This window comes from Providencia sp. 6390, from assembly GCF_058148425.1.
Genome location: NZ_JBYVYL010000008.1, coordinates 1 through 57,671, shown reverse-complemented (window position 1 = coordinate 57,671; position 57,671 = coordinate 1). Strand labels below are relative to the sequence as shown.

Annotated in this window: 49 protein-coding genes (1 of these 49 running past the window's edge); 24 read left to right on the top strand and 25 right to left on the bottom strand. The window is 40.1% G+C overall.

The window, feature by feature from the left end; all coding sequences use genetic code 11:
* Positions 1-83, bottom strand: partial view of a type B 50S ribosomal protein L36 gene (gene ykgO, locus AC3Z9T_RS16250; protein ID WP_490127139.1) — the 5' portion only. Its footprint begins 58 nt before the window's first position; the window shows 83 of its 141 coding nt (coding positions 1-83); it begins with the start codon at positions 81-83; its stop codon lies beyond the left edge, outside the window.
* A gap of 2 nt (positions 84-85) precedes the next feature.
* Entirely contained in the window at positions 86-346 is a 261-nt protein-coding gene (locus AC3Z9T_RS16245; protein WP_490127295.1) for a type B 50S ribosomal protein L31, read from the bottom strand.
* Positions 347-662: 316 nt separating this feature from the next.
* Between AC3Z9T_RS16245 and nagK the strand changes: the two genes are divergently transcribed.
* From nagK to AC3Z9T_RS16220, 5 genes are all read left to right on the top strand, one after another.
* Positions 663-1,574 (top strand): N-acetylglucosamine kinase, encoded by a 912-nt coding sequence (gene nagK / locus AC3Z9T_RS16240; protein WP_490127138.1) that lies wholly within the window; start codon positions 663-665, stop codon positions 1,572-1,574.
* Between the two features lie 450 nt (positions 1,575-2,024).
* Positions 2,025-2,666: a ubiquinone biosynthesis protein UbiH gene (locus AC3Z9T_RS16235; RefSeq protein ID WP_490127137.1), complete on the top strand. Its 642-nt coding sequence runs from the start codon at positions 2,025-2,027 to the stop codon at positions 2,664-2,666.
* Positions 2,667-2,713: 47 nt separating this feature from the next.
* Positions 2,714-4,912, top strand: coding sequence for a flotillin family protein (locus tag AC3Z9T_RS16230; RefSeq protein WP_490127136.1), 2,199 nt, complete (start codon positions 2,714-2,716; stop codon positions 4,910-4,912).
* Between the two features lie 70 nt (positions 4,913-4,982).
* Positions 4,983-9,920, top strand: coding sequence for a DNA repair ATPase (locus tag AC3Z9T_RS16225; protein WP_490127135.1), 4,938 nt, complete (start codon positions 4,983-4,985; stop codon positions 9,918-9,920).
* 2 nt (positions 9,921-9,922) lie between these two features.
* Positions 9,923-10,489, top strand: a complete 567-nt coding sequence (locus AC3Z9T_RS16220) for a rhomboid family intramembrane serine protease (protein WP_490127134.1) — start codon at positions 9,923-9,925, stop codon at positions 10,487-10,489.
* A gap of 2 nt (positions 10,490-10,491) precedes the next feature.
* Here AC3Z9T_RS16220 and AC3Z9T_RS16215 read toward each other — a convergent pair whose 3' ends face one another.
* Positions 10,492-11,154: a helix-turn-helix transcriptional regulator gene (locus tag AC3Z9T_RS16215; RefSeq protein ID WP_490127133.1), complete on the bottom strand. Its 663-nt coding sequence runs from the start codon at positions 11,152-11,154 to the stop codon at positions 10,492-10,494.
* 73 nt (positions 11,155-11,227) lie between these two features.
* On the opposite strand from AC3Z9T_RS16215, the gene AC3Z9T_RS16210 reads away from it, so the two are divergent.
* A complete protein-coding gene (locus AC3Z9T_RS16210; protein WP_490127132.1) occupies positions 11,228-12,637 on the top strand; it encodes an MFS transporter in 1,410 nt (469 codons plus the stop codon).
* A gap of 66 nt (positions 12,638-12,703) precedes the next feature.
* Here AC3Z9T_RS16210 and AC3Z9T_RS16205 read toward each other — a convergent pair whose 3' ends face one another.
* Both AC3Z9T_RS16205 and AC3Z9T_RS16200 read right to left on the bottom strand, forming a co-directional pair.
* On the bottom strand, positions 12,704-14,494 hold the full coding sequence (locus AC3Z9T_RS16205; RefSeq protein WP_490127131.1) for an IucA/IucC family protein: 1,791 nt from the start codon (positions 14,492-14,494) through the stop codon (positions 12,704-12,706).
* A gap of 138 nt (positions 14,495-14,632) precedes the next feature.
* Positions 14,633-16,114, bottom strand: coding sequence for an MFS transporter (locus AC3Z9T_RS16200; RefSeq protein ID WP_490127130.1), 1,482 nt, complete (start codon positions 16,112-16,114; stop codon positions 14,633-14,635).
* Between the two features lie 94 nt (positions 16,115-16,208).
* Between AC3Z9T_RS16200 and AC3Z9T_RS16195 the strand changes: the two genes are divergently transcribed.
* Together AC3Z9T_RS16195 and AC3Z9T_RS16190 are read left to right on the top strand one after the other, a co-directional pair.
* Positions 16,209-16,748 (top strand): TetR/AcrR family transcriptional regulator, encoded by a 540-nt coding sequence (locus AC3Z9T_RS16195; protein WP_490127129.1) that lies wholly within the window; start codon positions 16,209-16,211, stop codon positions 16,746-16,748.
* 73 nt (positions 16,749-16,821) lie between these two features.
* Positions 16,822-17,694, top strand: a complete 873-nt coding sequence (locus AC3Z9T_RS16190; protein WP_490127128.1) for a hypothetical protein — start codon at positions 16,822-16,824, stop codon at positions 17,692-17,694.
* Positions 17,695-17,808: 114 nt separating this feature from the next.
* On the opposite strand, the gene AC3Z9T_RS16185 is transcribed toward AC3Z9T_RS16190, so the two are convergent.
* Positions 17,809-18,651 (bottom strand): HpcH/HpaI aldolase/citrate lyase family protein, encoded by an 843-nt coding sequence (locus AC3Z9T_RS16185; protein WP_490127127.1) that lies wholly within the window; start codon positions 18,649-18,651, stop codon positions 17,809-17,811.
* Between the two features lie 218 nt (positions 18,652-18,869).
* Between AC3Z9T_RS16185 and AC3Z9T_RS16180 the strand changes: the two genes are divergently transcribed.
* The 9 genes from AC3Z9T_RS16180 to AC3Z9T_RS16140 all read left to right on the top strand — a co-directional run bounded on the left by AC3Z9T_RS16180 (position 18,870) and on the right by AC3Z9T_RS16140 (position 30,121).
* Entirely contained in the window at positions 18,870-20,735 is a 1,866-nt protein-coding gene (locus AC3Z9T_RS16180; RefSeq protein ID WP_490127126.1) for an IucA/IucC family protein, read from the top strand.
* Between the two features lie 77 nt (positions 20,736-20,812).
* Positions 20,813-22,984: a TonB-dependent receptor gene (locus AC3Z9T_RS16175; RefSeq protein WP_490127125.1), complete on the top strand. Its 2,172-nt coding sequence runs from the start codon at positions 20,813-20,815 to the stop codon at positions 22,982-22,984.
* A gap of 12 nt (positions 22,985-22,996) precedes the next feature.
* Positions 22,997-24,391 carry a Y4yA family PLP-dependent enzyme gene (locus AC3Z9T_RS16170; RefSeq protein ID WP_490127124.1) on the top strand — a complete coding sequence of 465 codons (1,395 nt, stop codon included), beginning with the start codon at positions 22,997-22,999 and terminating at the stop codon, positions 24,389-24,391.
* An 8-nt stretch (positions 24,392-24,399) separates the two neighbouring features.
* Positions 24,400-25,416, top strand: coding sequence for a PLP-dependent cysteine synthase family protein (locus AC3Z9T_RS16165; protein WP_490127123.1), 1,017 nt, complete (start codon positions 24,400-24,402; stop codon positions 25,414-25,416).
* Between the two features lie 10 nt (positions 25,417-25,426).
* Positions 25,427-26,590: an NAD/NADP octopine/nopaline dehydrogenase family protein gene (locus AC3Z9T_RS16160; protein ID WP_490127122.1), complete on the top strand. Its 1,164-nt coding sequence runs from the start codon at positions 25,427-25,429 to the stop codon at positions 26,588-26,590.
* Between the two features lie 2 nt (positions 26,591-26,592).
* Entirely contained in the window at positions 26,593-27,804 is a 1,212-nt protein-coding gene (locus AC3Z9T_RS16155; RefSeq protein ID WP_490127121.1) for an MFS transporter, read from the top strand.
* Positions 27,788-28,933: an ABC transporter substrate-binding protein gene (locus tag AC3Z9T_RS16150; RefSeq protein WP_490127120.1), complete on the top strand. Its 1,146-nt coding sequence runs from the start codon at positions 27,788-27,790 to the stop codon at positions 28,931-28,933. The genes AC3Z9T_RS16155 and AC3Z9T_RS16150 overlap by 17 nt, the downstream gene beginning before the upstream one ends.
* A gap of 83 nt (positions 28,934-29,016) precedes the next feature.
* On the top strand, positions 29,017-29,421 hold the full coding sequence (locus AC3Z9T_RS16145; RefSeq protein ID WP_490127119.1) for a hypothetical protein: 405 nt from the start codon (positions 29,017-29,019) through the stop codon (positions 29,419-29,421).
* Positions 29,422-29,509: 88 nt separating this feature from the next.
* Positions 29,510-30,121, top strand: coding sequence for a hypothetical protein (locus AC3Z9T_RS16140; RefSeq protein WP_490127118.1), 612 nt, complete (start codon positions 29,510-29,512; stop codon positions 30,119-30,121).
* Between the two features lie 100 nt (positions 30,122-30,221).
* On the opposite strand, the gene glmS is transcribed toward AC3Z9T_RS16140, so the two are convergent.
* The 15 genes from glmS to asnC all read right to left on the bottom strand — a co-directional run bounded on the left by glmS (position 30,222) and on the right by asnC (position 45,129).
* Positions 30,222-32,054, bottom strand: coding sequence for a glutamine--fructose-6-phosphate transaminase (isomerizing) (gene glmS, locus AC3Z9T_RS16135; RefSeq protein ID WP_490127117.1), 1,833 nt, complete (start codon positions 32,052-32,054; stop codon positions 30,222-30,224).
* Positions 32,055-32,213: 159 nt separating this feature from the next.
* Positions 32,214-33,584 carry a bifunctional UDP-N-acetylglucosamine diphosphorylase/glucosamine-1-phosphate N-acetyltransferase GlmU gene (glmU, locus tag AC3Z9T_RS16130; protein WP_490127116.1) on the bottom strand — a complete coding sequence of 457 codons (1,371 nt, stop codon included), beginning with the start codon at positions 33,582-33,584 and terminating at the stop codon, positions 32,214-32,216.
* Positions 33,585-33,710: 126 nt separating this feature from the next.
* Positions 33,711-34,136: a F0F1 ATP synthase subunit epsilon gene (locus AC3Z9T_RS16125; RefSeq protein ID WP_490127115.1), complete on the bottom strand. Its 426-nt coding sequence runs from the start codon at positions 34,134-34,136 to the stop codon at positions 33,711-33,713.
* A gap of 21 nt (positions 34,137-34,157) precedes the next feature.
* The gene (gene atpD / locus AC3Z9T_RS16120) at positions 34,158-35,540 is read right to left on the bottom strand and encodes a F0F1 ATP synthase subunit beta (protein ID WP_490127114.1); all 1,383 of its coding nucleotides are present in this window, start codon (positions 35,538-35,540) and stop codon (positions 34,158-34,160) included.
* A 34-nt stretch (positions 35,541-35,574) separates the two neighbouring features.
* Entirely contained in the window at positions 35,575-36,438 is an 864-nt protein-coding gene (gene atpG, locus AC3Z9T_RS16115) for a F0F1 ATP synthase subunit gamma (protein ID WP_272580853.1), read from the bottom strand.
* A gap of 56 nt (positions 36,439-36,494) precedes the next feature.
* Positions 36,495-38,036 (bottom strand): F0F1 ATP synthase subunit alpha, encoded by a 1,542-nt coding sequence (gene atpA, locus AC3Z9T_RS16110; protein ID WP_070929810.1) that lies wholly within the window; start codon positions 38,034-38,036, stop codon positions 36,495-36,497.
* Positions 38,037-38,050: 14 nt separating this feature from the next.
* Positions 38,051-38,584, bottom strand: a complete 534-nt coding sequence (gene atpH / locus AC3Z9T_RS16105; RefSeq protein WP_490127113.1) for a F0F1 ATP synthase subunit delta — start codon at positions 38,582-38,584, stop codon at positions 38,051-38,053.
* A 12-nt stretch (positions 38,585-38,596) separates the two neighbouring features.
* A complete protein-coding gene (gene atpF, locus AC3Z9T_RS16100) occupies positions 38,597-39,067 on the bottom strand; it encodes a F0F1 ATP synthase subunit B (protein ID WP_070929808.1) in 471 nt (156 codons plus the stop codon).
* Positions 39,068-39,123: 56 nt separating this feature from the next.
* Positions 39,124-39,363 (bottom strand): F0F1 ATP synthase subunit C, encoded by a 240-nt coding sequence (gene atpE / locus AC3Z9T_RS16095; RefSeq protein ID WP_004393045.1) that lies wholly within the window; start codon positions 39,361-39,363, stop codon positions 39,124-39,126.
* Between the two features lie 45 nt (positions 39,364-39,408).
* Complete coding sequence (atpB, locus tag AC3Z9T_RS16090; RefSeq protein ID WP_490127112.1) at positions 39,409-40,227, bottom strand: F0F1 ATP synthase subunit A; 819 nt, start codon at positions 40,225-40,227, stop codon at positions 39,409-39,411.
* A gap of 33 nt (positions 40,228-40,260) precedes the next feature.
* Entirely contained in the window at positions 40,261-40,638 is a 378-nt protein-coding gene (gene atpI / locus AC3Z9T_RS16085; protein ID WP_490127111.1) for a F0F1 ATP synthase subunit I, read from the bottom strand.
* Positions 40,639-41,240: 602 nt separating this feature from the next.
* Complete coding sequence (gene rsmG, locus AC3Z9T_RS16080) at positions 41,241-41,864, bottom strand: 16S rRNA (guanine(527)-N(7))-methyltransferase RsmG (protein WP_490127110.1); 624 nt, start codon at positions 41,862-41,864, stop codon at positions 41,241-41,243.
* A gap of 2 nt (positions 41,865-41,866) precedes the next feature.
* Positions 41,867-43,756 carry a tRNA uridine-5-carboxymethylaminomethyl(34) synthesis enzyme MnmG gene (gene mnmG / locus AC3Z9T_RS16075; RefSeq protein ID WP_490127109.1) on the bottom strand — a complete coding sequence of 630 codons (1,890 nt, stop codon included), beginning with the start codon at positions 43,754-43,756 and terminating at the stop codon, positions 41,867-41,869.
* A 379-nt stretch (positions 43,757-44,135) separates the two neighbouring features.
* The gene (gene mioC, locus AC3Z9T_RS16070; protein ID WP_490127108.1) at positions 44,136-44,576 is read right to left on the bottom strand and encodes an FMN-binding protein MioC; all 441 of its coding nucleotides are present in this window, start codon (positions 44,574-44,576) and stop codon (positions 44,136-44,138) included.
* A 91-nt stretch (positions 44,577-44,667) separates the two neighbouring features.
* Positions 44,668-45,129 (bottom strand): transcriptional regulator AsnC, encoded by a 462-nt coding sequence (gene asnC, locus AC3Z9T_RS16065; protein ID WP_070929802.1) that lies wholly within the window; start codon positions 45,127-45,129, stop codon positions 44,668-44,670.
* A gap of 161 nt (positions 45,130-45,290) precedes the next feature.
* Here asnC and asnA point away from each other — a divergent pair, with 161 nt between their 5' ends.
* Positions 45,291-46,283, top strand: coding sequence for an aspartate--ammonia ligase (gene asnA / locus AC3Z9T_RS16060; RefSeq protein WP_490127107.1), 993 nt, complete (start codon positions 45,291-45,293; stop codon positions 46,281-46,283).
* Positions 46,284-46,288: 5 nt separating this feature from the next.
* On the opposite strand, the gene viaA is transcribed toward asnA, so the two are convergent.
* Positions 46,289-47,746: an ATPase RavA stimulator ViaA gene (viaA, locus tag AC3Z9T_RS16055; RefSeq protein ID WP_490127106.1), complete on the bottom strand. Its 1,458-nt coding sequence runs from the start codon at positions 47,744-47,746 to the stop codon at positions 46,289-46,291.
* Positions 47,739-49,262, bottom strand: a complete 1,524-nt coding sequence (ravA, locus tag AC3Z9T_RS16050; RefSeq protein ID WP_490127105.1) for an ATPase RavA — start codon at positions 49,260-49,262, stop codon at positions 47,739-47,741. Before ravA ends, viaA begins: the two co-directional genes overlap by 8 nt.
* Positions 49,263-49,554: 292 nt before the next feature.
* Between ravA and rbsD the strand changes: the two genes are divergently transcribed.
* The 6 genes from rbsD to rbsR all read left to right on the top strand — a co-directional run bounded on the left by rbsD (position 49,555) and on the right by rbsR (position 55,379).
* Positions 49,555-49,974 (top strand): D-ribose pyranase, encoded by a 420-nt coding sequence (gene rbsD, locus AC3Z9T_RS16045; protein WP_490127104.1) that lies wholly within the window; start codon positions 49,555-49,557, stop codon positions 49,972-49,974.
* 7 nt (positions 49,975-49,981) lie between these two features.
* Positions 49,982-51,496: a ribose ABC transporter ATP-binding protein RbsA gene (gene rbsA / locus AC3Z9T_RS16040; RefSeq protein WP_490127103.1), complete on the top strand. Its 1,515-nt coding sequence runs from the start codon at positions 49,982-49,984 to the stop codon at positions 51,494-51,496.
* Entirely contained in the window at positions 51,493-52,455 is a 963-nt protein-coding gene (gene rbsC, locus AC3Z9T_RS16035; RefSeq protein ID WP_490127102.1) for a ribose ABC transporter permease, read from the top strand. The genes rbsA and rbsC overlap by 4 nt, the downstream gene beginning before the upstream one ends.
* 20 nt (positions 52,456-52,475) lie before the next feature.
* Positions 52,476-53,366 carry a ribose ABC transporter substrate-binding protein RbsB gene (gene rbsB, locus AC3Z9T_RS16030; protein ID WP_490127101.1) on the top strand — a complete coding sequence of 297 codons (891 nt, stop codon included), beginning with the start codon at positions 52,476-52,478 and terminating at the stop codon, positions 53,364-53,366.
* A gap of 78 nt (positions 53,367-53,444) precedes the next feature.
* Complete coding sequence (gene rbsK, locus AC3Z9T_RS16025; protein ID WP_490127100.1) at positions 53,445-54,374, top strand: ribokinase; 930 nt, start codon at positions 53,445-53,447, stop codon at positions 54,372-54,374.
* 3 nt (positions 54,375-54,377) lie between these two features.
* The gene (gene rbsR / locus AC3Z9T_RS16020) at positions 54,378-55,379 is read left to right on the top strand and encodes a ribose operon transcriptional repressor RbsR (RefSeq protein ID WP_490127099.1); all 1,002 of its coding nucleotides are present in this window, start codon (positions 54,378-54,380) and stop codon (positions 55,377-55,379) included.
* On the opposite strand, the gene mdtD is transcribed toward rbsR, so the two are convergent.
* Positions 55,376-56,785: a multidrug transporter subunit MdtD gene (gene mdtD, locus AC3Z9T_RS16015; RefSeq protein WP_490127098.1), complete on the bottom strand. Its 1,410-nt coding sequence runs from the start codon at positions 56,783-56,785 to the stop codon at positions 55,376-55,378. The two genes, rbsR and mdtD, sit on opposite strands and share 4 nt — an antisense overlap.
* Positions 56,786-56,833: 48 nt before the next feature.
* Positions 56,834-57,532 carry a FadR/GntR family transcriptional regulator gene (locus AC3Z9T_RS16010; RefSeq protein WP_490127097.1) on the bottom strand — a complete coding sequence of 233 codons (699 nt, stop codon included), beginning with the start codon at positions 57,530-57,532 and terminating at the stop codon, positions 56,834-56,836.
* Between the last annotated feature and the right edge of the window lie 139 nt (positions 57,533-57,671).

Here is a 57,671-nt window from a genome sequence, read left to right as displayed (position 1 = left end):
ACATAAACACGACCACGCCGACGAACCACTTGGCAATCGGGATGACGCTGTTTAGCCGTTTTTAATGAACTCAATACTTTCACGTTTATTTCTCCTCTTTCGACAAGAAGCGAGCAAAACGTTTTTGGAACTGCGCTGTTTTTCCTTCTTGTGAGATCATTTTTTGTTTACCGGTATAGAACGGATGCGATTGTGAAGAAACATCTAGGGTGACATACGGGAAGTTTTCACCTTCAAATTCAATCGTTTTTTCCGTTTTAATCGTTGAACCAACTTTAAAGTACGCATCGGCACTGGTGTCATGGAACACGACAGTGCGATATTGGGGATGGATTCCGTGTTTCATCATAATGCACCATTTGTTATGTTATAATATAACAATATAGAATTTAAAATAACGATGCAACTGTTTTATGGGAAATACAGTGTGAATATTAATTAACTCTGTATTTTTGCTGAAAAAATAAAATTAGGAATATGACCGTTCTTTAAAGACGTGATCAAAACTCGCCTCTTATTCACACTCCGCAAATAAATCTTAAAACACTCATTCAACCCGCCAAGAACTTTTGTATAATTAAACAATCACATATTTAATATACATTATTTATCAAATAGATATAAAATAATTAACGATAAGTAAACCTTCGAGGGAAACCAAAATGTACTATGGCTTTGATATGGGCGGTACAAAAATTGAACTGGCGGTGTTTGATGAATCACTTAACCCTATTTGGCAAAAGCGAGTTCCCACCCCAAAAGAAGATTATCAAGAACTTCTAAATGTCTTTCAGAGTCTTACAGAAGAAGCTGATGCCAAATTTGATTGCATTGGCAAAATCGGAGTAGGCGTACCAGGTATTGTTAATCACCAAACAGGCACTGTTTTTACCACCAACGTTCCCGCAGCAAAATATAAGCCGCTGATCCCAGATCTCACCAACACACTACAACGCCCCGTAAAAGTAGAAAACGATGCAAACTGCTTTGCACTATCAGAAGCATGGGCAACAGATTTTCAACACTATCCAACCGTGCTTGGGCTAATTTTAGGCACCGGTGTTGGAGGTGGTTTTATCTCTAATGGTAAAGTTCTATCTGGAAAAAATGGTATTGCTGGTGAAATTGGTCACATGAATATCACTTTGCAAGGAGCTCAACATTTAGGTGATCGTGTACCTCAAATAGCCTGTGGTTGCGGAAAAACAGCCTGTTTTGAAACCTACTTAGCAGGCCCTGGCTTCGAACGTATTTATCATGCTTTTAGCGGAGAAAAACGATCCGCAATTGAAATTATTCAGCGCTACCAACAAGGTGATCTGACCGCAAAACAACATGTTGAACGTTACATTGATTTATTAGGCATGTTTTTAGGACAAATCATTACCGTATTAGATCCTGATTTAATTGTTCTTGGTGGTGGATTATCGCAATTTGACGGTATCTACTCATTATTACCAAATGTGATACCTAAATACTTATATGGCACAGCCACTGTTCCTGCTATAGAAAGGGCAAGATATGGAGAATCTGGTGGTGCAAGAGGAGCTGCTTGTTTAAATTTGCGTGATTAATTAAATTAAAATACTCAAAAAAAGCTTATTATTTTAGGTTAATTCAAAATCACACGGAGGTTTATTCCTCTGTGTGCCAATAACAGTAATAAATTGAATTTATTATCAATAAATTATTCACCATCTATTTATTCATTCAAATTAGTAACAACTACAAGCATTTTTCGGAGATTTTTTAATCATATAATTTCAGTAAGTTATAATATTTTATTACATATTAACCCACTGACTGATTATCTTTTTCTATCGATTGATGGCATGATAAAACACTGCTTATTGGATTTTTATCAGTTATTGATAACTCTGAATATCATTGATAAATAACTGATAAAAATCAGCTAGATAATAGAGACTAGTCCGATATTGAAAATCATCAAAATAGTTATGATTGAAATAAAGGTAATAGTAATAATAAAGCTACAACTCTAAATAAATATAGAGAGAAAATTTATGAGTTTGTTTCTACAAAACTGCCTGACCTTCCCTGCCATTATTTTTAGTGGCTTATTTATCATCATGATGTTTTATTGGGTTTGTGCGGCTTTTGGCCTGTTAGACATTGATTTATTTAGTGTCGATACCGCTGTTGATGGTGGAGGTTTTGATGCAACTGGCTTTGCAGGCTGGCTAACCAAGCTAGGGCTTGCTGGCATCCCTGTGACTATCATTTTGACTTTATTCACCTTATTTGGCTGGTTACTCAGCTATTTCAGCGTGCACTGGTTTATCCGTTTTATTGATATCACCCTACTGCGCTACCTCGTTGGTTTCGTTGTCCTGTTAGTGGCTTCATTTATTTCAATTCACCTGACAGCTTGGTGCTTAAAACCGTTACGCGAAAAATTGGCAAAATCTAGCCCGCAAAAAAGTGTCCATCAATTGATGGGTAAGCTAGCGACAGTGCGTTCGGGTGAAGTCACAGAGCAAAAAGGAGAAGCCATTTTAGAAGATGGTGGAGCCGGCCTGATTTTACAAGTTCGCGCAGCTGCAACCGAAAATCTAAAACGAGGTGACCGTGTTGTCATCATTAGCTACGACGCTGCATCACACAGCTACCTTGTTGTGACCGAAGAAGAATTTCGCAGTTTATAAAACTTAAATAATCAACGACGACATACCTAAACCCACGGAGAGAAAATATGGAATTGGCTGACCTAATGCCCTTTTTAACCATTATTGGGGGCATAATTATAGTCATACTGGGCTTCTTTGGGCTATTCAAAGCCTTCTATATCAAAGTCCCGCAAGGAACTGCGCTTATTGTCAACGACATGTCGTCGCAGCCAAAAGTACATTTTACCGGTGCCTTAGTTTACCCCGTCATCTACAAAAAAGAGTTCATGCGTATCTCTCTTTTGACTTTAGAAGTTGACCGCCGTGGTAAAGATGGCCTGATCTGCCAAGACAACCTACGTGCAGACATTACCGTTGCCTTCTACCTTCGCGTTAACGAAACCACTGAAGACGTGTTAAAAGTGGCTAAAGCGATTGGCGTTGAGCGTGCCTCTGACCATCAAGCAGTCAGTTCGCTGTTTAGTGCTAAGTTTTCTGAAGCACTAAAAACCGTCGGTAAGCAATTTGAATTAGCCAAACTGTTTGAAGATAGACAGAATTTCCGTGACCGCATTGTGGATGTTATCGGGAAAGATCTTAACGGCTATGCACTGGAAGACGTGGCAATTGATTATTTAGAACAAACACCTAAAGCGGCTCTTGATCCAAACAATATTTTCGACTCCGAAGGTATTCGTAAAATTACTGAAATTACCGCAATCCATAATATTGAAACCAACCAAAAAGAACGTGATCAAGAGTTAGCTATTCAAAAGAAAAACGTCGAAACACGTGAGGCCAGCTTAGCACTTGAGCGCCAACAAGCAGATGCCGAAGCTCGCCAAAAACGTGAAATCGATAATATCCGTTCTCGCGAACAAGCTGAAACTTTGCGCGTACAGGAAGAAGAGCGTCTCAAATCCGAGCAAGCCCGAATTCAAACTCAGCAAGAAATTGAAATTCGTGAAGAAAACCGCATGCGTGAAGTGGAAGTTGCTCAACAGAACCGTACTCGTGCTGTTGCAATTGAAGAAGAACGCGTCAACCGCGCTCGTGATCTCGAAATCGTTGCTCGTGAACGTGAAGTTGAATTACAACGCATTGAAAAAGAAAAAGCGCTAGAAGAAGAACGTAAAAACATTTCCAATGTGATCCGTGAACGTGTGATCGTTGAGAAAAGCGTCGCCCAAGAAGAAGAGCGCATTAAAGAAGTTCGTGAAATTTCAGAGGCTGACCGTTTACGCCAAGTGACGGTGATCAATGCACAGGCAGAAGCAGAAGAATCTTTAGTTCGCCAAGTGAAAAAAGCCGAAGCCGACGAAGCGAGTGCCAAACACAGAGCTGAAGAAATCAGCACTATGGCGCAAGCAGAGCTAGAAGCTTCCGCAAAACAAGCTGAAGCGAAAAAGCGTTTAGCCGAAGGGGTTGAAGCCGAACATGCGGCATTAGGCCTTGCAGAAGCACGCGTACGCCAAGCAACCGCAGAAGCCGAAGAGAAAGAAGGCTTAGTACAAGCCAATATTACCGCTGAAAAATTACTGGCTGAAGCACGTGGCTTGAAAGAAAAAGGCTTAACTGAAGCACAAGTGATGGAAGCTAAAGCGCTAGCAGAGCAACAACAAGGTCTTGCTGAAGCCAAAATTCTTGAAGAGAAATTGTCAGCCCAAGCGCGTGGTGACGAACAACAAGCCAACGCCAAAGAAAAACTGGGTCTAGCTGATGCAAAAGTCCTTGAAGAAAAATTGGCAGCGCAAGCACGCGGTGAAGGCCAATTGGGTGCAGCACAAGCTGAAGTCATTCGCCAACGCCTGAAAGCAGAAGCTGATGGTTTAACTGACAAATTTAAATCAATGGATCACCTCAGTGATACTGCCCGCGCTCACGAAGAATTCCGTATGCGTCTTGAAAAAGAATTCGAGCAATCTATGGCTTCTATTGATGCCAATAAAGAAATCGCACGTGAGCAAGCTGATGTTCTAGCCGCTGCATTAACCAAAACCAATATCGAAATTGTGGGTGGTGATGGTAGCTTCTTTAACACCTTCTCTAAAGCATTAAGCTTAGGTAAAGCAGTCGATGGTTTTATGGATAAAAGCAGCTTCGCGAAGGAAAGCGTTGAAAAACTGATGAACCGTAAAACTGATCAGAAAATAGATATTGCATCATTGCTGAAAAACCCAGAGGTTCAAGATTTAATTAATGGGTTTATGGCGGCTAAAGGGGCTGGGCAACCAACAAAAGTGGTTGCAGAAAAACCGAAAGCACCAACCGATGATCTATTTTAATTAAAGAGTTTGTTTAAGGTATACCGAGTTTCGGTATACCTTTTGTCATAACCAAGGAAATCAGCGATACATGTCAATTCAGGATACGGATCACGAACAGGAAATACTGGACAGTGCAGTTGCACAAGGTGGCGCTTATGAAATATTACGCAAGCGCCTAACTGAACAAGGGCAACAGCTTCACCAAAAAGCCGCTCAACTCAATGACAGTCGTTTGCAAGAGTTCGGTCAAAGCCAGATGGATATTATTGGCCGTATTCGTATCCGCACAGAAAACAACTGCCAAGCAAGGGATATTGTTCGTGTCGGTGATTGGTTGCTATTTGGCTACAATGTCTTCCTTGGTTTAAAGCGAGAAACACATCTTGAAGATGTGTTTTCTCTGTATCGCCTGATTGATAATCAAGGTGAATTCGATGTCGAAGCCGTGCCTTATGAAGAAACATTCCTCAGTGACACACGTTTCGTTCAAGATTTTACTGAGTTATACACCTATTATAAAAATACTCAATTATTACAACTCGTTGAGCGCGACGGTAAGCTACTTGCCAGCTTCCAAATCGGTGATCGTATTACCGATGTACGCGTGTTTCGTTGGTCCATTTCCAGCGATAAAAGCAAAATAGATTATATTGATAACCGCGGTGAACGTGATATTGCCCTACCACCTGCCTATGATTTTGAGTGGGTTAAAACCACTCGAGAAAACACCGTAAATGGTCGTTTTCCTCACATCAACATCTTAGATACCGTTTTTGTGGAAACTATCGGTGGTGATCTCACCATTAAATGTGAAAACAATACTGAAGATGGGTTAGGGATATACCGCGAAGCGGTACTGGATAAAAACCAATCACTCGATGATGCTCAAATCGAATATGCACAAACAGGTAGTCTGATCCTGCTTAAAATCTTACCTTATCGTGAGGAAAGTTGGCGTTATTTGGTTTACAACACACTCACTCAAGCTGTTCAACGCATTGATGCTATTGGACAAGCTTGCGTACAATTGCCTGAAGATCACGGCATCATTTTCCCTGGTGGTTATTATCTACAAAACGGTGAATATAAAACCTTTGACCAACCAATGGATGGTATGCGCTTCCGCCGTCTACGTCGTTCACCGAATGGTGAAGATGTCCTGTATGTATTCTATTCACCAAACCAAGGTCGTATCGCCCTATTTAACTACAATCTGATTGAGCGGAAACTGGCTATTCCGTTGATCGGCCATGGTTATGCCATGCTCGAAGATGGCAAAATGGTACTGTTTGAAGGTGAAGGCGATGAAGCAACCCGTGTTCACCCAATGCAAGTGTGGCAAACACCATTCTATACTGAAGAATTTGCTGATCAGCAGCCTGCTCGAGGTGGCTTTTTTGGCAAAATCGGCAATGCTGACTTGGTACGCGGTATCTCTGAGATATTATATATCGCCAAAGAGATTGAAGGTAATCAAGTTTCCGTTGCTCGCTATGAACAACTCAGCCAACAACCAAGAAATCTACTCGATATTTATTACTGGCTCAATGATGAACAATGTTTAGGTATTGGTAAATTACTCAAAGAGATCACTCAAACCAGTGAGCTGGTGCTAGACGAATATGAAAAAGTAGAAAGTATTCGCCAACAATCAGCAAAATCAATGAATGAGGCAGTTAGCCGCCAAAAATCATTAATTTCACTGACATTACCCGAAAGTTGGCATGATATTCAGCAATTCGTTGATGGGCTAAATGCTCTTAGCGCACAACGTGGCCACCTGATTTCTTTACGTGAATTCCGCTATATGGATTTGACCAAACTAGGTCAAATGGAAGAGGAAATCACCCAAGCCCAGCAACAAGTTTCCCAAGCAACAGCCGCTTTTCTTGCCAGTGATAAAGCACTACAACCTTTTAAAGCACAGTTAGCCACCTTCGAAGAGCAGATGGAAAGTGCGCAAAACAGCGCCCAGCTCGACATCCCTATGAATGGGATGGAAACCATGTCTAATGATTTAGACATGCTATCGAATTTAATGGCATCGTTAAAATTTGAGGATGTAACACAGCAAACTCATATTATTGATGCGATCTCTCAAATTTATGCACAATTAAATCAGTCACGCGCACGCTTACAACAAAAACGTAAATCACAAAGCAGCGTCGAAACTGTTGCCCAATTTGGTGCTCAATTTCGCTTATTCAGTCAAGGTATTACCAATGCCTTATCGCTCTCGACCGATCCTGAACGTTGTGATGACCAATTATCAAGGCTATTGGTACAGTTAGAAGAGCTCGAAAGTCAATTCAGTAACCATGACCAATTTCTCGATGACATTTTAGCCAAGCGTGAAGAGCTATTAGAGACTTTTGAATCACATAAACAAGCATTATTAGATGACCGTCAGCGCCGTTCTCAAAACTTACAAACTGCGGCGGATCGTTTATTAGAAAGCTTACAGCGCCGTACTCTACGACTACAATCGCAAGATGAATTGAATGCTTTTTTTGCCTCAGATCCATTAGCGGCAAAAACCCGTGAAATCATTGAAAAATTAAGAGAAATCAATGATAACGTTAAAGCGGATGACATCGATGCTAAGCTAAAAGCAGCACGCGACCAAGCAATCCGTACGTTGCGCGATAAGACAGATATTTTTGAAGATGGTGGCAATGTTATTAAATTGGGGCCTCGCCATCGCTTTAGTGTGAATACCCAAGAGCTCGATCTAACCATTCTACCAAAAGAAAACCAGCTATGGTTGTACCTAACAGGTACTGATTTCCAAGAACCTATCGACAACCCACAACTAGCGGATTTACAACCCTATTGGTCAGCCACGTTAGAATCCGAGTCTGATAGCGTTTACCGCGCAGAATATCTTGCATACTCAATCATCTATGCAGCAAGCAAACGTCAAGATGGCCTTGACTACAATATGCTTAAATCTGCGCTATCAGTCCCTGATAAGCTAGATAAAATAGTGCGCGATTTCGCAGCTCCTCGCTATAAAGAAGGCTATGAGAAAGGGATCCATGATCATGATGCCATCGCCATTTTGAAAAAACTCATCCCTATTGGTGAAAGTGCAGATTTACTGCGTTATAACCCAACTTCGCGGGCAATTGCTGCGATTTTCTGGGAACAAGCACAAACGGATGAGTACCCAGCTTTATGGCCTGAGCGTGCTCGGACTGCCATGAATATTCAGCAACTATTCCACAATGATGATGCCTTACTTGATTTACAGGCTGAAATCGAAGCGGATATTAGCCTCTTCTTGCAAGAACACCCGATAACTTGTGAAGGTTATCAACAAACCCAAGCCGCTGAATATCTTAGCTTTGCCTTGGCTCGTACCCCAATCGAACTTGTATACAGCAAATATGCACGTGATCTTGTTTCAGCACTTCAAAGTAGATTAGAAGAAGCACATATGTGGATTGATTTTAATCGTTCACAGCAAAACCTTGCGGGCCGTTATTCACAACGCTGGGCATTGATCCAGAATTGGTTACAGGGGCTGTGCTCTATCACCGAGTTTGCCCATTTGCAGCCGTACATTCCTGGCGCCATCGCAATCATTATTTTAGATAAAGTAGCTTCCGCCCGTTACAGCGAAGCTGACCTTTATTTCAAAGTAAATGGCTTACTTGGTGAACATCCAACAATAGAAAATCAAACGCTCTCACTGAGTTTAGATAACTATTTCAGCCGTATGCGCCGCCAACGCAAAAAATTTATCCCAGCATTCCGCGAATATCAGTCATTGCGTCAGCGCATTGTGATAGAAGAACGACGTCGTTTGAAACTCCATGAATTCAAAGCACGACCACTCAGTTCCTTTGTGCGGAACAAATTGATCAACGATGTTTACTTGCCAATTATCGGCGACAACATGGCAAAACAAATCGGTGCATTAGGTGAAGGTAAACGTACCGATTTGATGGGGCTACTGTTAATGATCTCCCCGCCGGGCTATGGTAAAACAACATTAATGGAGTATGTTGCCGACCGCTTAGGCTTGATCTTTATGAAGGTCAATGGCCCCGCATTAGGTCACGATGTGCTGTCTCTTGATCCAGAACAAGCGCCTAACGCAACCGCAAGGCAAGAACTCGAAAAACTCAACTTAGCTTTAGAGATGGGTAACAATGTCATGTTGTATGTCGATGATATTCAACATACCCATCCTGAATTTTTACAGAAATTTATTTCACTCTGTGATGGAACAAGGCGTATAGAAGGTGTTTGGAAAGGACAAACCAAAACTTACGATATGCGTGGTAAAAAATTCTGCGTGGTCATGGCTGGTAACCCATATACTGAATCAGGCGAAGTATTCCGTATTCCTGATATGTTAGCCAACCGAGCGGATATCTATAATTTAGGGGAAGTATTGGGTGGCATGGATGAAGCCTTTGCATTAAGTTATATCGAAAATAGCCTAACGTCTAACCCGGTACTTGCTCCACTTGCACTTCGCGATCTCAATGACCTTTACCTGCTGGTTGATAAAGCAATGGGTAAATCAGTTTCAACTAATACCTTGAGCTATCCATACTCAGATGCTGAAATCAGTGAAATTGTTGCAGTTATCAGCCATTTGCTCACACTACGTGATGTGGTATTAAAAGTTAACCAACAATATATTGCGAGTGCAGCACAGTCGGATAAATATCGCACCGAGCCTGCATTCCGCCTACAAGGCAGTTATCGTAATATGAATAAATTAAGTGAAAAAGTTTCTTCAGTGATGAATGAGGAAGAATTGGAGCGTTTATTAGACGATCACTATCTTGGGGAAGCACAACTACTCACGACGGGCGCAGAAGAAAACTTACTGAAACTTGCTGAAATTCGCGGAGTGTTAACCGAGCAAGAAGCTGCACGTTGGCAACAAATTAAGCGTGATTTTATGAGAAACAAAGCACTCGGTGGTGACAATGCCGATGTGGGTGACCGTGTTGTTGCTCAATTAGCCGATCTGGTTGAAAGCGTGCAAGCACTTGGCCAGCACTGAATATGAAACCTTGGTTAAGCCAGCGCATCAAATTACTTATTGTTCTATCAGGGCTATTAATATTCATTCAGATTATTAATAGCCTAACAGGTGATGCATTAACGCGTTTTGGGATCATACCCAGAAGTTTAGATGGATTAATGGGGGTTATTTTTGCCCCTTTTATTCATGGCAGTTGGGGGCATTTACTCAGCAACTTACCACCGCTACTGGTTCTCAGTGCATTACTCCTTCACGGTCATATCCGTAACTATATCTACGCCTCTATATTTATTATTATCACTAGTGGTTTAGCCGTTTGGTTAGTCGGCCGCTATGCTGTACATGTCGGTGCCAGTGGTTGGATCTTTGGGCTCTGGGGCCTGCTAATTGCACAAGGTTTTTTTCGCCGCCAACTTTCTGATATCGCCATTGCAATCATTGTACTGTTTTACTTTGGTGCAATGGCATCAGGGTTGTTACCCGTACATCAATATATTTCAACTGAATCGCACATCGCAGGTGCACTATCAGGTTGCTTCTATGCATGGTGGATTAACCACCGTAGAAAAGGCGGCACTGTAGCCTAACCTTATTTTTCCTGCTTTACTCGATAAACACAGCGCCCAGCGCCATCAAGTAAATATTGCACTCTTTCAACTATGGTGTCTTGGCCCATTATTTCTTGAAATAACTCGAGTTCTGAACGACAAAAATTTTGGCAAGCCGTGGCCGCAGCACAAATAGGGCAGTGATTTTCAATGAACAACCAATCATCACCTTCTTGTTCAACCCTCGCCATATAGCCTTCTTCGCTACGAACATCAGCAAGCATTCGCAACTTTTCAGCAAAGGGCAACTTTCCACAACGAGAGAGATATTTCGCTTTCATCTCCCCTTCCCGTTGGCTAATCAATTTTTCAAGCCCTTCATCGCCAAAAATATTTTTTACAGAGTCTATTAATTGCAAAGCCAACTGGGCATGAGTGTCAGGAAAACGTTGATGACCTAACTCAGTTAATATCCAATTTTGCCTTGGCCTGCCAGCACCAGACTGTGAGGTACATTGAACACCTTCGACTAAGCCTAATGAAGATAGTTTTTGAATATGCTGACGAGCCGCTTCGCCAGTCATATCCAGATCTTTTGCGATAACCGCGGTTGATATAGGCCCTTTAGTTTTAATACAAAACAGCACTTTATCTACCGCTTGGCTAAGGTTTAAATTATCAAAGTAATTACTTGCATTAATCATTGCGTCACTCTAATATCCAAGTCAATACTTGGATATTACGTTTTTCTAACCCTCTCGTCTAGCAGGTCTCGCTATGAGCAATGATCCATCAACCACAACACAAGCCAAATGGGCTGATTTACTCAGTGGAACTAACGCACTATTAACTATCGCCCTTACGGGTGGTGTTGCACTCCATGCCATTAATATTTATATCGTGACAACCATTTTACCCAGTGTTGTTAATGATATCGGAGGGCTTGAATATTATGCATGGAATACCACCATATTTGTCGCGACATCAATTGTTGGCTCTGCGTTATCCAGCAAGATACTCAATAATCTAGGACCTAAATTCGCTTATTTGGCAGCACTGTTTTTATTTTCATTAGGCTCTATATGGTGTGCAACATCGCCATCAATGTTATCACTGCTAGCGGGTCGAGCATTCCAAGGACTAGGTGGAGGGATCTTATTTGCGTTAAGTTATGCCCTGATCCGTATTGTTTTTTCTGAAAACCTCTGGTCAAGAGCAATGGGGGTGATTTCAGGAATGTGGGGAATAGTCACTCTCTGTGGCCCTGCTATTGGTGGAATATTTGCTCAAGGCGGCCATTGGCGTTGGGCATTTTGGTCATTGATCCCTGTCGCAATCCTGCTTGCATTGATTGTGATCAGTCAATTACCGAGAAAGAACAATCATTCACAACAAACTAATAAGCTACCATTATTAGCCATAACATTATTAGTTACTTCAGTGTTAGCTATATCAATTGGTAGCCTCTCTAGCGATCTGTTATCAAACACCATTGGCCTAGTGATAGGTATTGGTATCCTAATCACTATTGCACTTATTGATGGGAAGAATGGAAAACGACTACTGCCAACAGGTTCCTATTCACTAAAAAATACACTTGGCGTCATTTATCTCACAATGAGTTTATTAGTTGGAGGGATGACAACTGAGATCTATGTTCCTTATTTTCTACAAACTATTCATCATTTCTCACCGCTATCAGCTGGTTACCTCACAGCAATTATGGCTGCCGGTTGGACAATTGGTGCTTTATTCAGTGCAAACAAAACTGGCCCGATAGTATTAAAAATATTAAGAACAGGTCCGGTCATCATATTTATTTCATTAGTTGTTCTCGCAATATTGACGCCTAACTTACAACTAGTACATTCAATCGTACTTTTCATTATTTACTTGATAGCGATGATGGGTGTTGGATTAGGCATTGGTATTTGTTGGCCGCACCTTGTTTTAAAAGTTTTCAATGCCGCTCCTGAAGGCGAAGAAAATCTTGCATCGTCTTCTGTTATTACCGTTCAACTGTATGCAACTGCATTATCAGCAGCATTGGTTGGTGTGGTTGTTAATAATAGTGGACTGATCAAGCCAGGAGGATTAGAAGGTGCGCAGCAAGCGTCAATTTGGTTATTTGCACTATTCGCTATCTGCCCATTCTTTGGCATGATGCTAATTAGAAAAGTGAAATAGCTTATTACTGACTGGCGTGGTGGCTAAATAATACCTATTTAGCCACCGCTATAACGTCTTAATTCATTAATGTGTTAGCAAAAAAAGAGGATTACGTAACTTTCGCTCAGTCTTCATTTCTTGCCCTCGATTATCATAATCAACAATTTCACTATTATTTTTCAGTTGCATCAAATTTAAATCTGTTAAGGGTATATCAGGCCCAAACAGATCATAGCGCTGATACTTATCAGCAAATTCAGGATACCGTTCTTGGTAATTAACAATCACACTCGCCACTAGCTCCCAAAATTGCTGTTCAGTGAATGAAAATGATTTACTTAACAGAGGTGGTAAAAAGCGGAATATGCCATTAAAAATATCGTTGAAAATATATTCAGGTTTTAGATCATCATCTATTTTTATTGACAGTAAAGATAAATTTTCAGGAATATCTATTTCTGCATTTAGAAATTTTATTTCCTCTCCTATATCCTTCATAAAGATGCTAATAGGTTGGTTATCTTCCAGTACTAAAATAACATTTTCACCATGGGGCATAAAAATCAGATCATAACAGAAGAAAGCATGTAGCAATGGTGAAAAATAGATATCTAAATAGCGACTCATCCATTCCTCTACTGATAGCCCTGAATCTTTGATTAATTCAGCAATGAGCGCATCGTTATTTTTATCAACATGCAGTAATGATGCCATGCTAATTATTTTTTGGTTCTCAGCTATTTTGTCTACAATAGATTCTCGCCATAAGCAAGAAAGCATCCCCTTATAAGGATGGGCGGCATGCCTTTCATCATCGAATACAGATTCAATTCGGCTATCCCGATAACCAATTGTGGCGATTTCTTTAATTACTCTAAAGCCTTTTTCTGAGAAATAGGCGTCTTGGGAAATCAGCGAATCTAACCACTCACAAATTACCGGTGATACTGCCATACAGCTTGGTGATAACGCTCTGATAAAACCCGAATTTATCACTGATAATGCGGTTTTTACATAACATTTTTCTGGGTGACTAACATTATACAGTGTTCGTATAGATTGCTGAGCTAAATAGTTATCTTCTCCTACCCCTAAAAAGATAATTTCTTTGACTGCAATATCAGGTGTAAACCGAGTTGAAATTTTTTCACGCCATTGCCATTGATGTACTGGCATCCAGTAGTAATCATCATTGATCACATCATGCTTATCCATTATTTTTCTAAATTTTTCAATTAATTGAACCGATAATTCAGATGCAATTAATTGTTGATAATCAATTGAAGATATACTGGAGAATTTAGCTTTTCTTTTGTGCACGGCTATCCATAAAACCTGTTGTTGTTCTGCGCACTCAGGAGCATATTTAAAATAATCAGTAGAATCGAAACCATAGCGACCATTATTGGCAAACATTAGAGGAAAACCCTCATTCATCGAAGCTTCGACGGTTTGGTAACTCGCATGCGCTAACTGTTTAGAGCTAAGTTTATTAGCTTGAAACTTATATGCCATGCTATTCAATGTTGCAATGACCTCATCTAAATAGATTGGCAATACTTTTTCATCAATAATAAGCTTATCTTTTAATTCTAAGATAAATGATAAAGCATCTAAATTCACATCTATCCCACTCTTGGTTTTTTCAATTGAGTCAATATCAATATCAAGGTGGTCTATCCAGTAATGGGTTGCCGAAAAAGAATAACACACATCTTTATCATCAATATTTAGAATGTATTTATTTGAGGAATACATTTCAGGATTAATAACTCTCTCATAGAAAAAGCAATTAAGCATTTTTCTAACAAGATAGCGGTTTGCCTGTTCCCAACTACTTTCACTTATATAATCCGTTATATTTAAACAAGACACATAGCATCCTTAAAAAATGGTTTAAACAGGCTATATATTAATGTGATAATCTAATTTAAATAAACCCACTAAATTTATTGTGTCGTAATAAAAAAGAATAACTGTGTGCTAAAAATTAGCACACAGTTTATATTAAATTTAATTTTTTCTGAAAAATAAAGGAAGCAATAATGTGCTGAGTATCAAAATAACCGTCGTTGATACCATTACACCGCCAAATGCTTGATCAAAGGCAACATTTGCTTGTGTGATCAAAATATTAGCGCTATCGCTCGGCAAACTTTCTGCAACGATAAAGGCTTCATCAATACTGTCATAAGCTTTCTCATCAACCAGTATTCCCTCAGGTAATGATAATTTCATGGTATAAATGGCGCTCATTAGCCCTCCCATAAAAGTCACTCCGAGTACACTACCGATTTCATAAGCCACTTCTTCAATAGATGCCGCCATACCGGCTTTACTATCTGGGGCATTTAACATAACCGTGGTTGATGCCGTGGTAAACGCAACCCCTAAACCAAAGCCAATTAAGAACAAGAAAGTTAATAATATTAATCCTGTCGAGCTTTGATAAACATAAGTAAGGCCGATCACCCCAATCAATGTACAAGCAAAACCAAAGATAGTGAGATATCTTTCACCGATTTTATGTAAAAATATACCCGCTAAAGGAGCCGCTAATACCGATGCTAATGGAATTGGGATAACATACATTGCTGCTTGGAGAGGCGTGTAACCCATCACCAACTGCAATCTTTGGCTTAATAACAATTCAATACCAACAATAATTACCATTGATAATATTGCCATAACAACGCCAGCACTAAAGCGTGGGTTAGCAAATAATTTAAAATCAATCATTGGCGACTTAGAGGCGATTTGCCTACGACCGAACATAGTCAAAAATGCACCACCGACTATCGCCGCGATAACAAATTCCCACCAATTTGTATAAGGTTTACCTAATTCTTTTAAGGCATAAATAGCGCCAATCAATCCAATCAGAACCAAACCTGAACCGATATAATCAATTTTCTGTGAGCCTTCACCGCCACATTTAGGAATTAACAAACAAGCAAAAGGTAAAACAAGCAATACGACCGGAACGTTAATTAAAAAAACGGAACCCCACCAAAAATGATTGAGTAAGATCCCGCCAACTAAAGGTCCAATTGCAGCCCCGCCAGAAGCAACTGCTGACCAAATACCAATTGCAAGAGCCCGTTCTTTTGGCTCTAAAAACACATGCCTAACAATTGATAGCGTTGCTGGCATGCTCATCGCCGCCCCAACAGCTAAAAAGCCACGTGATAAAATCAAGCTAGTTGCTGTGGGTGAAAATGCTGCACAAAGTGAAGCAATCGCAAATAGAGGTAATCCCATAAGAAACATGAATTTATGGCCAACACGGTCACTCAGCATACCCGCAGCAGGCAATAACCCAGCCACAATCAGTGGATAAGCATTCATAATCCATAGCTTTTCGGAAGATGTTGCTCCTAAATCATGAGTTAATCGAGGCAAAGCGGTATATAACACAGTGACATCGATAACGATGAGAAAGAGGACACTTGAAACTAAAAGTAAAATAATCCAGCGTTTGTAATCTGCTAGCATAAAATAATCTCTACACGTTAATTTAATCATTATTCATTAATGATCGTGCTATAATATAAATCCATACGTACGTATTGAAAAGAGGTTTTTCTAAATGGGACGTCAACGAACGATTGATCGTGATAAAGTACTTGATGCAGCTGAAGACATTGTCATCAAGCAAGGCGCTGCCGCACTGACTATTGATGCTGTTGCAAAATCAATGGGAATTTCTAAAGGTGGGGTTCAATATTGTTTTGGTAACAAAGAAGCGTTGATTGATGCCATGTTTGACCGTTGGAGCTACTCTTATGATCAAATATTTAATCGCGAATTAGCAAAAGATGATTCTCCAGAAAACCGTATCAACGCCCATCGGCTCGCAACTTATGAACACGACCAAACTGCTATTGCAAAAGGTGCTGCACTAATGGCTTCTCTGCTACAAACACCTGAATACTTAGAGAGTACCCGTGTTTGGTATCGTGAACGATTGCGCAACCTAGACACGTCAACGGATCAAGGGAAGCGTGCTCGTTTAATGTTCCTTGCCACCGAAGGTGCCTTTATATTGCGCTACTTTGGCTTAATGGATATTGATAATGATGAATGGGAATCAATGTTTAATGATATGAGTACGTTATTAAAAAAGTAACCTAACATCACTTTTTTATATAAAAAAGACTCCATTTCGTAAAAAATAAATTTTTTAATGGAGATAATTTCTTATGATAGTATTAGGTAACAAAATTAGTAGTATTGTTAAATTCTTTGAAAACATTGAAAGTAACAAAAATAATAGTTATGACAAATTAATTAGTGTGAAAAATACGAGTAAGCATAACATACATAATACTATCGTTAAAAACACCATAGGAGAAACTACAAAAATAACCTTTAAAAACAATAAGTCAACATCATCAACAAGCCCTGTTAGTAAAGAAATAACCACTAAAAATAACATTGGTGAAATTGATATTCTTTGTAATACACTAGAAAATTTCACTCTAAAAATGAAAAGTGATGATTCAAAAAATAATCCTAGAGAAAAAACATTACTAAGAAACTATAGCGATTATAAAAATCAGAAAATAATAACCATCAAAAAAAGCGATGATTTAGGTCATGGCTCTTACGGTCATGCGTATAGAATAGATAACTTTGTTATTAAAATTTATCATGATGTAGATTTTGAAAATGAGAATTATGCTGATCCTGAACGGTGCTCAAGAATATTAAATGAAACAAACAAAGATTCTGAGTTCTCACGTTCTATCACACTGAATAATGGGAATAAAATACTCGTAACTAAATTTATTGATGGTACATCTATTGAAGGGAAAGAAGCGCGTGAATTTGTTGAATCTCGAGGTCGTATCATTTTTGACTGTGATTCAAATGGTAATGTAATAAAAGATAAATCAGGAAAACTCTATTTAATCGATGCTGATTTAGTCGCAATGCCTACAGGACGATCCAGAACCCTTTCAATAGGAACCACTGAAATACACCATATGTACAAAGACATATATCATGACCCCAAATCAAAAGAGCGTTATTTTAATTCATTCCATCACAAAGAGATAAAATATTTATTGTAGATAATAATAGTTCCGGTTAACTCATTAAGTATAACCGGAACACTATCAATAATATTGATTTATTCAAATTTATCATAAATAGCGAAAAATGATTATTCCATTGATTTTCTTGATTTATTTACAATAATTCAACCATTTCTTTGCCTGTAAAATTAAAGGCAAATCAACCATTTTCCCGTCCACTTTAAACGCATATTGATCTTGAGCTTTATGTAATACCGCTTTAGACCAAGCAACCTGCTGCTCACTAATATCAAACGATTGTTTAATGATTGAAATTTGAGCTGGGTGGATAGCTAATTTAGCAGCAAAACCCAATGATTTACCATGTAAACATTCCGCTTCAAGTACTGATAACTCATCAATATCAGGTGTCACGCAATCAATAGGAGGCAAAAGCCCAGCAAGGCGTGAAGCAAGTACCACTTGTGATCTCGCAAATAATAAAGATTCTCGTGACATGTCACACTGCATATCCAATGAGAAGTCTAAAGAACCAAATGCCAAACGATAAATCCCTGAGTTCGCGATTTCATGTACGCGATGTAGCCCCCATGCAGTTTCAATAATAGCGATAATAGGCACACAGATATCATCTGGTTGGCCATAAAGCAGATGTTCTCTGACTTTATTAACCATGATAGATGACTCAATTTTAGGTATCACAAGGTGTGATAGATAAGGTAATAAATAATTATTGGTTATCCAATCAATATCTTTTTGATATTCCACACTATCAGGTTGGTTAATTCGAATGGCTATCTTGGGTGTTTGCTTATTCTGTTGATAGTTTGTTAGCCAACCCTGTATTTCTTGCCTAGCGATTGGTTTACGTAAAGGATGAACTGAATCTTCTAGGTCTAGGATCAATACATCTGAATCACTTGCGTAGGCTTTATCAAACAATTGAGGTTGATCACCAGGAACAAATAAATAAACCGTTGCATAATCAGTCATGATTGCACCTTTCTTGTTAATTATTTGAATAACTTATTTATTTCCTTTTGCTCACAACTGAGAATAAAAAAAAGAATAATTATCATTTACTATTTTTTTTTGTAATGCTAACGTTATTAACATCATCTTTCAAGTACTCCTATCTATATTCTCACATTAATGAACATAGATTACGTGTGCCGTTAATTAATTCATTTTCATAGCTTAAGAGGCTGATTATGATAAATAACCCTATAAAGAAAGTTGCTTTTGGCATTAATGAAAAACACTCTCATAATAATAGTCTTAGACGTTTTATTCATTGCTTGTTTTGTGAAAAACTCATTGATAAAAAGCAAGTTTATTGGGATATAGATCATTGTGGATATATTTATAAATTCAAAAAAACACCTTATAAAATCCTTTTTAATAATATGGATATATACCCCGCAGACACTTTTTTCAACTATGGGAAAATTTATTTAATTAATAAAAGCAATCAAAAGGAAATTATTCAAACGACAGATTATCTTCTAGATAGCTTAGAAAATGAATTAGATATATCATTTAGTCATAATAATATAAATAAATTAAAATCAGATATAAAAAATAGTATCCATAATGATATTAACGCACGCAATTACCGTGAAAAGTGGTCACAGCGAATTAACACTCAAATGGTAGAATGCAATACTAACTACCTAACCGATTGGGTTACTGATCAATATAGTATGCGTGATGCAGCTTTATTTCTTGATCAATGGGGGTCACTAGAAGGGCATCCCTATTACCCTACATGGAAAAGTAGGCCAAGCATGAGTTTTGAAGATGTTGCTACCTTTTCCCCTGAGTTTAATGCCACGGTCAATCTAACGATTATGGCATTACGACGAGACATGGCTTATGTTGAGTCACTGCCACATGTATCAAATATCCATGATTGGTTCCTTCAACAATTCCCGATTGTCGGTCAACAATGGGTCAAATGGCTAAACCAGCAAGGAGAAGATCCTCAACAATGGCTACCTCTTCCGGTTCATAATTGGCATTTAAACCATTGGGTAAAATCACAAGCGACATCATTGATTGAAGAAAAAATTTTACTCATTAACGGCCCTCAATTAGAAACAAAACCCACCATGTCATTTAGGACAATGCTACCAACAGATGCAGCCAATACTGCATTTATAAAATTACCTATCGCCGTTTGGATGACCAGTGAAATGCGTAGCTTGCAAGCAAAGTCTATTCATATGGGACCAAGGATCAGCCAATTAATCGATGATATTTTAAAACACGAACACTATTTCAATGGAAAAATGGAGTCTCTACGTGAAGATGTTGGTATCTATTACCGTCATGCTATAGAGCAAGATGATGCAGCAGGCCGCTTTCTTTCTGTGGTGTTCCGTTCTGCCGATGCTTATGAAAAAAATGCGCATTTACTGCCGATAACAGTGGCGACTCTATTTACTGATTTACCCTATCAACAGAAACCAATATTTACTGAACTAATTGAAAAATCGGGTCTAACACCTAGACAGTGGTTTAGTCATTATGCGGCTGTTGTTTTAGAACCTTGTATTTCAATGTTTTTACTTTATGGTGTGGCGCTGGAAGCCCACCAGCAAAATACTCAAGTTCTTTTCACTGCTCAAGGCATCCCTCAAAAATTTTTAATTCGTGATTATGGTGATGGACGGACTTTTTTACCTCTATTAAGCCAGCGAGGCTATCAGCTTCAAGCGTATCGTTGGCCAGGCATCTTACCAACTGTTTTTGAGGAAGATATTGAGCCCGTTCGAACATTTCTGATCGATGCTTGCTTAGTCAGTCACTTACATGAACTTGCCGTCCATCTGACACGCTTTTATCGATTGACCGATCATCAGCTTTGGTTGGAACTAAAAACAATTGTCGATGATGTTTTTAAACAACTCCAACCACGAATTGATGACAATTTATGGCAGCATGAATACCAAATATTTATGAATGCGCCTTGGCAAACTCGTTCGTTACTTAGTATGCATATTCAACAATATACTAATTATCGAATACAGCATGGGTTAACAAATCCGTTTCTGTTATTTCCATCAAATAAATAAAAAACCATAAAATAAGAAGGTGATTATAACGCTGTTCCCTTCATTTTATTAAAAATCAATTGAATGATAATTTAAATATGAAAAATAAATTAACGATTACACAATTTAAGCATACAGCTAAGCAGATAAATATATTTTCCACATGGTTATCTGTTATTATTGGGCTATCAAGTGCGATGGCAGCATACGCTCAATCTAATGATCAAAAAAATAAAGACAGTATATTAGTTACCACAAAAAGTAATAATAATCAGCAGCCTAATGACTTTTCATCTCGAACAATGCAAGCAGGTTTATTAGGTGATAAAGATATTATGGATATCCCCTTTAATATCTCTAATTACAATTCTGCTTATATGCAGTCACAACAAGCGCAACAAATTTCAGATATTTTGTCCCATGATACATCTATACAAATTAGCAGTTCAAAAGGTGGCCTTCTTGATTCCTTGTATATTCGCGGCTTTCCTATTACTGAAGGTAATATTGGCGAATTTGCCCTGAATGGAGTTTACGGTGTATCACCTAACTTTCAACTTTTAACAGACTATGCTGAACGTGTTGATATTCTAAAAGGCCCAGCCTCATTGCTGTACGGCATGTCCCCTGAAGGTGGAGTCGGAGGGGTTATCAATGTTGTTACCAAGCGCGCAAGTGCCCAACCTATTACACAACTCACTGCTCAGTACCTCAGTAATTCGCAGTTAGGGGGCAAACTAGATGTGGGTCGGCTCTATGATTTAGGCAATAATCAATACTTTGGTATTCGTGTTAACGGTAGCTATACCAATGGCGATACCGCCGTTGATCATCAAGAGCGTCGGCTTGGCGTTGGTGCAATCGCTTTAGATTACTCTAATGAACGATTCCGCGCTTCCTTAGATTTAATTACTCAAAATCAAAACATGAATGCCTCTAACCGGCCATTTTATTTAGGTGCTAATGGCGTTGTTCCCCCTGCACCTAATGGCGAAACTAACTTAGCCAGCCCTTGGACGTGGTGGAAATCCAATGATGATTCAGCATTATTACATATGGAATATGACGTATTAAGTAATACCTCTCTGTTTATGGATGTTGGTGGAGCACGCACTCGTATCGACCGTGTCAATGAGCAAACCTACACTATCCTCAACGACCAAGGAGATATTTCAACCTATATCATGAATTTTCAATCCAAAACCCAGCGTTATTCAATCGGTACTGGGGTAAAAAGCGAATTTATGACAGGGAATTTATCACACCAACTCGCATTACAGTGGAATCGATATTTTGATCGCTACAGTGTTGGCACAACAGCAGGAACACCTTATAACACCAATTTATTTAACCCAACGTATATTGATAAACAGATCCCCGCTTATCCTGAAATAACTAAACGCTCTGAAAATACGCTATCGGGGGTTTCTCTCGTTGATACTATTGGTTTCTTTAACGATGATTTTATGGTGACGCCGGGCATCCGCTATCAAAATATAAAATCTGATAGCTTTACTTTAGGGCAGCTTTCAACACGTTATGATGAGTCTGCAATAACGCCCCTGATTGGCGTCTTGTTTAAACCTACTGATGATATTTCTCTCTATGCTAATTATGTAGAGGGTCTAAGCAAAGGCAGTACGGCACCTATTGATGCAAAAAATAGTGGCGAAATGATGAAACCATTTCGTTCAAAACAGTACGAGTTAGGGGTGAAGTATGAACAACCATTTGCAATAACCTCTTTAAGCCTATTCCAAATTAGCAAGCCTAGTGGATCATTAGATCCTAACAGTAAGATTTACTCAGCAAATGATGAACAAAGAAACCGAGGGATCGAACTCAGCATATCAGGCAAACCGTTTGATTCGCTTCGTTTAACTGGCGGTGTTACCTATATCCAAGCAGAGTTGACCAAGACAGCTTCAGGGCAAAACAAAGGTAATGAACCTGTCGGTGTATCACCTTGGGTAGCCAATATTGGCGCTGAATACGATATCCCCTCAGTCTCTGGTTTAAGTATCAACGGTAATGTTAATTACCACACTCGCCAATATGTGAATAAAGAGAATACACACTCAATTCCCTCATGGACAACCGTTGATGTAGGTTCTGCTTATAAAACGACGGTTTCCAATACTCCTGTAACATTAAGGCTAAACATCAACAATATTTTAAATGAACACTATTGGTCTGGTGTTGCCTCTTATAGCACCTTCGCTCAAGGCTCACCAAGAACGGTAATGGGCTCAATTACTGTTGACTTTTAAGAGGTAAAAATCATGGTGGATCAAACTAACTTAGTCGATATCTCATCAGTTGTTCATCTATTACCCAAAGCAATCGCACCAACAGAGCTTCCGCCTATTATGGATGCTCTTATTCATCGATTATGTTTTGCTAATAATGAACAACTTGTTGGATTAGTTAAGCGGTATGGTTCGCCATTGAATTTAGTTTTTCCTCATACCATGAAGCAAAACATTCTAAAATTAAAAAATGTTTTTCAAGAAAATAGAGTAAAAGGATCTATTTTATATGGTGTGAAAGTTAATCAATCAAACATCCTAGTCAAAACAGCTATTGAAGAAAACATTGGGATTGATGTTTCAAGCCTTCATGAATGGAACGATGCTTACCAATATGGTATTTCACCTGAAAAAATCTGCGCGACAGGCCCAGCCAAAACAGATGATTTTCTCTGGCAACTAATATCACATAATTCATTGATCGTCATAGATTCTCTTGAAGAGCTACACGATATTCTACGTTTATTAAAGCCTCAATCACGAAAAGCGAGAGTGCTATTTCGCTATCAACCACATTCAAGCCATTCACGATTTGGCATGAAATATACCGCTTTTTCTGACGCACTTAAATTAGCTAAACAGCACGCCTGCTTACAGTGGCAAGGCATCCACTTTCATTTAGGTGGTTATGCGCTAGCTTCACGAGTACAAGCCTTTCGAGAAATATTACCACTGATTGAATTATCGCAACAATTAGGACTCCACATTCAAACAATAGATATCGGAGGCGGACTACCTATTCAATATGTTCCAACAGAACACTACCAAGCTTGGATTAATAATCAAACCACTGAAAGTTATCAAAATCATCGTATACCAACCGATTTTTACCCCTATGGTAATGAACAGTCCGCTGAACAGTGGCTTAATACCTTGCTAGGGAGTCAATGTACTGACAATGAAACCATTGCCCAATACATTAATAAGCGAAACATCACATTAACAATAGAACCTGGGCGTAGTCTTGTTGATCAAAGTGCCATCACTCTATTTCGAGTGGTACGTACCTGCCAACAATCCGAACAGCCAATTATATTTGTCGAAGGCAGTAGTTTTAGTGCCTGCGAAACATGGTTCAATTCTGAATTTTTACTCGATCCCTTTCATATAGTTACCAAACAATCAAAACAACAACCTATCCGTGCATGGATAGCAGGGCATAGCTGCCTAGAAGATGACGTTATCACTCATAGGCTTATTTTATTTAATACCCTTCCCCAAGCAGGTGATTTGTTAGGGTTTGTTAACACTGCGGGATACCAAATGGATTTGCTTGAAAATCAATTTCATCGGCATCCAATACCTTGCCGGTTGTATGCACAGGAAAACAATGTTGGGCAGTTTATCTTTTTCAAAGACACTAAATAGGTAAGCTTATGATCTACAGCAAAATCACTGAGTTGATCGGCAATACACCCATTTTACGTATTGCAGTCCCCCATAAAAAAAGTGCCCTATTTTTAAAAATAGAGAAGAACAACCCCGGTGGAAGTATGAAAGACAGAATGGCTCGCAACATGGTTGTTGCAGGCCTTAAATCGGGAAAAATTAAGCCGAAAAGTACCATCATTGAATCATCATCAGGCAACACAGGGATTGGCCTTGCACTTGCAGCCATCGAGTTTGATTTACATTTTATTGCTGTTGTTGATCATCACGCAGCTCCCGACAAAATAGCGATAATGAAGGCATTAGGCGCTGAAATTCGCTATGTCACCGGTAATTATCAAGAAAATGAGGTAGCCGTTGTCGAACGCCAACGCCTTGCCAGTGAACTAGCCTCTCAACTCCCTAATGCAACATTTATGAATCAATCTGATAATGCAGCAAACTCAGGTGGTTATGCTGCATTAGTTTGTGAACTCATCGAACAAGTTGGCAGAATTGATGCTTATGTAGGCTGTGTTGGTACAGGCGGCTCAATGACAGGGGTTTCTCAAGGGCTAAAATCTCATAACCCACAAACTATCACTGTCGCTGTAGAACCTGAAGGATCGATTGTTTTTGGGCACCCCGGCAAACCTTACTATCAATCAGGAACCGGAACCCCTGAAGGGGATGTAGTTGGTTTAGTACTAGACTACAGTTGTATTGATCATAATGCACAAGTTTCAGATATCCAAGCATTTGAAACCGCAAGGTTTGTTGCTAGCCGATATGGTTTATTGGTTGGAGGCTCTACCGGAGGAATTATCTATAAAGCTTTAGAGTATATTAATAACGATACTCTTCACGGGAACGTCGTTGCTATTGTCGCCGATGGTGGTGAAAAATACCTTAATACTGTATTCAACGAGCAGTGGCTCAGCTCTCGTAATCTAATCTCACCTGATATATCTCATCAACTTAATCATTGGCTCACTAATACTGTTTCATTAGAGAAGGCGAGCTAAGGGGGAAATCATGGCGAAAGATAAGCATCTTAATATCGTTATTTGTGGCGGAGGTCAAACAGGCCACTTAGCTATTGCTCTATTTAGTCAATATCCCAATATTAAAGCATCGCTACTAACCCGAAACACAAAAACAGTTGAACAACACCAACAACAAAACAACACTTTGTCTGTTCATTACAATAATGGTGAGATAGTTAGCTATCCTGTTGATCTAATAACCGATTCACCACAACAGGTAATACCTGAAGCTGACATTATTATTCTTACGGTTCCTTCTCATCATCAAGCAAGTTGGTTAGGTTTCATCTCCCCTTATCTATCTTCTTCAAAGATTGTTTTTATTGGTGCTATTCCTGGTATTAATGGTTTTGATTGGCTTGCAGAACAATTTTTTAAAGACAATTCTAATGTTGTAATTTGGGGGATGAAAGATGTCCCTCATATCGCATGGGGGCTAGAGCCTGGGGTGAAAGTTTGTTTCGGTGGGGGAAAATCAGCACTTTTCATCGCCTTTCATCATCGAGAAAATGAAGCCAATAAACAGCAGCTTCATAAATGGTTATCAAGGTTATATTCAGCGCCTATTAGCGTCCTTGATAATTATTTGGAAATCACCCTAACACCAGCAAACCCCATCATGCATAGCGCAGTGATCTATGGGCTAATAGGCCCATATGCTCAATGGTATGGAAAGTATTTTGAATCGCCTATCTGCTGGTGGAATGATTGTACAGAGCTCAGTGCCTATTACTTACAACGCTGTGATGATGAACGGCTCAAAATTTGTCGACATTTAATTGAAAAATTAAATATTTCGTTAGTCACAATAAAACCCTTAGTTGATGAGTTGCGCGAGTTTTATTTAGATCAAATTGATGACATGAAAACTCTTTGGTCAATACTTCGTACCAATAAAGCTTATTATGGAGTTCAATTACCATTAATAAAAAATAAGCAAGGTGGTTGGGTTTTTAATAAACAACATCGGGTATTTCAGGAAGACATTGTTTATGGATTAAGTTTACTGGTTCGTTTAGGTGAATATCTCCATATTCCACTCCCTTATACAAACGAAATATACACTTGGTGCATGGGCTATTTAGGAATGGATCCTAATATCCAACATCCGGCCTTCCGTGAAATCAATTTAACCCAATATCAGGTGAATTAGACGTGAAGCTACTGAAAAGCCATCTGATTATTGGATTCTTATTTGGTATCCAAATTGTTTCAATGGGAGCGATGGAAATGAGTGGGCCTTTTTGGCCTATTCATTTACAAAATAATAGCTCAGGCTGGCTATTATCATTTGCTTTGACGATGGTTTATGTGGCTCCAATGGCTGGGATTATGCTAACCAGCACTTTTTGGGGAAGAATGGGTGATCGTACGGGCAATAAAGCAATGATGATCCGTGCATTACTTGGCTTAGCGATTACTCAAATTTTATTATCACTTTGTAACGACCCTTGGCTAATTTTATTATTAAGGACAGTACAAGGTGCTTGTGCAGGGTATATTGCTCCAGCCCAAGCTTATGGTGTTTCTGTCACTCATCCTAGAAAGCGAACGCGACTTTTTGCCTTACTACAAGTATCTACAAATATCGGTTCTTTACTGGGAGCTCTTTGTGGCGGGCTAATCTTAGATTATCTCAATTTTTTCTGGATCAATATGATTGCAGGGCTGCTCTGTGCTGCTTGTGCAATCATTGTATTTGCTTTTCTACCTTCAGATAAAAAACCTCATCCAGTTTCTCAGGCAAAAAAATCATCTAACAGCACAAAAAAATATCGCCCTCAACAAGTTGTGAAACATCTTATGTTACTAATGGGGCTTTTATTAATGAGTAGGATGATCACATTACCCAGTTTTTCATTGTATCTCAGCCACACCTATTCAATAGACTACTGGGTTATTGGCCTGATTTATGGCTTACAGGCAATGGGCGTGATCCTATCGGCTCAATTATGGGCTAAATGGTTTGAATACCAATCAGTAGCTGTTTCATTGATTCGTTTAAAATGGATAACGTTCATCTGCGCTATTGTTGTTATCGGCCTTGCACTGACCCCTGCAATTGTTTGGTTTGCTTTACTGTATTTACTTTGGGGAACTTTGCTTGGTGCGACAACCCCTATACTTACTGCATTAATATCATCAGCGACACCCTCTGAACATCAAGGCTACGTGCTAGGTTTATCACAAAGTATCAATCAATTTGCCTCTATCGGAGGAATTGCATTAGGAAGCATATTGATACTATATCCTGGAATTGATTGGCTTTTTTATTACGTTTTCGTTGGTTATATCACATGCTTAATTACCATCACGTTACTGATAAAACATTCCTCTAATAAGGATCTATATGAAAGGAAAGCATAAGTTATCTAACAAAATAATATCGCTATTATTGTTTACATTAACCTTACTATTCTCTGCTGCAATTTCAGCAAAGCCTATCGTCGTTACTGATATTTTAGATAGAAAAGTCACTGTTAATGTTCCAGTAAAAAAAGTCATTTTAGGCGAAGGACGTATGCTTTACCTTGTTGCCATGCTAGATAAAGAAAATCCAGCCAAACGTATTGTTGCAATGGGGAACGATATGCAAACCTCAGATCCTGCAACATGGCGTCAATATAGTGAGCATTTCCCTGAACTTAAACAAATCCCAACATTTGGTGGTACAGAAAGACGTTCTTTAAACATAGAGCATGCATTAACTTTGCAACCTGATGTCATCATTATGAATATTGAAGCTAAAACCGCCATTGAAGAACAAGGGCACGATAAAGCATTACAGAAAGCGGGGATCCCGATTATCTATGTTGATTTTCGCTATAACCCATCAAAAAATACACCACCGACCATGCGCTTATTTGGCGCTCTCTGGGGTGAAGAAAAAACCGCTGAGAAATTCATTGAGTTTAGAGAAGAGCAGTTAAAGCGAGTAAGTGATGTGCTTGCACAAAATAACCCTCAAAAACCACGTATTTTTATTGAACGTATTGGTGGTTATACCGATGAGTGCTGTCTTACTTTTGGTGATGGTAACTTTGGCCGCTTTGTTGCCCTCGCTGGTGGTAACAATATAGGCGCAAACAATGCCCCTAACACCTTCTATATGATGAACCCTGAACAAGTGCTTGTTGCTAATCCAGATAAGGTCATTATTACCAGTGCCAATTTTTCAAAATTCATGCCTGAAGGCGATTGGATTGGCTTAGGACCTAATGAAGACCTTAATGCGGCTAAAATAAAATTAGAAAAATACTTAAAAAAATCCGCTTATACTGGTAGTAATGCTGTTAAAAACCGACAGTTTTATGCTATTTGGCATCAATTTTATAACAGTCCTTATGATTTTATTGCCATACAGCAGCTAGCTCACTGGATCCACCCAGAGCTATTTGCTGATTTAAATGCAGATAAAACATTTAAAACATTCTATGAAACATTTTTATCTATTCCTTATGAACCTGGATACTTTGTGAGCTTAGAAAACCATTAATTACTCTCTATATAATTTGAGTTGCAGTCACGCATTATGCTGCAACTTAAAATATAACGAGTTTTATTGATAAAGGTGATGTTATGACTAGCAATACCTACCATATTGAATTGAAACCAATACAATTTCTTTGCTCATCAGAAGAAACAGATGATCAGCATATTGATTATCTAAGCAATAAAATTGCCAGTGATGGAACTTGGACAACCCCGATCCCATGTGAAATGCACACAGGTATTATTATGGATGGTAATCATCGCTATCAAGTAGCAAAACAACTTAAGCTCTCTCTGTTACCTTGTATCTTACTGAGCTATCAAGATAATCGAGTGAAAGTTAATCATCAAAATTCAGATCAACCTTATGATATACAAAAAATTTTTGAAGTTATTTTATATCAAAATAAATTACTGCCTTATAAAACCACCAAACATTACTTTTCTCCATTTTTGCCAAAAATCAATATTAATTTAAAATTACTATATTAATAAAAAATAACTAAAACACGATTTTTTAAATAATTAGTTACTGTTTTATGATATTACATTTTTTTTCAATACATACGAAAGGTAATTTATGTTATCAATAGACAAACCATATTTAAACTCTGTTTCTATAAGAAATGTCATATCAGAGCTTCCATTTTATTCAAAAATAAAATCAGTATCTAATATAGCATATTCTATTTATCGGATGATATTACCTCATGACATAGATATATTTAAAAAAGAAAAATCACAACAAAATGTTGATTATATTACAAAAAATGGTTGCCACATCGGCTCTGGATCATATGGGGTTGTTTATAAAATAGGTGACTTTGCAGTTAAACTACCACAATCAGCAAGATCATTTAGCACCTCTTATTCTAATTGTGATAGAACATCAAGAATATTGAATGAGGTAAATGGGAGAGACTACTCTCGAGCAAGCAAGTTAAAAGATGGAACGCCCATTCTAATATCAAAATATATTGATGGTGTAAATGTAGGCAAGAAAGAATCAGTAAATTTTATACTTAGTAAAGACAGGGTAATACATGATGCACATGTTGAAGGTAATGTATTAAAAATAAAAGATGGTACACTATATTTAATTGATGCTGATCATGTCACATTACCGATAAATAAAAGAAAAAACTCAATAGCAAGCGATGATTATTATAGTCAATATAAACATAAAATCTAAATAAATTTAATCATAAAATAAAAACCCGATTATATTTTCATATCATATAATCGGGCATATTTTCACTAATATTCAAAATATAGGTGAAAGCTAATGCTATTTACTCAACCGTTACCGATTTAGCCAAGTTACGTGGTTGGTCAACATCGGTACCTTTGATCAACGCAACATGGTAAGACAGCAACTGTAGAGGAACAGTATAGAAAATCGGTGCGATCAGTTCTTCAACATGAGGAAGAGGGATAATTTTCATATTTTCACTCACCTCAAAACCAGCATCTTGATCAGCAAATACATATAGTAAACCACCACGCGCACGGACTTCTTCGATGTTAGATTTTAATTTTTCTAACAACTCGTTATTTGGCGCAATAATAATCACTGGCATATCCGCATCAATCAACGCTAGAGGGCCGTGCTTTAATTCACCCGCCGCATACGCTTCAGCGTGAATATAAGAGATTTCTTTAAGCTTCAGAGCCCCCTCAACAGCAATAGGGAATTGCTCACCACGGCCAAGGAACAAGGCATGGTTTTTATCAGAAAAATCTTCCGCCAGCGCTTCAATCACTTTATCGTGGGATAACATGCTTTCAATACGCGCAGGTAATGCATGCAATGCATTAGCAATATCTTGCTCAAGCGCTGGGTTGCCCCCTTTAATACGCCCCATATACGCCACTAACATCAGCAATACGGTTAACTGAGTGGTAAATGCTTTCGTTGAAGCAACACCAATCTCTGCACCAGCTTTGGTCATTAGCGCAAAGTCTGATTCGCGTACCAATGAAGAACCTGCAACGTTGCACACTGCAAGAGAGGTCAAATAACCTAACTCTTTCGATAAGCGTAATGCAGCCAATGTATCCGCTGTTTCACCTGATTGTGAAAGTGTGATCATCAAACTGCCTTTACGATGAGCAGGTTTGCGATAACGGTACTCAGAAGCGATTTCCACATCACAAGGGATGCCCGCTAGTGATTCAAACCAATAACGAGCGACCATTCCAGCATTGTAAGAAGTACCACAAGCAACAATTTGAATGTGTTCAACTTGCGATAAAATTTCAGCGGCTTTAGGGCCTAATTCACTGAGATCGATACCATTGTCTTTACTAAAACGCCCTTCTAGGGTGTTTTTAATTGCTAATGGCTGTTCGTAGATCTCTTTTTGCATATAGTGACGATAAATACCTTTATCACCCGCATCGTATTGAACGTTTGATTCAATTTGTTCACGTTCAACAGCTTCGCCTTGCTGATCAAATACACGTACTGTACGACGTGTCACTTCAGCTATATCCCCTTCTTCAAGGTAAATAAAACGACGGGTAACAGGTAATAAAGCAAGTTGGTCTGATGCAAGGAAGTTTTCACCAACACCAAGGCCTATCACTAACGGGCTTCCCGAACGGGCTGCCACTAATAATTCAGGAGTACGACTATCCATAATCACTGTGCCATAAGCACCACGTAATTGTGGAATAACACGCTGAACCACTTCAACTAAAGTGCCACCTTTTTGTTGTTCATGATGAACAAGGTGAGCAATTACTTCAGTATCCGTTTCAGAGCTAAACACATAACCAAGCTGTTTTAACTCATCTTTCAGTTCTAAGTAGTTTTCAATAATACCGTTATGAACAACAGCAATGTAACCAGAGGTATGAGGGTGAGCATTGCGTTCGCTTGGAACACCATGCGTAGCCCAACGAGTATGTGCGATCCCCGTTCCACCTGATACTGGGTTTTTCTCCGCTTCTTCCGCCAGCATTTGAACTTTACCAACTTCACGCAAGCGTTGGAGATGGCCTTCATGGTCAACCACAGCCATACCCGCTGAGTCATAACCACGATATTCAAGACGGCGAAGACCTTCTATTAGAATTTCTGCGATATCACGTTGTGCGACAGCACCTACAATTCCACACATATTAATTAATTCCTAAACAAAGGGCTCCTGCCCTTATGATGTCGCTACCTGATTGTTATTGCAGCTTTGCTGCGCCCCGAGCCTTGTAGAGAGTGGGGTTATTTATTGTATATTTTTAACGCTAATGGAGGAGAAACATTGCCTCCCCCTAAAATTATCTTATTTTTTCTTCACTGGACGCTGCCAGTTTTTAATATGTACTTGCTTAACACGGCTAACAACCAGTTCACCTTCATTTACATCACGGGTAACCGTTGTACCAGCACCGATTGTTACGCCATTAGCAATAGCAACAGGGGCAACTAACTGAGTGTCTGAGCCGACAAATACATCATCACCAATCACAGTTTTATGTTTATTAGCGCCGTCATAGTTACAAGTAATTGTACCTGCACCAATATTCACGTTATCGCCAATTTGTGCATCACCGAGATAGCTTAAATGACCTGCTTTAGAACCTAAGCCTAATGAAGCATTCTTTATTTCAACAAAGTTGCCTACATGAGCTTTCGCTGCCAATTTAGCACCAGGGCGCAAACGAGCAAAAGGACCAACAGTACATTCTGCCGATAATTCAGAGTTTTCTATCACTGAATAAGGGCTGATCACTGAATTATCACCAATCACGCAGTCTTTAAGGATACAGCCTGATTGGATATGAACGTTATTTCCTAAAGTGACATTGCCTTCAATGATAACGTTTGTATCAATGATAATATCGCGCCCATGAGTTAAGGTGCCACGAATATCAAAACGTTCAGGATCAATTAACATCACACCAGCCAGTAACAGCTTTTCTGCTTGTTCTTTTTGGTAAACACGTTCAAGAGCAGCAAGCTGCAAGCGGTTATTAACCCCTTCCATTTCACTGAGACGACTAGGGTGAACGGTTTCGATCTTGTTGCCTTCTTTATGCGCTAACGCAATAATATCAGTGATGTAATATTCACCTTGAGCATTATTGTTATTAAGTTGCGCTAACCAACGTTTAAAGTCTTTACCGCTCGCAACCATGATCCCTGTATTGATTTCTTGGATCTTGCGTTGTTGTTCCGTTGCGTCTTTTTGCTCAATAATGCCAACAACTTCGCCATTTTCACGAATGATGCGACCATAACCTGTTGGGTTATCTAAAATAACGGTCAATAAACCAATACCACCTTCCGGTTTAGCTTCAACTAAACGTTGTAAGGTGTCTTGAGCTATCAGAGGAACATCACCATAGAGCATGATGATATCTTCATCATCTTGGAAGCTTGGTGCTGCTTGTTGCATTGCATGGCCTGTACCTAATTGCTCAGCCTGCAACACCCAATTTAAGTTTTGTTCGCCCAATTTTTCTTTCAGTAAATCACCACCATGACCATAAACAAGGTGGATGTCTGATGCCCCAATAGATTTAGCAGTATCAATAACATGCTGAACCATTGATTTTCCTGCTAATAAATGCAGGACTTTAGGCAATTCTGAATACATTCGAGTGCCTTTACCAGCAGCAAGAATGACGACACTTTTTCTTTGCACAGTCATAATTTCCTGAAACTCCAACTTTGGGGTGAAAGTAAACCTATTTCCTACCTAAAATACTACATATTTCGCACAAATAAAAAAGCCAGTCCGGAATTAACAGACTGGCTTTTCTTTATACTGCCGTCATTACATCAGCTTTTTAGTTAACTCGATCACTCGAAGTTTCGCTATTGCTTTCGCAAGCTCTGCCGATGCTTGAGCATAATCAACATCACCGTGAGCTTTACGGACATGATCTTCCGCTCTGCGTTTAGATTCCAGCGCACGCGCTTCATCTAAATCTTTACCACGGATAGCTGTATCAGCCAGTACGATCACACCATTTGGTTGCACTTCTAAAATACCGCCGGAGAGATAAATTAGTTCTTCTTCACCAAACTGCTTAGTAATACGTACCATGCCCGGTTTTATGGCAGTCAGCAGTGGGGTATGCTGTGGATAGATCCCTAGCTCACCTTCACTACCTGTCACCTGAACTTTTTGTACTAGACCGTCAAACATCTGTTTTTCAGCACTGACAACTTTCAGGTGGTATGTCATTGCAGCTACCATATCAACCTCCCGTCAGCCAGATTAAAGCTTTTTCGCTTTTTCCACAGCTTCTTCAATGGTACCAACCATGTAGAACGCCTGTTCTGGCAGGTGGTCGTAATCGCCGTTCAGAATACCGCTGAAGCCACGGATAGTGTCTTTCAGGGAAACGAACTTACCTGGTGAACCAGTAAAGACTTCAGCAACGAAGAATGGTTGAGACAGGAAGCGCTGGATCTTACGAGCACGAGCAACAACCAGTTTGTCTTCTTCAGACAGTTCATCCATACCTAGGATTGCAATGATGTCTTTCAGCTCTTGGTAACGCTGAAGGATAGACTGAACGCCACGTGCAACATCATAGTGCTCTTGACCAACGATGAGTGGATCAAGTTGACGGCTAGTAGAATCCAGAGGGTCAACCGCAGGGTAGATACCCAGAGAAGCGATTTGACGGCTCAGAACTACTGTTGCGTCCAAGTGAGCAAAGGTTGTTGCTGGTGATGGGTCAGTCAAGTCATCCGCAGGTACGTAAACAGCCTGTACAGAGGTGATAGAACCAGTCTTAGTTGAAGTGATACGTTCTTGAAGAACACCCATCTCTTCTGCTAGCGTTGGCTGATAACCTACTGCTGATGGCATACGACCTAATAGTGCGGATACTTCTGTACCTGCCAGTGTATAACGATAAATGTTATCCACGAACAACAGAACATCACGGCCTTCGTCACGGAATTTCTCAGCCATAGTCAGGCCAGTCAACGCAACGCGCAGACGGTTTCCTGGTGGCTCATTCATCTGACCATAAACCAGTGATACTTTGTCCAGAACGTTAGAGTCTGTCATTTCATGATAGAAGTCGTTACCTTCACGGGTACGCTCACCAACACCTGCGAATACTGAGTAACCTGAGTGCTCAATCGCGATGTTACGGATAAGTTCCATCATGTTTACGGTTTTACCAACACCCGCACCACCAAACAGACCAACTTTACCACCTTTAGCGAATGGACAAATCAAGTCCATAACTTTGATACCGGTTTCAAGTAGTTCTGTAGAGCTTGAAAGCTCTTCGTAGCTTGGCGCAGCACGGTGAATAGACCAACGCTCTTCTTCGCCGATATCACCTTTCATATCAATAGGGTCACCCAGAACGTTCATGATACGTCCTAGAGTTGCTTTACCTACTGGTACTTCAATTGGGTGATCTAAGTTTGTTACTTTTAAACCACGGCTCAGGCCATCTGATGTACCCATTGCGATACAACGGACAACACCACCGCCTAATTGTTGCTGAACTTCCAGCACCAATTTTTCTTTACCGTTCATAACCTCAAGAGCATCGTACACTTTTGGTACTGCATCTTGAGGGAACTCGACGTCCACAACGGCGCCGATTACCTGGATAATCTTTCCAGTAGCCATCTTGAATCCTCTACGTAATTCGTAAACCTAGCTGTTAAACCGCGGATGCACCCGAAACGATTTCGGTAAGCTCCTGAGTAATGCTGGCCTGACGAGCTTTGTTGTAAACCAACTGCAACTCTTTGATCAGGTTTCCACCATTATCAGTAGCAGCTTTCATTGCTACCATTCGTGCGGCCTGCTCACTAGCCAGGTTTTCAACGACGCCCTGATAAACCTGCGACTCGATATAACGACGCAGCAGGGTATCCAGCAACGCCTTAGGATCGGGTTCGTATATATAATCCCAAGATTTTTTCTTCAATGTCTCATCATTACTTGCAGGTAATGGTAGTAATTGAAGAATAGTCGGCTCTTGAGACATTGTATTGATGAACTTGTTAGTCACCACATACAGTTTATCCAAACGCCCTTCATCATAGGCTTGTAGCATAGAGTTAACTGGGCCGATCAAATCAGACAGTGTTGGGTTATCACCCATCCCTGTAACCTGAGTGACAACATTGCCACCGACAGATCCAAAGAATGATACTGCTTTAGAACCGATCAAAGCCAAATCAACTTGAACGTTTTTTTCAGACCACGTTTTCATGTCTGCTAATAGTTTTTTGAACAAGTTAATGTTCAAGCCACCACACAAACCACGGTCTGTAGAAACAACCAAATACCCGACACGTTTAACTTCACGCTCTTCGAGATATGGATGTTTATATTCCAGATTACCTAATGCTAAGTGACCAATTACACTGCGCATGGTCTCTGCATAAGGACGGCTGGCCGCCATGCGTTCCTGCGATTTACGCATTTTGGACGCAGCGACCATTTCCATCGCTTTAGTGATCTTCTGCGTGTTTTGCACGCTGGCGATCTTGGAACGTATCTCTTTTGCGCCGGCCATTTCTGCTTCTCCTTATTTAACCAGACGGCCCATAAAAATTCATGGGCCGAATAGTATTACCAGGACTGGGTTGCTTTAAATGATTCGAGCAGTTGTTTCAACTTAGCTTCGATATCATCGTTATAGTTACCCGCCGGGCCGATTTGTTTCATAAGGTCAGCATGCTCGCGCAATGCATAAGAAACTAATGCAGCTTCAAACGCACCAATCTTCGCTAGTTCAACATCATCCAAGAATCCACGCTCTGCCGCAAACAGAGACAATGCCTGCTCTGCTACTGACATAGGTGCATATTGTTTCTGTTTCAGCAACTCAGTTACTTTCTGACCGTGGCTCAACTGCTTACGCGTTGCGTCATCAAGGTCTGAAGCAAACTGAGCAAACGCTGCCAGTTCACGATATTGAGCAAGTGCGGTACGGATACCACCAGACAATTTCTTGATAATTTTAGTCTGAGCAGCACCACCAACACGAGATACTGAAATACCTGGGTTAACCGCTGGACGAATACCAGAGTTAAATAGGTTAGATTCCAGGAAGATCTGACCATCAGTAATCGAAATTACGTTAGTCGGAACGAATGCAGAAACGTCACCGCCTTGAGTTTCAATGATAGGCAATGCTGTCAGTGAACCCGTTTGACCTTTCACTTCACCTTTAGTGAATGCTTCAACGTATTCAGCGTTAACACGAGCAGCACGCTCAAGTAGACGTGAATGCAGATAGAAAACATCACCTGGGTAAGCTTCACGTCCTGGTGGACGACGTAGCAACAGTGAAATTTGACGGTATGCAACCGCTTGTTTAGATAGGTCATCATAAACAATCAGAGCATCTTCACCGCGGTCACGGAAATATTCACCCATTGCACAGCCTGCGTAGGCTGATAGGTATTGCAGTGCAGCTGATTCAGATGCAGTAGCAACAACAACAATGGTATTTGCCAGTGCGCCGTGTTCTTCAAGTTTACGAACTACGTTAGCAACAGTTGATGCTTTTTGACCGATAGCGACGTAAACACATTTGATGCCAGAATCGCGTTGGTTGATGATTGCATCGATTGCCAAAGCAGTTTTACCTGTTTGACGGTCACCGATAACAAGCTCACGCTGCCCACGGCCGATTGGGATCATCGCATCGACTGATTTATAACCAGTTTGTACAGGTTGATCAACAGATTGACGTTCGATAACGCCTGGAGCGATAACTTCAATTGGAGAGAAGCCATCGTTCTCGACAGGGCCTTTACCATCAATTGGTTGACCGAGTGTATTCACAACACGTCCAAGCAGGCCACGGCCAACTGGAACTTCAAGAATACGACCAGTACATTTAACCTTCATGCCTTCCGCTAGGTCAGCATAAGGGCCCATAACTACAGCACCAACGGAGTCGCGCTCCAAGTTCAGTGCGATTGCGTAACGGTTGCCAGGCAGCGCGATCATTTCACCCTGCATAACTTCGGCTAAGCCGTGAATACGAATGATACCGTCGTTGACGGATACAATCGTACCTTCATTGTGAGCTTCACTCACAACATCGAACTGAGCAATACGCTGTTTGATCAGTTCGCTGATTTCGGTGGAATTCAGTTGCATATGCTCCAGTCCCCTTAAGACTGCAAGACGTCTGTTAGACGATCTAAGCGACCGCGGATGCTCCCATCAATGACGAGGTCTCCCGCACGAATGATCACTCCAGAAATAACAGACTTATCAATTTTGCAATTCAGCTTAACTTTGCGTGACAGACGTTTTTCCATCGCTGCAGAAATTTTGGCCAACTGCTGCTCATTCAATTCGCTGGCAGAAATGACATCAACTTCAATTGTTGATTCCAGAGCGTCACGCAGTTGAATAAACTGAACTAACACTTCTGGTAGCGTACTAAGACGCCCATTTTCAGCCATAATACGAATCAGATTTTGAACATGCTCGTCAATTTCATCCCCACAAACAGAGATAAACGTTTTAGCTAATCTTTCTGATGCAATAGAACCAGAAAGTAACTCACCAACCTGTTCATTGCGCGTCACCTCAGAGGTGAAGGCCAGCATATTCTGCCATTTTTCAACAGACTGGTTTTCCACAGCAAAGTCAAAAGCTGCTTTGGCGTAGGGGCGAGCTACAGTAGCGATTTCAGACATGCCCCTCCCTCCTTACAGTTCAGCGACTAGTTTATCAACGATGTCGCTGTTAGCAGCTTCATCCACGGAACGTTCGATGATCTTCTCGGCACCTGCGACAGCAAGCATCGCAACCTGTTTACGTAGCTCTTCACGTGCACGTTTACGCTCAGCATCAATTTCTGCTTGAGCTTGTGCGACGATTTTTGCACGTTCTGTTTCGGCTTCTGCTTTGGCTTCTTCAATCATCTGGTTGCGTTGTTTATTCGCTTGCTCGATGATGACTTGAGCTTCTGCTTTCGCTTTTTTCAGTCGGTCGGTTGCGTCGGTTTGCGCCAGTTCCAGGTTCTTTTTAGCACGTTCTGCGGAAGATAAACCATCAGCAATTTCTTTTTGACGTTTTTCTATGGCCGCCATAATCGGTGGCCATACATACTTCATACAGAACCAAACAAACAGGACAAACGCGATAGCCTGGCCGAGGATTGTTGCATTTAGATTCACAGACAATACCTCTTGTTAATTAATGAGTTAATGTTCTTAGTGTTCTGTAACAAAAGTTAGGCAACAGCGAACATTACATACAAGCCCAGACCAACAGCAATCATCGGAATAGCATCAACAAGACCCATTACGATAAAGAACTGAGTACGCAGCAGAGGGATTAAATCCGGCTGACGAGCAGCACCTTCTAAAAATTTACCACCTAGGATGCCGATACCGATCGCAGCACCGATCGCCGCTAAGCCCATCATAATAGCAGCAGCCATGTACAGCAGATCCATATTCAGGTTTTCCATGACAGTCTCCAGTTTGTTTCAGTTAAGACAATATTAATAGTGAAATTAGTGTTCTTCAGATGCCATCGAGAGATAGACAACAGTCAGAACCATAAATATAAAGGCTTGTAGCGTAATAATCAGTATGTGGAAGATAGCCCAAGGTAGGCTTAGCAACCACTGTGACCACCACGGTAGCAGACCTGCGATAAGAATAAAGATCAATTCACCTGCATACATGTTACCAAACAGTCGCAGACCGAGTGATACAGGTTTTGACAGCAGGCTTACCCCTTCAAGAATTAAGTTGATAGGGATAAAGACAGGATGATTAAAAGGTTGAAGAGTCAACTCTTTTGTAAATCCGCCAATTCCTTTCATCTTAATGCTGTAGAAGAGGATCAGGATAAACACACCAATCGCCATCGATAAGGTGACACTAACATCTGCGGTTGGTACTGCACGTAATGCAGGTAACCCGAGATAATGTTCAGCAATATACGGCAGGAAATCGATAGGGAGTAAATCCATAAGGTTCATTAAAAATACCCAGACGAACACCGTTAAAGCCAGAGGGGCAATAACTTTGCTCTTCCCGTGATACATATCACGGACTGAGTTATCAACGAAACCAATGATCAGTTCTATTGCAGTCTGTAACTTACCGGGTACGCCACTAGTCGCATTGACAGCAACTCTTCTAAATAGCCACAGGAATAATGCCCCGAGAACTACCGAGAAAAAAAGCGAGTCAATGTTCAACGTCCAGAACGTTGGACTAGCGTGGGGATCGACCAACTTAAAGGTACTTAGATCCAACTGAAGGTTTCTCAGGTGGTGACCTATGTACTCATTTGTAGTCATCACTTCTCCTGATGCAGACATGATGCCTCTTACCCTTTTGTAGTTTAAAAATACTTACCGTTTAAAAACGGCTGGTGCAACAATCTGAACAATTAGCACCGCTAAATAGGTCAAACCCAGTGGTGTCAATGACGCTTTGAACACACCGAAAGCAACAACTAACACAGTAATGGTTGTCACAACCTTTAACCCTGCTCCTAATGCAAAGAACCAGGCAATGCGGACAGGTTCATCCTCTTCTTTTGCTTTCTGGAAGTGGGCTAACAGCATAAATACGATATTTGGTAACCAGCATGCTAAACCACCCGCAAGAGCAGAGGCCCCCCATTCTATACTATTTGCACAGAAAGCCCCACTGAGGATCACAAAAGTTATTAGCTGAAGAGACAACAGCTTTACCGCATGCTTGTTGTCATAAAGGGATACAGACATAACTTTTTGTACTCCCAGCTGTTCTCAGCCTCAGAAACGCTAAGTGTTGTATAAAACTGCCTTTGCTTAAATGTGTCAAGAGACAAAAACGAGCAAATTATACGGGCAGGCGAAATGAATTCAATCAGTAAGTAGCGAAAAGGTGAATAAATATTTAATTTTTTCGAGATAGCGCAGAAATGTGGCAATAATAATTAATAAATAGTTAACGACTCGACACGTACAAACATTTTTTTGTGATTAATATCACAATAAATATTCCATTCTGCATTTATCACTCTTCACTTTAGAATATAGAAACAAGATATTTGAACAGTAAATCAAATAATTAAAAGTGATAGTTTTTAATCAAAAAAAAGATTTAATAAATCAAATATTTCATTATTAATCATTAGAAGCATAGTTGTAATTTATCCCAAATATCCATTTAGGGATATTTTTTAGTACCAAATGTTTATTTTTGATAGTTATTCGTTATTACCGTGTAAACATCACGTAAAATCCGAATTGATAAAACAGAGCACAAAATAAAAATAGCAGTAACATTGTAAATGCCACTGCTAAAGCTCTAAAAGATAAAATTTTATTGATAAAAAGCAACTTTATTTTAAGGATAAAATGACTAAATGCCGTTGCTCATCAAGTTCAGGGACTTTTAGCTCAGTGATCGATTCAACCAAAAAGTTCTCAGGTAGCTCAGCCAATTCTTCTTCACGAACAACACCTTTTAATGCGTAAAATTTCCCAGATACGCTAGGAAGATGGTGACACCAGTTCAACATGTCATTCAAAGAAGCAAATGCACGACTGATTACTCCATCAAAACCATTATCAGGTTGGTATTCTTCGACACGTGACTGAATTGGTTCTATGTTAGCCAATCCTAACTCATGCTGAACCTGTTTCAGAAAACGAACTCGTTTACCTAAGCTATCTAACAAAACAAAATGAGAATCAGGACGTACAATAGCAAGGGGGACGCCTGGTAACCCAGGCCCAGTACCAACATCAATAAATGATGTTCCCTTGAGTTGACCGTTCACCACTATGCTATCCATGATATGACGGATCAACATTTGTTGAGGGTCACGAACAGAGGTCAAATTATACGCTTTGTTCCACTTGTTCAATAATTCAACATATCCAACAAGTTGTTGTGACTGCTTCTCGGTTAATGCAATATTCGTCTGTTTTGCTAAACGAGTTAGTTGCGCTAATAAACTCATGGTTAAGCGCTCCTACGCAACATGCCTTGTTTTTTTAACCATACAAGCAAAATAGAAATAGCCGCTGGTGTGATCCCTGAAATTCGCGATGCTTGGCCAATGGATGTCGGTTTATGGTCATTTAATTTGGCCATCACCTCATTGGATAGTCCCTTCACTTGCTTGTAATCAAGATCAACTGGTAACAGTGTATTTTCATTACGTAACTGGCGTTCGATCTCTTCTTGCTGACGAGCGATATAACCTTCATATTTAACTTGGATTTCAACTTGATCAGCAGCTTGAGGATCAGTAATACCCGGAGCAAAACGGCTCAATGATGTTAACATTTGGTAGTCCATTTCAGGACGACGTAATAAATCTTCTCCGTTTGCCTCTTTAGACAGAGGTACAGATAATATTTGGTCGATTTCATCGTGCCCTTCCGCTTTAGGATGAACCCAAATATCTTTTAAGCGTTGACGTTCTTTTTCAATCAGCTCAACTTTATTGTTGAAATGAGCCCAACGAACATCATCAACTAGTCCTAATTCACGGCCTTTTTCCGTTAAACGAAGATCTGCGTTGTCTTCACGTAACATTAATCGGTATTCAGCACGTGAAGTGAACATACGGTAGGGTTCTTTTGTACCCAAAGTACAAAGGTCATCAACCAATACGCCCATGTAAGCTTGATCACGACGAGGGAACCAACCTTCTAAATCAAATGCGTATTGAGCAGCGTTTAAACCTGCTAATAAACCTTGCGCACCAGCTTCTTCGTAACCTGTTGTGCCATTGATTTGACCAGCAAAAAATAGTCCATTGATAAATTTGCTTTCGAGTGTCTGTTTTAGATCTCTAGGGTCAAAGAAATCATACTCGATCGCATAACCAGGACGAACGATCCGTGCATTCTCCATTCCTTTCATCGAGTGAACAATTTGCATTTGTACGTCAAATGGCAAGCTGGTGGATATACCATTAGGGTAGATTTCGTTGCTGGTTAAGCCTTCGGGTTCTAAGAAGATCTGATGTGTATTACGATCAGCAAAACGCATCACTTTATCTTCGATCGAAGGACAGTAACGCGGCCCGACCCCTTCAATGATCCCTGCATACATAGGGCTGCGATCTAAGTTATTACGGATCACATCATGAGTTTTTTCATTGGTATGCGTGATATAGCATGGCATTTGTTGTGGATGTTGATCCTGTGATCCCAAGAACGAGAAAACAGGCATTGGATCATCACCCAGCTGTTGGGCCAATTGGCTGAAGTCGATAGTACGTGCATCAATACGCGGTGGGGTTCCCGTTTTTAAGCGGTTAACACGTAATGGTAATTCTCTTAAACGTTGAGATAGTGAAATTGATGGTGGATCTCCTGCTCTACCACCGCTGTAGTTTTCTAAACCAATATGGATTTTACCATCAAGGAAAGTTCCTACGGTTAATACCACAGCTTTGGCTTTAAATTTCAGTCCCATACGGGTGATTGCACCAGTGACGACATTGTTTTCGACAATTAAGTCTTCAACTGGCTGTTGGAAAATCATTAAATTAGGTTGATTTTCTAAAGCAGTTCTTACTGCTTGGCGGTAAAGAACACGGTCAGCTTGCGCACGTGTTGCACGAACCGCTGGGCCTTTACTGGCATTCAAAGTTCTAAATTGAATACCGGCTTTGTCAGTAGCCATAGCCATTAGGCCGCCAAGTGCATCAATCTCTTTTACCAGATGCCCCTTACCGATCCCACCGATGGCTGGGTTGCAAGACATCTGGCCCAATGTATCAATATTGTGAGTCAGTAATAGGGTTTGACGCCCCATACGTGCAGCTGCCATTGCTGCTTCTGTACCGGCATGACCACCACCAATTACGATGACGTCAAATTGCTCTGGATAAAACATGTGTGAACCTTAACGTTAGAAAAATGCTGACTGTCGCATTTGAGGAGAGGGATTCTACTCAAGTTTTAAGGATAGACCAAGCCTAGTTGATCCGTGCCTTATTATATAAAGATCTTTTTATTTAAAGATCTCTTTATTAGATCTTTTATTAGGATCATCGATATCTGTGGATAACTGAATATTCACTTTAAAGATCATCAAAGTGTAAAGGATCATATACTGTGAATGATCCGTGATCCTTTTGCGTATAAGCTGGGATCAAAAAGGGCACTTATACACAGGCATCGGATGCATCAAAACTTATACTATGGATAACTACCGGTTAATACCGTGATCTTACCAGAGTTATCCACAGCTGATCGCTGTTATTTTGAACAAATTAAAGTTCGTTTGCCCAAATTTTAACCCATTCGCCAGCTGGATCCTCGGGAATTTCATGCTGCTGTACATCTATCTCTAGTGTTTCGCCGATCTTTTTAGCGCCATGATCCAATAGTAAAGAGTTCAATTTATGGATCGCACCGCAGAAAGTGTCATATTCAGAACTGCCAATACCCACAGATCCAAACTGAACTTTACTAAGATCAGGTGATCGACTTTCTATTTCTTCAGCCAGAGATTGAATACTTTCAGGAAGATCGCCTGCACCATGAGTGGAGCTCACCACCAGCCATAAGCCTTCATGGGGTAGTGAATCTAAATCTGGACCATGTTGCATATCGGTTTCATAGCCAAGTTCTTCTAAGATCTCCGCCATATGCTCTGCAACATATTCAGCACTACCCATTGTGCTGCCACTTATTAGGGTTACTTTTGTCATGGTGATTCCCAATAGCAATTTTAGGTCGCTATTGTACGCTGTGAATGAGCTGGGATCTACCTGTGGATAATGTGGTTATATAAATTTTTTTTTAAGGGCTGATTGTGCGCATGATCGGGTTCTGTAGCGAGATCAGGGTTTCTGTGGATTGAATTTCATCAATAGTTTGAATTTTGTTGATAAGTACATCTTGAAGGGAATCTATTGATCGACACATTACCTTGATAAAAATACTGTATTGGCCTGTGGTGTAGTACACCTCAACCACTTCTTCTAGGGCATCCAGTTTTTTGAGGGCGGTATGATAGTCTTTAGCACTTTTTAAAATAATGCCGATAAAACAGCAGACATCAAAGCCGAGTTGTTTAGGGCTGATATCAATACGAGTTCCCGTAATGATCCCCGCTTGTTTCATTTTTTCAACACGAACATGAATTGTGCCTGGGCTTACAGAGAATTTTTTAGCCAATTCTGCGTAAGCGGTTCGTGCATTTTTCATTAACTCGTGAAGTATGTCACGATCGAGATTATCGATCTGATAATTTTCAGGCATTATTAACCCTCTATTTTGACGATTTATTATTTTTATACCTATTTTTTTAGATAAAATAAATAACAAAGTGTTTTTTTAATGAAGTATATTGAATTTGTACCCCATTTTGTTGCTTAATCTACATATCGGCTAACACAGCTAACAAATTATGGGTGAATACAATGGACAAATCATTTATCGAACAACAACAGCAAATCAGCTTTGTTAAATCTTATTTCTCACGTTTGCTTGAAAAAGAGCTTGGCTTAATTGAAGTTCAAGGGCCTATCCTAAGCCGTTTAGGTGATGGTACCCAAGACAACCTGTCTGGTCATGAAAAAGCCGTTCAAGTGAAAGTGAAATCAATTCCTGATGCAACTTTTGAAGTGGTTCACTCTTTGGCTAAATGGAAACGCAAAACATTAGGTCGTTTCGATTTCAAACAAGGTCAAGGGCTGTATACACATATGAAAGCGTTACGTCCGGACGAAGATCGCTTAACACCAATTCATTCCGTCTATGTCGATCAATGGGATTGGGAAAAAGTGATGGCAGATGAGGAGCGTACACTTCCTTATCTGAAGCAGACAGTGGGTAAAATCTATCAGGCAATAAAACAAACAGAAGCCGCTATTAGTACCGAATTTGGGCTGGCACCGTTCCTGCCAGAACAAATTCATTTTATCCACAGTGAAGAGCTGCTACAACGTTACCCTGATTTAGATGCAAAAGGCCGTGAGCGTGCGATTGCTAAAGAATTAGGCGCTGTTTTCCTTATCGGTATCGGCGGTAAACTTTCTAGCGGGGAAGCGCACGATGTACGTGCTCCTGATTACGATGACTGGACCACTGAAAACGAAGAAGGCTTTAAAGGCTTGAACGGTGACATCATTGTGTGGAACCCTGTTTTACAAGATGCATTTGAAATTTCTTCAATGGGGATCCGTGTTAGCCCTGAGTGTTTAACTCGTCAGCTCGATTTAACCGGTGATGAGAAACGTATGGAGCTAGATTGGCACCAAGCATTGGTTCAAGGCAAAATGCCTCAAACCATCGGCGGTGGAATTGGTCAGTCACGCCTAGTGATGCTGCTTCTACAACGTCAGCATATTGGTCAAGTTCAGTGTGGTGTTTGGTCACCTGAAATGCGTGAATCAGTTGCGGGCATGCTGTAAGAGTATTAGCGACTAAAGCGGCGCAGTAATCTGCTTTTTAACCCGGTGTCGAAGCGCCAGATATGATCAAATATCTTCATGATGCCGGGCTTCCCATAATTTGAGACTGATACCGCATGGAAGCGGTATTTCCCTACCTTCTGTAGCGATCTTATTTTCTGTACTAATTCATCAGGTAAGCGCTGAGAGACGAAATCAGAAATCACTACCGCATCTGCATCAGCCCACAAGGGTGACTCCAACCTTTTTACGGTCTCTTGTAAGCAAGCTGCTAAGTCAGTGCCTCCACGAAATGTCTGATGTAAAAAACGGATGCACTGTTCTAAGCCATCTGTAGATAGCAGGTCATAGTGAACGATTTCGGTAGAAAACAACATAACGTGGCAGGAGCGATTATCCGCCAGCGCAATTTTCATTAAGGCAAGGCAAAATGCTTTTGCACAGCGTTCATTTAATCCACCCATTGAGCCGGATGTATCAATACAGACAATAAAAGGGCCTCTTGGCTGCTCTTCATCATGATGATGAGTAATAGGGCGCAATACATGCCTTTCCTGCCAACTCTCTCCTTGTAAACGATAGGTAAGGAGCCGTTTTTCCAGTAGCTTACGATAGAACTCAAACTCGATCTCTTCTATCCCTAGCATTGCCAGCTCAGCAGGTAATAATCTTAATATATCATCACTTTGCCCTATTCCATCAACTTGTTCAGGAACGGTTTCTGGCACTTTTTCCATAATTGTCATCGGCTCCAGAAGCACACTATCTTCTGGTAATGAACGTGCAGATTGGCTTCGTCCAAGTAATTGCGCAATTTTTTCTAACTCAGGTTGCTGACGCAGAAAATCACTGTAGCGATTTAATAATTTATCGTTATAAGCTGAAGCTGTATTGAGCCCTTTACTTAAATCCCATAATCGCCCAGCTGCCCTTTCGTTTTCCCCTAAAATTTCTTCTAAGTTCCCACTTAAAGCTAGTCGACGTTGTAGTTCGGCCAGTAACTGCTCTTTTTCTTGCTCTAATAACTCTTTATGTAATGTGGTAACTTGTAATATTAAGCTAATACGCCAGCGTTGGATAAATAAGCTCTGCCGAGCACTGCGATTATCGATTTTCCCTGAGCTTAACTTGCTTGCTTCTGCATAAAAAGGTGAATCAATTTTTTCTAATTTTTCGATTAGGGAAGGTAATTGATCAAAAAACAGTGTCGTTGGTTGCCCTAACGATTGTTGATAAAGCTGAAATTCTTCGGTTAATTGTGCTGGAACTAAAGCATCCTGTAGCTTTTGTTTGAGTTCTTTTTTCCATTCAGATAGATCTTTCAACAATGCTTTTTTTAGCCTTGGGTGCTTTTCAAAGAAAACGGCTAGTTGAGGCGTAGCGAGTAGAGAAATAATAATCTCTTCTATTAGTTGGCTTTCATTAACTGAAAGCAATAAGTCTAGCGTGGCTAAGCTAAGCATTATTGTCCGTCACTTTACCAGTGATTTGATTGCGTAGCTGTGACAGCTTTTCTGAAAGCTTAATAAAACTCCCTTCTATACCTGCTAGCCAATGAGACTCAATAAACAGGTTAGGCTGTTGTTTTTCAAATTGATATCGTACTGATTGAATATCCTGTTGGATTTTATCGAGTTTTTCTAACCACACTGTATTGTCTGTTTTATCAACAGAAGTTGTTGGCTGTTGTATATAAAGTGTCGAAGTTTGATGACTGACATCAAGTAATTGTATTTGATTTAAATTATTAATTTCAGCAGCGATTTCTTGCGCAAAACCAATACCATTGAGGTGAGCGGAGAGTGTTGTTCCTTTTGCTAAGAAATTGGTTAATAGCTTTTTGTCAGTGGTAATAAAGGTCACTTTCATATCATGAAGCTGTAATGGCTTATGTAAAAACAGCGTTACGCGGCCTTCTTTGATGTCTTCAGGTAAGGTATAGGTTGGGCGACGAGCAAACATTGGCGTGCTTTTATTCACTTTAAAAGCATTTTGATTGTTTTGATCTTGGGTCGAAGATGTCCATTCTTGATAGAGCATTTCCATCTCTCGTGACAATTTTCTTTGTTGCCATCCGTCTTCTTCTAGAATTGATTTCAGTAATTGAGGTAATGCATTCATTGATTGCATGTCATGCCATAAGCAATCTTTCAGCAGAATAATATCTAAAGGTGAAACGGCATTTCGACCATTAAAAAATGCGCTTGCCTGCAGTAAATAAACCGCTTTTTTCCAACGTCGGTCAGATACATATAAGTGTTTGTCTGTTGCGTCTAATTGTTGGCGTAGTTGGTAAATCAATTCAAAACAGTGATCGGTTAGCGTAATTTGAGGGATTTGCTGTTGCCATTCACCATATTCTTCATCGCTGATTTTTAAATGTTCTGGTACAAGTGAATCATCTGGTGATGATTTGCCTATTAGTAATGCACGAAAATTTTGTTTTTCTTGGACTTTATCAAGCCAAATACGCACTAACATCCTATCAAATAGGGCTTCTAGGCTATTGTCTGCATCGGGCAATTCATTGGAAGCAGTGACCAGTAGCCGCATTGGGATATTACTTTCACCATCGCCATTACGAAACTTGCGCTCATTAATTGCGGTTAGCAAGGTATTTAAGATAGCGGGACCTGCTTTCCATATTTCATCAAGAAATACCACTTCAGCATCAGGTAAATAGCCTTTAGTTAGGCGTTGATAGCGGCCTTCATCTTTTAAGGCTTGGATTGATAATGGGCCAAAAATTTCTTCAGGCGTGGAAAAGCGCGTCATTAAATATTCAAATGCATTAGCGTGGCGAAATGCATACTTCATACGGCGTGCTATTAAGCTTTTTGCGATCCCCGGTGGCCCTAAAAGAAAAACACTTTCTCCGCTTAAGGTTGCGAGTAGACATAAACGGATCGCATGCTGGCGTTCATATAGGCCACTTTCAAGATAGTTGCTTAGTTGGGCAATTCGTTCCGCTAGCTGCATGTTTTTTCCTTGATTCCTTTAATTATTAAACAAGCAATATGTTCTCTAGGTTATCGATCCTAAGGTAAATAGTGCAACGTATTTTGTCATTTTTGTTTTATTTCTAATAGTGAATCACAAAAACGATTCAGCCCTAATTAATTCAATCTATTCGTCTTTTGACGGATTTTTTCTGTGAACGAAACGTTTCGATGACGATCACAAATCTTGCGTAATAAGATTGAGTTGTTCAATTTCTTATCTATGATTAAGTTGAGCGAAACGTTTCGCTTATAAGGAAACGGCGGGAAAAATGAAGAAAGGTGTGTTGCTTAATGCCAATATTACGTCAGTGATTGCTAAGTTAGGCCATACTGACCATATAACGATTGCTGATGCTGGGTTGCCTATACCTCAGCAGGTTGAGCGGATTGATTTGGCTGTCACTCAGGGCTTACCTGATTTTATGTCTGTGTTAAGTGTGGTAACGCAAGAAATGCAGGTAGAAAAAGCGATTTTGGCGGGAGAAATTACCACTATCAACCCTCAAATGGAACAGGCAATATTGGCACATTTAAAAGCGTTAGAACTAACTCAAGGAAAACCTATTGAGGTGGAGTATTGTAGCCATGAAAGCTTTAAGCAGTTAACACGCGATAGTAAAGCCGTTATTAGAACAGGGGAATGTTCACCTTTTGCCAACGTTATTCTCTGTTCTGGTGTGACTTTCTGAGGTGTGTATGCAACCTTTATTAGAACTTATCGGTATTGATAAATCTTTTCCAGGTGTTAAAGCGCTCAATGGTGCCGCTCTTAAAGTTTACCCCGGAAAAGTGATGGCGCTTGTCGGGGAAAATGGTGCGGGTAAATCCACCATGATGAAAGTGCTGACGGGGATCTACAGCAAAGATGCTGGAGCTATTCGTTATTTAGGCAAAGAAGTCATTTTCCATGGCCCCAAAAATTCGCAGGAAGCAGGTATTGGTATTATCCATCAAGAACTAAACCTAATCCCTGAACTGACAATTGCTGAAAATATTTTTCTTGGCCGTGAGTTTGTGAATAGATTTGGGAAAATTGATTGGAAAACTATGTTTAGTGAGTCCGATAAACTCCTAAAACGTCTCAACCTTGATTATGACAGCCACCAGCTGATCGCAGAGCTTTCTATTGGTGAACAACAAATGGTTGAGATAGCCAAAGTATTAAGCTTTGAATCTCAAGTTATTATTATGGATGAACCAACGGATGCATTGACTGACACAGAAACAGCCTCATTATTTCGTGTTATTGAAGAGCTTAAAGCGCAAGGTCGTGGCATTGTTTATATCTCTCATCGTTTAAAAGAAATTTTCGAAATTTGCGATGATGTGACCGTTTTCCGTGACGGACAATTTATTGGTGAGAAGTCAGTTAGCGAATTAGAAGAAGAAACGTTAATTGAAATGATGGTTGGTCGTAAGTTGGAAGATCAATACCCACGCATTGATATCCCTGCTGGTGAAATTCGTCTACAAGTCGAAAACTTATCAGGTCCCGGTGTTGAACGGGCTACTTTTTCTCTACGCAGTGGCGAAATTTTAGGTGTTTCAGGGCTTATGGGCGCTGGACGTACTGAGTTAATGAAAATCATCTATGGCGCAGCGCCAAAAAAATCAGGTGATGTACGGTTAGAAGGTAAAAGCCTTTCCTTAAAGACCCCTCAAGATGGTTTAAACAACGGTATTGTTTATATATCTGAAGATCGTAAGCGTGATGGTTTAGTGCTTGGAATGTCAGTTAAAGAAAATATGTCTTTAACCGCATTGCGCTACTTTAGCCGTGCGGGGGGAAATCTTAACCATAAAGAAGAACAGCAAACTGTCGGCGATTTTATACGTTTATTTAATATTAAAACGCCGTCGATGGATCAAATAATTGGCAATCTATCTGGTGGTAATCAGCAAAAAGTGGCGATTGCTAGAGGTTTGATGACTAGACCTAAGGTGCTGATTTTAGATGAACCAACACGCGGTGTAGATGTTGGTGCAAAGAAAGAAATCTATCAATTAATTAACCAGTTTAAGAAAGAAGGGCTGAGTATCATTTTAGTCTCTTCTGAAATGCCAGAAGTGATCGGAATGAGTGACCGCATTCTTGTTATGCACGAAGGGCATATCAGTGGTGAGTTTTCAGCTAAACAAGCGACACAAGAAGTTCTCATGGCTGCGGCTGTTGGGAAAAGTTACGGCTCAGCTCAGGAGTTATCAGCATGACATCGAATAATACAACATCAAAGCGCTGGTTCACTAAAGAATGGTTAATGGAGCAAAAATCGCTTATTGCTTTATTAGTATTAATTGCCATTGTTTCGTCGTTGAGCCCCAATTTTTTCACGCTTAATAACCTATTTAATATCCTACAACAGACTTCAGTGAACGCGATCATGGCAGTCGGTATGACCTTGGTTATTTTGACTTCTGGGATTGATTTATCGGTAGGGTCATTGCTAGCACTAACAGGGGCTGTTGCAGCTTCGATGGTCGGCGCTGAGGTAAATGCCTTTGTCGCTGTTGCTGGTGCACTTGCACTTGGTGCTGCAATTGGGGCATGCACAGGTGTGATTGTTGCTAAAGGTAAGGTGCAAGCTTTTATTGCTACGCTAGTGATGATGTTATTACTGCGTGGTGTTACACGTGTTTACACAGATGGTAGTCCAATCAATACAGGTTTTAGTGACAATGCCGATCTATTTGGTTGGTTTGGTATTGGCCGTCCATTAGGTATTCCAACACCAATTTGGTTGATGATCATTGTGTTTGCCGCTGCGTGGTATTTATTACATCACACACGCTTAGGCCGTTATATTTATGCACTTGGTGGTAATGAATCAGCAACTCGCTTATCAGGCATCAATGTTGATCGCATTAAAATCATTGTTTATTCCTTATGTGGATTGTTAGCCGCACTTGCTAGTGTGATTGAAGTGGCTCGTCTTTCTTCTGCGCAGCCAATGGCAGGAAATGGATATGAACTCGATGCGATTGCTGCTGTTGTTTTGGGCGGTACAAGCCTTGCTGGTGGTAAAGGTCGTATTGTGGGGACTTTAATTGGTGCACTGATCTTAGGTTTCTTAAACAATGGCCTAAATTTACTAGGCATATCGTCAAACTATCAAATGATTGTAAAAGCCGTTGTAATTTTGCTCGCTGTACTCGTTGATAACAAAAAATAATACCCTACAGGAATCTGATTATGAAAATGAAAAAGTTAGCAACCTTATTATCTGTCATGGCGTTAACTGCAACAGTTAGTGTTAATGCAATGGCAAAAGACAGTATTGCGTTAGTCATTTCAACATTGAACAACCCGTTCTTTGTAACGATGAAGGATAGTGCTCAAAAAGAAGCAGATAAATTAGGCTATGAACTGATTGTGCTGGATTCACAGGATAACCCAGCTAAGGAATTAGCCAACGTTCAAGATTTAACAGTTCGTGGCACCAAACTGATGTTGATAAACCCAACCGATTCAGATGCTGTTGGTAACGCCATCATCATGGCAAATAAAGCAAAAATCCCTGTGATCACACTAGACCGAGCAGCAAATAAAGGTGAAGTGGTCAGCCATGTTGCTTCTGATAACCGCATGGGCGGTAAAATGGCGGCTGACTATATCGCACAGAAAACAGGTAATGATGCCAAAGTTATTCAGTTAGAAGGCATTACAGGTACTTCAGCTGCGCGTGAGCGAGGAGAAGGTTTTAGTACAGGCGCTAAAGAACATAAATTTAATGTACTAGCAAGCCAACCTGCTGATTTTGATAGAACAAAAGGCTTGAACGTCATGCAGAACCTACTCACAGCGCATCCCGCTGTACAGGCTGTTTTTGCACAAAATGATGAGATGGCGCTAGGCGCACTGAGAGCGCTACAAACTGCTGGTCGTGATGATGTATTAGTGGTTGGTTTTGATGGTACCAACGATGGGATCAAAGCGGTTGAAGGCGGAAAGTTAGGCGCCACTATTGCACAGCGCCCAGATCAAATTGGTATCGTTGGTGTACAAATCGCCGATAAAGTCCTAAAAGGTGAAAAAGTAGAGCCAACAGTTCCCGTTGAATTGGAATTGGTTGTTAAAAAATAAAACGTAAAAACCGCCGTTCTGATGAACGGCGTTTTGCTCTGCTGACTGAATAAAAAAGAATAAAAGGAACACAATGTTATGGGTGCAGCTAAACTTGTTGTTTTAGGTAGTATCAATGCTGATCATATTTTGAATGTTGGGCAATTTCCTCAACCAGGTGAAACTGTTAGGGGAAATCATTACCAAGTCGCATTTGGTGGTAAAGGTGCTAATCAGGCTGTTGCTGCTGGTAGAAGTGGTGCTGATATAACATTTATTGCTTGTGTGGGTGACGATAGCATAGGGCATAACGTCAAAAAACAGCTTGAGACAGATAGCATTCACATTGAATGTATTGATGCTATTAAAAATGAAACGACAGGTGTTGCGCTAATATTTGTTAATCAGCAAGGTGAAAATGTTATAGGGATCCACGCGGGTGCAAACGCACATTTAACGACTGAACGAGTCAATCATTATCAACAACAAATTATTGATGCTGATGCTCTTCTGATGCAATTAGAATCACCTATTGAGGCAGTACAGTTAGCCGCAGAGATTGCCAAAAAAAATAATACCAAAGTGATCTTAAATCCTGCTCCGGCTCAAGCTCTCCCCGATTCATTACTTTCACTGGTTGATATCATTACGCCAAATGAAACGGAAGCAGAGCATTTAACAGGTATTACAGTGAAGGATGATCATGGTGCACAAGCTGCCGCTCAAGTACTACATGATAAAGGTATTAGTAAAGTGATGATCACATTAGGAGCGAGAGGTGTTTGGTTTAGTGAAAAAGGTCAATTAGGCAAAATTATTGCTGGATTTAAAGTCAAAGCCGTCGATACTATTGCAGCTGGTGATACCTTTAATGGTGCTTACGTGACCGCGTTGCTTGAAGGCAAAAATGATACACAAGCGATTCGTTTTGCGCATGCGGCAGCAGCAATTGCAGTGACTCGGCCAGGTGCTCAGCCTTCTGTACCATGGCGCAATGAAATTGATACCTTTTTAACTCAACAGGAATAGCTTGTGGCAACAATGAAAGATGTTGCACGCCTTGCAGGTGTGTCAACATCCACCGTGTCTCATGTCATCAATCAAAATCGTTATGTCAGCGAAAGCGTGACATTACGGGTAAAAAACGCAATTGAGCAGCTAAATTATGCGCCATCTGCACTTGCCCGTAGCTTAAAAATGAATCGCACTAATACGATTGGGATGTTACTGACAACAAGTAATAACCCGTTTTATGCTGAAGTTGTTCGTGGTGTAGAGCGTAGTTGCTATGAGTTAGGTTACAGCTTGATCTTATGTAACACGGAAGGCGATCTTCAACGAATGAACCATAGCTTAGAAACCTTATTGCAAAAGCGGGTTGATGGCTTATTGATCATGTGTACCGAGGCACAAGGGCCATCAAAAGAAGTTCTTTCGCGCTATCCAGCAGTACCTACTGTGATGATGGATTGGTCACCCTTTGAGTCTGGGGGGGATATTATTCAAGATAACTCTTTTCTGGGTGGCGAGATGGCTACGCGCTATTTGATTGAAGCAGGTTTCACTCAAATAGCCTGTATTGCTGGCCCACAAGATAAATCACCCGCACAGGCTCGCTTTCAAGGGTTTATAGCTGCAATGAAGCAAGCTTCGTTACCGATCCCTGACGAATATATTATTTTTAGTGATTTTGAATTTGCTGGTGGCTTTGAGTCAATGAATAAGTTGCTGGCGCTTGAGAATCGTCCAAAAGCAATTTTTGCGGGCAATGATGCGATGGCTGTTGGTGCTTATCAGGCCATATTCCGCCAAGGGTTAAAAGTACCCGATGATATTTCGATTATTGGCTATGATGATATCGATTTATCACCTTATATGATCCCACCACTGACAACTATTCATCAACCGAAGGATGAGCTCGGTAAGCTAGCGGTTAACCAGTTGATTTTTAGAATGGATAATCCAGAAGCTTCTGCAAATGTTTTAGTATTGACGCCCAAATTAGTTGAGCGTCAATCAGTTAAACATCGTTAGCTTTTATTGGGTGTTTGCTTGGCTTTACTTTTTATGAGGTTTTGCCCATCATTTCTTTTCAGTAATAAGAAGACAAACGCAGAAAGTAGGGTAATAACGCCAATGGTGATAAAAGTATAATGGAAATTATCAACCGTATTTCCACCTGGTTTCCCTTCATAGAAACTCAATATTGCAGCACTAACCGCAATACCAAAACTGATCGATAATTGCTGAGTAACGGCCAACATACTGTTGCCTGCACTGGCGTTGTTATCGGTTAGATCAGCTAAACAGATAGTATTCATGGCTGTAAATTGAGTCGACATCACCATACCAAGAATAAATAAAGGCACTACCAGTAAATAGATAGACATAGTTGGTGATTGTAAGGAAAACTGCGCGATCATAAAACCGATAATCACAGTGACGGTAAACAGTGTATTACGATAGCCAAACTTAGTGAGTATGCCTGTGACGGAAGATTTCGCAATAATTGAACCAATTGCCATAGGTGCCATCATCATACCTGCGATCACCGCTTCGTAGCCAAAGCCAACTTGTAGCATTAACGGCATTAAAAAGGGAATACTGCCTGTTCCTAAGCGAGTGGCTATATTACCGCTGATACCGATACTAAAAGTTCGTGTTTTAAATAAATTCAGTGGGATGATGGCATGTTTAATGCGTCTTGCGTGCAATATATATAGAAGCAAGCAAAAGAAGCCACCAAGAACGATAGATATAGGAATATAGTTAGAAAGTGAATCATCACCAAACAAGTCTAAACTCACTGATAGCATCACTAAGCCGAAGCCAAATAAGATAAACCCAAGTACATCGAATTTACGTTTTGGCATTTTAAAATCAGGCATCGATTTTAAGGCGTATAAAATCCCTAATATTCCAATCGGTATATTGATAATAAAAATCCAATGCCAAGTGGCATAGGTTACCAGCACTCCCCCTAAAAGTGGTCCTAAAATGGGACCTACTAGGCCAGGAATAGTGACAAAATTTAATATTGGCAATAATTCACTTCGTGGGTAGGCGCGGATCAAGGCTAATCGTGCGACTGGCATCATCATTGCCCCGCCAATACCTTGGATAACCCGTGATGTGACTAAGAAAGTCAGAGATGGTGATAATGCACACAAAAGAGAGCCGAAGGAAAACAGTGAAACGGCAATAATAAAAATACGGCGTGTGCCAAACCGATCAGCAAACCAACCACTTACAGGTATAAGCAGTGCCACAGTTAATGTGTAACTCACAATTGCTGACTGCATAGCAAGTGGTGAGTGATGAAGACTTTTGGCTATATCAGGTAGCGCGGTATTTAAAATGGTAGCATCAAGGGCTTGCATGAAGAATGCCATTGCTGCAATCCACGGAAGACCTGACATGCTTTTGGCTGTTTTTAACATCGGTAACCTATTAAATAGAAAGTTAAAGCAAACATGGAAGTTATCGTGTTAGGTTTGTTTCCCTGTAATGGTTAATAACTTATAGCAAAGATCAAACGCTTTGGCGCTATTACCTTTTATTATGGTATTTGCCAGCTGTTTATGAATGCCAACTTCAATAACATCATTCTCTGTTATGGCATCAAAGTAAAACTGATAAACCGAGCGAAATAAATTCGCAAAAGAAAGTAAAAACGGGTTTGCACAAGCTTCATAAATGGCTAAATGAAAGCGGTGGTCAACATCAACCCAATGTTGCCTATCAAATTGCTTTGCGAGCAATAGCATTTCATTTGCTAACAATTTTAGCGATTGTTTCTGTTCGCTATTGGCATTTTGGGCTGCAAGATAGCAAGCTTGAGGCTCTATCGCTAGACGTACAATATGGAAATGCTTAATAACAACGGATTGCTCATCACTATTAATCCACCATTTCAGCAGATCTTGATCCAAAAAATTCCAATGTGAGGAAGGCATCACTCGTGTTCCTATGCGTGGACGAGCTAATAACATGCCTTTAGCCGCTAAAATTTTAACGGCTTCTCTTATTGCTGTTCGGCTGGCTTGGAACTTATCAGCGAGTTCACCTTCATTAGGAAGTATCGAACTGGGTAAATAAGTGCCTTTGAGTATTAATTGGCCAAGCTGTTCTGCTATAAGATAAGAAAGGTTTTTTTGCGAAGCAGTTTGCTGCTCACTAAATTCCATAATTAATCCCAATACGTAACTCTAAGCGATTATATTACGTGAGTAGACGGATAATTGCTGCTGAAATAATCAATTCTACGCTCGGTTTAGCTGATTTATCACCATGTTGGTGAAAAAAAGCGCAAACGAAAAGAAAATA

Excerpts from the sequence above, each read along its gene's own strand:
- AC3Z9T_RS16190 (WP_490127128.1), top strand. The coding sequence starts at position 16,822 with ATGATAGTATTAGGTAACAAAATTAGTAGTATTGTTAAATTCTTTGAA.
- atpE (WP_004393045.1), bottom strand. The coding sequence starts at position 39,363 with ATGGAAAACCTGAATATGGATCTGCTGTACATGGCTGCTGCTATTATG.
- AC3Z9T_RS16175 (WP_490127125.1), top strand. The coding sequence starts at position 20,813 with ATGAAAAATAAATTAACGATTACACAATTTAAGCATACAGCTAAGCAG.
- atpB (WP_490127112.1), bottom strand. The coding sequence starts at position 40,227 with ATGTCTGCATCAGGAGAAGTGATGACTACAAATGAGTACATAGGTCAC.
- rbsB (WP_490127101.1), top strand. The coding sequence starts at position 52,476 with ATGAAAATGAAAAAGTTAGCAACCTTATTATCTGTCATGGCGTTAACT.
- nagK (WP_490127138.1), top strand. The coding sequence starts at position 663 with ATGTACTATGGCTTTGATATGGGCGGTACAAAAATTGAACTGGCGGTG.
- rbsD (WP_490127104.1), top strand. The coding sequence starts at position 49,555 with ATGAAGAAAGGTGTGTTGCTTAATGCCAATATTACGTCAGTGATTGCT.
- AC3Z9T_RS16170 (WP_490127124.1), top strand. The coding sequence starts at position 22,997 with ATGGTGGATCAAACTAACTTAGTCGATATCTCATCAGTTGTTCATCTA.
- rbsA (WP_490127103.1), top strand. The coding sequence starts at position 49,982 with ATGCAACCTTTATTAGAACTTATCGGTATTGATAAATCTTTTCCAGGT.
- AC3Z9T_RS16210 (WP_490127132.1), top strand. The coding sequence starts at position 11,228 with ATGAGCAATGATCCATCAACCACAACACAAGCCAAATGGGCTGATTTA.
- AC3Z9T_RS16125 (WP_490127115.1), bottom strand. The coding sequence starts at position 34,136 with ATGGTAGCTGCAATGACATACCACCTGAAAGTTGTCAGTGCTGAAAAA.
- glmS (WP_490127117.1), bottom strand. The coding sequence starts at position 32,054 with ATGTGTGGAATTGTAGGTGCTGTCGCACAACGTGATATCGCAGAAATT.
- mioC (WP_490127108.1), bottom strand. The coding sequence starts at position 44,576 with ATGACAAAAGTAACCCTAATAAGTGGCAGCACAATGGGTAGTGCTGAA.
- rbsK (WP_490127100.1), top strand. The coding sequence starts at position 53,445 with ATGGGTGCAGCTAAACTTGTTGTTTTAGGTAGTATCAATGCTGATCAT.
- atpG (WP_272580853.1), bottom strand. The coding sequence starts at position 36,438 with ATGGCCGGCGCAAAAGAGATACGTTCCAAGATCGCCAGCGTGCAAAAC.
- AC3Z9T_RS16150 (WP_490127120.1), top strand. The coding sequence starts at position 27,788 with ATGAAAGGAAAGCATAAGTTATCTAACAAAATAATATCGCTATTATTG.
- mdtD (WP_490127098.1), bottom strand. The coding sequence starts at position 56,785 with ATGTTAAAAACAGCCAAAAGCATGTCAGGTCTTCCGTGGATTGCAGCA.
- AC3Z9T_RS16215 (WP_490127133.1), bottom strand. The coding sequence starts at position 11,154 with ATGATTAATGCAAGTAATTACTTTGATAATTTAAACCTTAGCCAAGCG.
- AC3Z9T_RS16245 (WP_490127295.1), bottom strand. The coding sequence starts at position 346 with ATGAAACACGGAATCCATCCCCAATATCGCACTGTCGTGTTCCATGAC.
- glmU (WP_490127116.1), bottom strand. The coding sequence starts at position 33,584 with ATGACTGTGCAAAGAAAAAGTGTCGTCATTCTTGCTGCTGGTAAAGGC.
- AC3Z9T_RS16010 (WP_490127097.1), bottom strand. The coding sequence starts at position 57,532 with ATGGAATTTAGTGAGCAGCAAACTGCTTCGCAAAAAAACCTTTCTTAT.
- atpD (WP_490127114.1), bottom strand. The coding sequence starts at position 35,540 with ATGGCTACTGGAAAGATTATCCAGGTAATCGGCGCCGTTGTGGACGTC.
- atpA (WP_070929810.1), bottom strand. The coding sequence starts at position 38,036 with ATGCAACTGAATTCCACCGAAATCAGCGAACTGATCAAACAGCGTATT.
- AC3Z9T_RS16200 (WP_490127130.1), bottom strand. The coding sequence starts at position 16,114 with ATGCTAGCAGATTACAAACGCTGGATTATTTTACTTTTAGTTTCAAGT.
- AC3Z9T_RS16165 (WP_490127123.1), top strand. The coding sequence starts at position 24,400 with ATGATCTACAGCAAAATCACTGAGTTGATCGGCAATACACCCATTTTA.
- mnmG (WP_490127109.1), bottom strand. The coding sequence starts at position 43,756 with ATGTTTTATCCAGAGCAATTTGACGTCATCGTAATTGGTGGTGGTCAT.
- AC3Z9T_RS16145 (WP_490127119.1), top strand. The coding sequence starts at position 29,017 with ATGACTAGCAATACCTACCATATTGAATTGAAACCAATACAATTTCTT.
- AC3Z9T_RS16230 (WP_490127136.1), top strand. The coding sequence starts at position 2,714 with ATGGAATTGGCTGACCTAATGCCCTTTTTAACCATTATTGGGGGCATA.
- AC3Z9T_RS16140 (WP_490127118.1), top strand. The coding sequence starts at position 29,510 with ATGTTATCAATAGACAAACCATATTTAAACTCTGTTTCTATAAGAAAT.
- AC3Z9T_RS16185 (WP_490127127.1), bottom strand. The coding sequence starts at position 18,651 with ATGACTGATTATGCAACGGTTTATTTATTTGTTCCTGGTGATCAACCT.
- asnC (WP_070929802.1), bottom strand. The coding sequence starts at position 45,129 with ATGCCTGAAAATTATCAGATCGATAATCTCGATCGTGACATACTTCAC.
- AC3Z9T_RS16160 (WP_490127122.1), top strand. The coding sequence starts at position 25,427 with ATGGCGAAAGATAAGCATCTTAATATCGTTATTTGTGGCGGAGGTCAA.
- AC3Z9T_RS16195 (WP_490127129.1), top strand. The coding sequence starts at position 16,209 with ATGGGACGTCAACGAACGATTGATCGTGATAAAGTACTTGATGCAGCT.
- ravA (WP_490127105.1), bottom strand. The coding sequence starts at position 49,262 with ATGCAGCTAGCGGAACGAATTGCCCAACTAAGCAACTATCTTGAAAGT.
- rsmG (WP_490127110.1), bottom strand. The coding sequence starts at position 41,864 with ATGAGTTTATTAGCGCAACTAACTCGTTTAGCAAAACAGACGAATATT.
- AC3Z9T_RS16225 (WP_490127135.1), top strand. The coding sequence starts at position 4,983 with ATGTCAATTCAGGATACGGATCACGAACAGGAAATACTGGACAGTGCA.
- atpH (WP_490127113.1), bottom strand. The coding sequence starts at position 38,584 with ATGTCTGAAATCGCTACTGTAGCTCGCCCCTACGCCAAAGCAGCTTTT.
- AC3Z9T_RS16220 (WP_490127134.1), top strand. The coding sequence starts at position 9,923 with ATGAAACCTTGGTTAAGCCAGCGCATCAAATTACTTATTGTTCTATCA.
- viaA (WP_490127106.1), bottom strand. The coding sequence starts at position 47,746 with ATGCTTAGCTTAGCCACGCTAGACTTATTGCTTTCAGTTAATGAAAGC.
- rbsC (WP_490127102.1), top strand. The coding sequence starts at position 51,493 with ATGACATCGAATAATACAACATCAAAGCGCTGGTTCACTAAAGAATGG.
- asnA (WP_490127107.1), top strand. The coding sequence starts at position 45,291 with ATGGACAAATCATTTATCGAACAACAACAGCAAATCAGCTTTGTTAAA.
- atpI (WP_490127111.1), bottom strand. The coding sequence starts at position 40,638 with ATGTCTGTATCCCTTTATGACAACAAGCATGCGGTAAAGCTGTTGTCT.
- AC3Z9T_RS16235 (WP_490127137.1), top strand. The coding sequence starts at position 2,025 with ATGAGTTTGTTTCTACAAAACTGCCTGACCTTCCCTGCCATTATTTTT.
- AC3Z9T_RS16180 (WP_490127126.1), top strand. The coding sequence starts at position 18,870 with ATGATAAATAACCCTATAAAGAAAGTTGCTTTTGGCATTAATGAAAAA.